59 protein-coding genes (2 of these 59 cut by a window edge) are annotated in these 54,694 nt (G+C 70.4%); 35 read left to right on the top strand and 24 right to left on the bottom strand.

Going from position 1 to position 54,694, the window contains the following annotated elements; genetic code table 11:
- The 5 genes from ybeY to era form a co-directional block, all read left to right on the top strand.
- On the top strand, positions 1-376 hold the 3' portion of the coding sequence (gene ybeY, locus ACFWRT_RS03185) for an rRNA maturation RNase YbeY (protein ID WP_380952637.1). It extends 122 nt beyond the left edge of the window; 376 of the gene's 498 nt are visible here — the last part of the coding sequence; the start codon falls outside the window, past its left edge; the stop codon is at positions 374-376.
- Positions 373-1,668 carry a hemolysin family protein gene (locus ACFWRT_RS03180; RefSeq protein ID WP_380952638.1) on the top strand — a complete coding sequence of 432 codons (1,296 nt, stop codon included), beginning with the start codon at positions 373-375 and terminating at the stop codon, positions 1,666-1,668. Before ybeY ends, ACFWRT_RS03180 begins: the two co-directional genes overlap by 4 nt.
- Positions 1,665-2,021, top strand: coding sequence for an MmcQ/YjbR family DNA-binding protein (locus ACFWRT_RS03175; protein ID WP_380952639.1), 357 nt, complete (start codon positions 1,665-1,667; stop codon positions 2,019-2,021). The genes ACFWRT_RS03180 and ACFWRT_RS03175 overlap by 4 nt, the downstream gene beginning before the upstream one ends.
- 95 nt (positions 2,022-2,116) lie before the next feature.
- The gene (locus tag ACFWRT_RS03170; protein ID WP_380952640.1) at positions 2,117-2,479 is read left to right on the top strand and encodes a cytidine deaminase; all 363 of its coding nucleotides are present in this window, start codon (positions 2,117-2,119) and stop codon (positions 2,477-2,479) included.
- Positions 2,480-2,564: 85 nt separating this feature from the next.
- Complete coding sequence (gene era, locus ACFWRT_RS03165; RefSeq protein WP_380952641.1) at positions 2,565-3,539, top strand: GTPase Era; 975 nt, start codon at positions 2,565-2,567, stop codon at positions 3,537-3,539.
- A 152-nt stretch (positions 3,540-3,691) separates the two neighbouring features.
- Here the strand turns inward: era and ACFWRT_RS03160 are convergent, their stop codons facing one another.
- Both ACFWRT_RS03160 and ACFWRT_RS03155 read right to left on the bottom strand, forming a co-directional pair.
- Positions 3,692-3,979: a protealysin inhibitor emfourin gene (locus ACFWRT_RS03160; RefSeq protein WP_380952643.1), complete on the bottom strand. Its 288-nt coding sequence runs from the start codon at positions 3,977-3,979 to the stop codon at positions 3,692-3,694.
- Positions 3,980-4,063: 84 nt separating this feature from the next.
- Complete coding sequence (locus ACFWRT_RS03155) at positions 4,064-5,143, bottom strand: M4 family metallopeptidase (RefSeq protein WP_380952645.1); 1,080 nt, start codon at positions 5,141-5,143, stop codon at positions 4,064-4,066.
- 293 nt (positions 5,144-5,436) lie between these two features.
- On the opposite strand from ACFWRT_RS03155, the gene leuA reads away from it, so the two are divergent.
- From leuA to ACFWRT_RS03135, 4 genes are all read left to right on the top strand, one after another.
- Entirely contained in the window at positions 5,437-7,233 is a 1,797-nt protein-coding gene (leuA, locus tag ACFWRT_RS03150; RefSeq protein ID WP_380952646.1) for a 2-isopropylmalate synthase, read from the top strand.
- 205 nt (positions 7,234-7,438) lie between these two features.
- The gene (locus ACFWRT_RS03145) at positions 7,439-8,143 is read left to right on the top strand and encodes a TerB family tellurite resistance protein (protein WP_380952647.1); all 705 of its coding nucleotides are present in this window, start codon (positions 7,439-7,441) and stop codon (positions 8,141-8,143) included.
- Positions 8,144-8,209: 66 nt separating this feature from the next.
- The gene (recO, locus tag ACFWRT_RS03140) at positions 8,210-8,956 is read left to right on the top strand and encodes a DNA repair protein RecO (protein WP_026241394.1); all 747 of its coding nucleotides are present in this window, start codon (positions 8,210-8,212) and stop codon (positions 8,954-8,956) included.
- A gap of 41 nt (positions 8,957-8,997) precedes the next feature.
- Positions 8,998-9,837, top strand: coding sequence for an isoprenyl transferase (locus ACFWRT_RS03135; RefSeq protein ID WP_380952648.1), 840 nt, complete (start codon positions 8,998-9,000; stop codon positions 9,835-9,837).
- Between the two features lie 66 nt (positions 9,838-9,903).
- Here the strand turns inward: ACFWRT_RS03135 and ACFWRT_RS03130 are convergent, their stop codons facing one another.
- From ACFWRT_RS03130 to ACFWRT_RS03115, 4 genes are all read right to left on the bottom strand, one after another.
- Positions 9,904-10,344 carry a Fur family transcriptional regulator gene (locus ACFWRT_RS03130; protein ID WP_380952649.1) on the bottom strand — a complete coding sequence of 147 codons (441 nt, stop codon included), beginning with the start codon at positions 10,342-10,344 and terminating at the stop codon, positions 9,904-9,906.
- Between the two features lie 65 nt (positions 10,345-10,409).
- Complete coding sequence (locus ACFWRT_RS03125; RefSeq protein WP_380952650.1) at positions 10,410-11,309, bottom strand: metal ABC transporter permease; 900 nt, start codon at positions 11,307-11,309, stop codon at positions 10,410-10,412.
- Complete coding sequence (locus tag ACFWRT_RS03120; protein WP_380952651.1) at positions 11,309-12,115, bottom strand: metal ABC transporter ATP-binding protein; 807 nt, start codon at positions 12,113-12,115, stop codon at positions 11,309-11,311. Before ACFWRT_RS03120 ends, ACFWRT_RS03125 begins: the two co-directional genes overlap by 1 nt.
- A 29-nt stretch (positions 12,116-12,144) precedes the next feature.
- On the bottom strand, positions 12,145-13,167 hold the full coding sequence (locus ACFWRT_RS03115; RefSeq protein WP_380952652.1) for a metal ABC transporter substrate-binding protein: 1,023 nt from the start codon (positions 13,165-13,167) through the stop codon (positions 12,145-12,147).
- Positions 13,168-13,343: 176 nt separating this feature from the next.
- Between ACFWRT_RS03115 and ACFWRT_RS03110 the strand changes: the two genes are divergently transcribed.
- The 3 genes from ACFWRT_RS03110 to ACFWRT_RS03100 all read left to right on the top strand — a co-directional run bounded on the left by ACFWRT_RS03110 (position 13,344) and on the right by ACFWRT_RS03100 (position 15,460).
- Positions 13,344-14,726, top strand: a complete 1,383-nt coding sequence (locus ACFWRT_RS03110; protein ID WP_380952653.1) for a glycine--tRNA ligase — start codon at positions 13,344-13,346, stop codon at positions 14,724-14,726.
- Between the two features lie 141 nt (positions 14,727-14,867).
- Positions 14,868-15,071 carry a hypothetical protein gene (locus ACFWRT_RS03105; protein ID WP_380952655.1) on the top strand — a complete coding sequence of 68 codons (204 nt, stop codon included), beginning with the start codon at positions 14,868-14,870 and terminating at the stop codon, positions 15,069-15,071.
- Positions 15,072-15,247: 176 nt separating this feature from the next.
- Positions 15,248-15,460: a DUF6243 family protein gene (locus ACFWRT_RS03100; RefSeq protein ID WP_380952656.1), complete on the top strand. Its 213-nt coding sequence runs from the start codon at positions 15,248-15,250 to the stop codon at positions 15,458-15,460.
- Positions 15,461-15,526: 66 nt separating this feature from the next.
- Here ACFWRT_RS03100 and ACFWRT_RS03095 read toward each other — a convergent pair whose 3' ends face one another.
- The gene (locus tag ACFWRT_RS03095; RefSeq protein ID WP_380952657.1) at positions 15,527-15,991 is read right to left on the bottom strand and encodes a MarR family winged helix-turn-helix transcriptional regulator; all 465 of its coding nucleotides are present in this window, start codon (positions 15,989-15,991) and stop codon (positions 15,527-15,529) included.
- 30 nt (positions 15,992-16,021) lie between these two features.
- Between ACFWRT_RS03095 and ACFWRT_RS03090 the strand changes: the two genes are divergently transcribed.
- A complete protein-coding gene (locus ACFWRT_RS03090) occupies positions 16,022-17,086 on the top strand; it encodes a GNAT family N-acetyltransferase (protein ID WP_380952658.1) in 1,065 nt (354 codons plus the stop codon).
- 6 nt (positions 17,087-17,092) lie between these two features.
- On the top strand, positions 17,093-17,851 hold the full coding sequence (locus ACFWRT_RS03085) for a formylglycine-generating enzyme family protein (protein WP_380952659.1): 759 nt from the start codon (positions 17,093-17,095) through the stop codon (positions 17,849-17,851).
- A 37-nt stretch (positions 17,852-17,888) separates the two neighbouring features.
- Here ACFWRT_RS03085 and ACFWRT_RS03080 read toward each other — a convergent pair whose 3' ends face one another.
- Positions 17,889-18,842 (bottom strand): SDR family oxidoreductase, encoded by a 954-nt coding sequence (locus ACFWRT_RS03080; RefSeq protein ID WP_380952660.1) that lies wholly within the window; start codon positions 18,840-18,842, stop codon positions 17,889-17,891.
- Positions 18,843-19,131: 289 nt separating this feature from the next.
- Here ACFWRT_RS03080 and ACFWRT_RS03075 point away from each other — a divergent pair, with 289 nt between their 5' ends.
- Both ACFWRT_RS03075 and ACFWRT_RS03070 read left to right on the top strand, forming a co-directional pair.
- Positions 19,132-19,974, top strand: a complete 843-nt coding sequence (locus ACFWRT_RS03075) for a helix-turn-helix transcriptional regulator (protein WP_380952661.1) — start codon at positions 19,132-19,134, stop codon at positions 19,972-19,974.
- 97 nt (positions 19,975-20,071) lie between these two features.
- Positions 20,072-20,800 carry an alpha/beta fold hydrolase gene (locus tag ACFWRT_RS03070; protein WP_380952662.1) on the top strand — a complete coding sequence of 243 codons (729 nt, stop codon included), beginning with the start codon at positions 20,072-20,074 and terminating at the stop codon, positions 20,798-20,800.
- A gap of 32 nt (positions 20,801-20,832) precedes the next feature.
- Here the strand turns inward: ACFWRT_RS03070 and ACFWRT_RS03065 are convergent, their stop codons facing one another.
- From ACFWRT_RS03065 to ACFWRT_RS03050, 4 genes are read right to left on the bottom strand one after another with little or no spacing between them, the layout of a single operon-like run.
- Complete coding sequence (locus tag ACFWRT_RS03065) at positions 20,833-21,258, bottom strand: hypothetical protein (protein ID WP_380952663.1); 426 nt, start codon at positions 21,256-21,258, stop codon at positions 20,833-20,835.
- Complete coding sequence (locus ACFWRT_RS03060; RefSeq protein WP_381121215.1) at positions 21,255-21,704, bottom strand: hypothetical protein; 450 nt, start codon at positions 21,702-21,704, stop codon at positions 21,255-21,257. The genes ACFWRT_RS03065 and ACFWRT_RS03060 overlap by 4 nt, the downstream gene beginning before the upstream one ends.
- A 23-nt stretch (positions 21,705-21,727) precedes the next feature.
- Positions 21,728-22,093 carry a hypothetical protein gene (locus ACFWRT_RS03055; protein ID WP_380952730.1) on the bottom strand — a complete coding sequence of 122 codons (366 nt, stop codon included), beginning with the start codon at positions 22,091-22,093 and terminating at the stop codon, positions 21,728-21,730.
- 55 nt (positions 22,094-22,148) lie between these two features.
- Positions 22,149-22,403, bottom strand: a complete 255-nt coding sequence (locus ACFWRT_RS03050; RefSeq protein ID WP_380952665.1) for a hypothetical protein — start codon at positions 22,401-22,403, stop codon at positions 22,149-22,151.
- Positions 22,404-22,518: 115 nt separating this feature from the next.
- Between ACFWRT_RS03050 and ACFWRT_RS03045 the strand changes: the two genes are divergently transcribed.
- The 5 genes from ACFWRT_RS03045 (at position 22,519) to ACFWRT_RS03025 (ending at position 25,445) form a co-directional block, all read left to right on the top strand.
- Positions 22,519-23,358, top strand: coding sequence for a helix-turn-helix domain-containing protein (locus ACFWRT_RS03045; RefSeq protein ID WP_380952666.1), 840 nt, complete (start codon positions 22,519-22,521; stop codon positions 23,356-23,358).
- Positions 23,355-23,564, top strand: a complete 210-nt coding sequence (locus tag ACFWRT_RS03040) for a DUF397 domain-containing protein (protein ID WP_380952667.1) — start codon at positions 23,355-23,357, stop codon at positions 23,562-23,564. Before ACFWRT_RS03045 ends, ACFWRT_RS03040 begins: the two co-directional genes overlap by 4 nt.
- Positions 23,565-23,977: 413 nt before the next feature.
- Complete coding sequence (locus ACFWRT_RS03035) at positions 23,978-24,187, top strand: DUF397 domain-containing protein (RefSeq protein ID WP_380952668.1); 210 nt, start codon at positions 23,978-23,980, stop codon at positions 24,185-24,187.
- Between the two features lie 150 nt (positions 24,188-24,337).
- A complete protein-coding gene (locus ACFWRT_RS03030) occupies positions 24,338-24,547 on the top strand; it encodes a DUF397 domain-containing protein (RefSeq protein WP_380952669.1) in 210 nt (69 codons plus the stop codon).
- A gap of 175 nt (positions 24,548-24,722) precedes the next feature.
- Entirely contained in the window at positions 24,723-25,445 is a 723-nt protein-coding gene (locus tag ACFWRT_RS03025; RefSeq protein WP_380952670.1) for a hypothetical protein, read from the top strand.
- A 199-nt stretch (positions 25,446-25,644) separates the two neighbouring features.
- Here the strand turns inward: ACFWRT_RS03025 and ACFWRT_RS03020 are convergent, their stop codons facing one another.
- On the bottom strand, positions 25,645-26,481 hold the full coding sequence (locus ACFWRT_RS03020) for an alpha/beta fold hydrolase (RefSeq protein ID WP_380952671.1): 837 nt from the start codon (positions 26,479-26,481) through the stop codon (positions 25,645-25,647).
- Positions 26,482-26,581: 100 nt separating this feature from the next.
- Positions 26,582-27,277 carry a DUF2238 domain-containing protein gene (locus tag ACFWRT_RS03015; RefSeq protein WP_380952672.1) on the bottom strand — a complete coding sequence of 232 codons (696 nt, stop codon included), beginning with the start codon at positions 27,275-27,277 and terminating at the stop codon, positions 26,582-26,584.
- Between the two features lie 267 nt (positions 27,278-27,544).
- Between ACFWRT_RS03015 and ACFWRT_RS03010 the strand changes: the two genes are divergently transcribed.
- Entirely contained in the window at positions 27,545-28,513 is a 969-nt protein-coding gene (locus tag ACFWRT_RS03010) for a glutaminase (RefSeq protein WP_380952673.1), read from the top strand.
- Between the two features lie 21 nt (positions 28,514-28,534).
- Here ACFWRT_RS03010 and ACFWRT_RS03005 read toward each other — a convergent pair whose 3' ends face one another.
- Positions 28,535-29,278: a class I SAM-dependent methyltransferase gene (locus tag ACFWRT_RS03005; RefSeq protein WP_380952674.1), complete on the bottom strand. Its 744-nt coding sequence runs from the start codon at positions 29,276-29,278 to the stop codon at positions 28,535-28,537.
- 63 nt (positions 29,279-29,341) lie between these two features.
- Between ACFWRT_RS03005 and ACFWRT_RS03000 the strand changes: the two genes are divergently transcribed.
- The gene (locus ACFWRT_RS03000) at positions 29,342-29,602 is read left to right on the top strand and encodes a hypothetical protein (RefSeq protein ID WP_380952675.1); all 261 of its coding nucleotides are present in this window, start codon (positions 29,342-29,344) and stop codon (positions 29,600-29,602) included.
- A gap of 46 nt (positions 29,603-29,648) precedes the next feature.
- Entirely contained in the window at positions 29,649-30,182 is a 534-nt protein-coding gene (locus ACFWRT_RS02995) for a 2'-5' RNA ligase family protein (RefSeq protein WP_380952676.1), read from the top strand.
- 76 nt (positions 30,183-30,258) lie between these two features.
- On the opposite strand, the gene ACFWRT_RS02990 is transcribed toward ACFWRT_RS02995, so the two are convergent.
- From ACFWRT_RS02990 to ACFWRT_RS02980, 3 genes are all read right to left on the bottom strand, one after another.
- On the bottom strand, positions 30,259-33,063 hold the full coding sequence (locus ACFWRT_RS02990) for a phosphatidylinositol-specific phospholipase C domain-containing protein (RefSeq protein ID WP_380952677.1): 2,805 nt from the start codon (positions 33,061-33,063) through the stop codon (positions 30,259-30,261).
- A gap of 251 nt (positions 33,064-33,314) precedes the next feature.
- A complete protein-coding gene (locus tag ACFWRT_RS02985) occupies positions 33,315-33,710 on the bottom strand; it encodes a hypothetical protein (protein ID WP_380952678.1) in 396 nt (131 codons plus the stop codon).
- Positions 33,711-34,069: 359 nt separating this feature from the next.
- The gene (locus ACFWRT_RS02980; protein ID WP_380952679.1) at positions 34,070-35,464 is read right to left on the bottom strand and encodes an MFS transporter; all 1,395 of its coding nucleotides are present in this window, start codon (positions 35,462-35,464) and stop codon (positions 34,070-34,072) included.
- Positions 35,465-35,685: 221 nt separating this feature from the next.
- Here ACFWRT_RS02980 and ACFWRT_RS02975 point away from each other — a divergent pair, with 221 nt between their 5' ends.
- From ACFWRT_RS02975 to ACFWRT_RS02965, 3 genes are all read left to right on the top strand, one after another.
- Positions 35,686-36,579, top strand: a complete 894-nt coding sequence (locus tag ACFWRT_RS02975) for a helix-turn-helix transcriptional regulator (protein ID WP_380952680.1) — start codon at positions 35,686-35,688, stop codon at positions 36,577-36,579.
- A 91-nt stretch (positions 36,580-36,670) separates the two neighbouring features.
- Positions 36,671-36,943: a hypothetical protein gene (locus ACFWRT_RS02970; protein ID WP_380952681.1), complete on the top strand. Its 273-nt coding sequence runs from the start codon at positions 36,671-36,673 to the stop codon at positions 36,941-36,943.
- 112 nt (positions 36,944-37,055) lie between these two features.
- Positions 37,056-37,598 carry a DapH/DapD/GlmU-related protein gene (locus ACFWRT_RS02965; RefSeq protein WP_380952682.1) on the top strand — a complete coding sequence of 181 codons (543 nt, stop codon included), beginning with the start codon at positions 37,056-37,058 and terminating at the stop codon, positions 37,596-37,598.
- 107 nt (positions 37,599-37,705) lie between these two features.
- Here the strand turns inward: ACFWRT_RS02965 and ACFWRT_RS02960 are convergent, their stop codons facing one another.
- The 3 genes from ACFWRT_RS02960 to ACFWRT_RS02950 all read right to left on the bottom strand — a co-directional run bounded on the left by ACFWRT_RS02960 (position 37,706) and on the right by ACFWRT_RS02950 (position 39,588).
- The gene (locus ACFWRT_RS02960) at positions 37,706-38,569 is read right to left on the bottom strand and encodes a SigB/SigF/SigG family RNA polymerase sigma factor (protein WP_381121213.1); all 864 of its coding nucleotides are present in this window, start codon (positions 38,567-38,569) and stop codon (positions 37,706-37,708) included.
- A 209-nt stretch (positions 38,570-38,778) separates the two neighbouring features.
- The gene (locus ACFWRT_RS02955; protein ID WP_380952684.1) at positions 38,779-39,276 is read right to left on the bottom strand and encodes a hypothetical protein; all 498 of its coding nucleotides are present in this window, start codon (positions 39,274-39,276) and stop codon (positions 38,779-38,781) included.
- Between the two features lie 33 nt (positions 39,277-39,309).
- Positions 39,310-39,588, bottom strand: a complete 279-nt coding sequence (locus tag ACFWRT_RS02950) for a DUF5133 domain-containing protein (protein ID WP_380952685.1) — start codon at positions 39,586-39,588, stop codon at positions 39,310-39,312.
- Positions 39,589-39,713: 125 nt separating this feature from the next.
- On the opposite strand from ACFWRT_RS02950, the gene ACFWRT_RS02945 reads away from it, so the two are divergent.
- A complete protein-coding gene (locus ACFWRT_RS02945; protein ID WP_380952686.1) occupies positions 39,714-40,280 on the top strand; it encodes a DoxX family protein in 567 nt (188 codons plus the stop codon).
- An 865-nt stretch (positions 40,281-41,145) separates the two neighbouring features.
- On the opposite strand, the gene ACFWRT_RS02940 is transcribed toward ACFWRT_RS02945, so the two are convergent.
- Both ACFWRT_RS02940 and ACFWRT_RS02935 read right to left on the bottom strand, forming a co-directional pair.
- Complete coding sequence (locus tag ACFWRT_RS02940; protein ID WP_380952687.1) at positions 41,146-41,358, bottom strand: hypothetical protein; 213 nt, start codon at positions 41,356-41,358, stop codon at positions 41,146-41,148.
- Between the two features lie 52 nt (positions 41,359-41,410).
- Positions 41,411-44,791: an RHS repeat-associated core domain-containing protein gene (locus ACFWRT_RS02935; RefSeq protein WP_380952688.1), complete on the bottom strand. Its 3,381-nt coding sequence runs from the start codon at positions 44,789-44,791 to the stop codon at positions 41,411-41,413.
- 301 nt (positions 44,792-45,092) lie between these two features.
- Here ACFWRT_RS02935 and dusB point away from each other — a divergent pair, with 301 nt between their 5' ends.
- Positions 45,093-46,241, top strand: coding sequence for a tRNA dihydrouridine synthase DusB (gene dusB, locus ACFWRT_RS02930; protein WP_380952689.1), 1,149 nt, complete (start codon positions 45,093-45,095; stop codon positions 46,239-46,241).
- A gap of 85 nt (positions 46,242-46,326) precedes the next feature.
- On the opposite strand, the gene ACFWRT_RS02925 is transcribed toward dusB, so the two are convergent.
- A complete protein-coding gene (locus tag ACFWRT_RS02925; protein ID WP_380952690.1) occupies positions 46,327-47,082 on the bottom strand; it encodes a GntR family transcriptional regulator in 756 nt (251 codons plus the stop codon).
- 265 nt (positions 47,083-47,347) lie between these two features.
- Here ACFWRT_RS02925 and ACFWRT_RS02920 point away from each other — a divergent pair, with 265 nt between their 5' ends.
- From ACFWRT_RS02920 to ppdK, 6 genes are all read left to right on the top strand, one after another.
- Positions 47,348-48,526 carry an ABC transporter substrate-binding protein gene (locus ACFWRT_RS02920; RefSeq protein ID WP_380952691.1) on the top strand — a complete coding sequence of 393 codons (1,179 nt, stop codon included), beginning with the start codon at positions 47,348-47,350 and terminating at the stop codon, positions 48,524-48,526.
- On the top strand, positions 48,526-49,458 hold the full coding sequence (locus tag ACFWRT_RS02915) for an ABC transporter permease (protein ID WP_380952693.1): 933 nt from the start codon (positions 48,526-48,528) through the stop codon (positions 49,456-49,458). The genes ACFWRT_RS02920 and ACFWRT_RS02915 overlap by 1 nt, the downstream gene beginning before the upstream one ends.
- Complete coding sequence (locus ACFWRT_RS02910) at positions 49,446-50,450, top strand: ABC transporter permease (protein WP_380952694.1); 1,005 nt, start codon at positions 49,446-49,448, stop codon at positions 50,448-50,450. Before ACFWRT_RS02915 ends, ACFWRT_RS02910 begins: the two co-directional genes overlap by 13 nt.
- 7 nt (positions 50,451-50,457) lie before the next feature.
- Complete coding sequence (locus ACFWRT_RS02905) at positions 50,458-51,621, top strand: ABC transporter ATP-binding protein (RefSeq protein WP_380952695.1); 1,164 nt, start codon at positions 50,458-50,460, stop codon at positions 51,619-51,621.
- Positions 51,618-52,385, top strand: coding sequence for an HAD family hydrolase (locus ACFWRT_RS02900; protein ID WP_380952696.1), 768 nt, complete (start codon positions 51,618-51,620; stop codon positions 52,383-52,385). The genes ACFWRT_RS02905 and ACFWRT_RS02900 overlap by 4 nt, the downstream gene beginning before the upstream one ends.
- A gap of 392 nt (positions 52,386-52,777) precedes the next feature.
- Positions 52,778-54,694, top strand: partial view of a pyruvate, phosphate dikinase gene (gene ppdK, locus ACFWRT_RS02895; protein ID WP_380952697.1) — the 5' portion only. Its footprint extends 795 nt past the window's final position; only the first 1,917 of its 2,712 coding nucleotides appear in the window; the start codon lies at positions 52,778-52,780; its stop codon lies off the right edge, out of view.

The raw sequence follows: 54,694 nt of genomic DNA, 5'->3' as shown, positions 1-54,694 counted from the left end.
GGTGGACACCGACGCCATGGAGCAGCTGCACATCCAGTGGATGGACCTCCCCGGTCCGACCGATGTCATGTCCTTCCCGATGGACGAGCTGCGTCCGCCGGCCAAGGACGACGAGGAGCCCCCGCAGGGGCTCCTCGGCGACATCGTGCTCTGCCCGGAGGTCGCGAAGCGGCAGGGCGAAGAGGCGCCGACGCAGCACTCCATGGACGAGGAGCTCCAGCTCCTGACCGTCCACGGGGTGCTGCACCTGCTGGGGTACGACCATGAGGTGCCCGAGGAGAAGGCCGAGATGTTCGGCCTCCAGGCCGCCATCGTGGACGGCTGGCGCGGCGAGCACGGTCTCACCGGTGCCTCCCCGGCCCCCACCGTCTCGTGATCGCGCCCCTGATCACCGGCGCCGTCGCGCTGGTCGTCGTCGGCTGGCTGGCCGCCTGCGCCGAGGCGGGCATCGCCCGTACGTCGAGTTTCCGGGCGGACGAGGCGGTCCGGGCCGGGCGGCGCGGCAGCGCGAAGCTGGCGCAGGTCGCCGCCGACCCGGTGCGCTATCTCAACGTCGCCCTGCTGGTGCGGGTCGCCTGCGAGGTGTCGGCCGGGGTGCTCGTCACCTACGTCTGCCTCCAGAAGTTCCCGGAGACCTGGGAGGCGCTCGCCTTCGCGATGGGCGTCATGGTCCTCGTCAGCTACGTCGCCGTCGGGGTCTCCCCGCGCACCATCGGCCGCCAGCACCCGCTGAACACGGCGACGGCCTCGGCGTACGTGCTGCTGCCGCTGGCCCGGATCATGGGCCCGATCCCGCAACTGCTGATCCTCATCGGCAACGCGTTCACCCCGGGCAAGGGGTTCCGCAAGGGCCCGTTCGCCAGCGAGGCCGAGCTGCGGGCCATGGTGGACCTGGCGGAGGCGGAGTCGCTGATCGAGGACGACGAGCGCCGCATGGTGCACTCGGTCTTCGAGCTGGGCGACACCCTGGTGCGCGAGGTGATGGTGCCGCGCACCGACCTCGTCTCCATCGAGCGCTTCAAGACGGTCCGTCAGGCCCTCACCCTCGCCCTGCGCTCCGGCTTCTCCCGGATCCCGGTCACCGGCGAGAACGAGGACGACATCGTCGGGATCGTCTACCTCAAGGACCTGGTCCGCAAGACCCACATCAACCGCGAGTCCGAGGCCGACCCGGTCTCCACCGCGATGCGCCCCGCCGCCTTCGTCCCCGACACCAAGAACGCCGGGGACCTGCTGCGCGAGATGCAGCGGGACCGCAGCCATGTCGCCGTCGTCATCGACGAGTACGGCGGCACGGCGGGCATCGTCACGATCGAGGACATCCTGGAGGAGATCGTCGGTGAGATCACCGACGAGTACGACCGCGAGCTGCCGCCCGTCCAGGAGCTGGAGAACGGCTGCTACCGGGTGACCGCACGCCTCGACATCGGGGACCTCGGCGACCTCTTCGGGCTCGACGAGTACGACGACGAGGACGTGGAGACCGTCGGCGGCCTGCTCGCCAAGGCGCTCGGCCGGGTCCCGATCGCCGGTGCGTCGGCCGTCGTCGACCTGCCCGACAGCCGAAAGCTCCGGCTCACCGCCGAGTCCCCGGCCGGCCGCCGGAACAAGATCGTCACGGTGCTGGTGGAGCCCCAGGAGCAGGAAGCGGAGACGGAGACGGTATGACGCCCGAGCGGCTGCGCGCCTTCTGCCTGGAGTTCAACGCGAGCGTGGAGGAGTTCCCGTTCGGCCCGGAGACCTCGGTCTTCAAGGTGCTCGGCAAGCTCTTCGCCCTCACCTCGCTGGACGCCGACCCGCTGACGGTCAACCTCAAGTGCGACCCGGACGAGGCGGTCCGCCTCCGCGAGGAGCACCCGAAGGCCGTCGCCCCTGGCTGGCACATGAACAAGCGCCACTGGAACACGGTGACCGTCTCCGGCATCCCGGACAAGCTGCTGCGCGAGCTGATCGAGGACTCCTACGACCTGGTCGTCGCCGGCCTCCCGAAGGCGGAGCGGCTGAAGCTGGACCGGCCTTAGGAGGTACGTGGACGGGCCCGCGCCCCACGAAGGAGGCGCGGGCCCGTCGGCGTACCGGCGTGTGGCCGGCCCGGCCCGGTTCGTATGCTCGTGCCATGACCGACACCACCAACGCCGACGGCCTCGACGCCGAGGACCGCAAGATCGTCACCCTGGCGCGCAGCGCCCGCGCCCGCAACGGGGTGGCCGAGGGCGCCGCCGTACGCGACGAGACAGGGCGTACGTACGTGGCGGGCACCGTGGCGCTGGAGTCGCTGAAGCTGAGCGCCCTGCGGACCGCCGTCGCCATGGCCGTCGCCAGCGGCGCCACCTCGCTGGAGGCCGCCGCCGTCGTCTCCGCCGCCGAGGCCCCCGCCGACGAGGACCGCGCCGCCGTACGTGACCTGGGCGGACCGGAGACGCCGGTGTTCCTCGCGGGCCCGGACGGCACCTTGCGGCTGCGGGTCACGGCGGGCTGACCGGCCGGCGCGGAGGCGGTTCCGTACGTCCTTCCGGCAGGTCCGTACGGACCGCTGTGCGGGAGCGCCGCCGCGATCGGGGAGAATGGTCGCCATGAGCGCTCGCCCGAACCAAGAATCCGCTGCCCCGCAGACGGAGACCACCTCCCCCCACCGGGCCGGCTTCGCCTGCTTCGTGGGCCGCCCCAACGCCGGCAAGTCCACCCTGACGAACGCTCTGGTCGGGCAGAAGGTGGCGATCACCTCCAACCGCCCCCAGACCACCCGGCACACCGTGCGCGGCATCGTGCACCGCGAGGACGCGCAGCTGATCCTGGTCGACACCCCCGGCCTCCACAAGCCGCGCACGCTCCTCGGCGAGCGGCTCAACGACGTGGTGCGCACCACCTGGGCCGAGGTCGACGTCATCGGCTTCTGCCTGCCCGCCGACCAGAAGCTCGGCCCCGGCGACAAGTACATCGTCAAGGAGCTCGCGGGGATCAAGAAGACCCCCAAGATCGCCATCATCACCAAGACCGACCTGGTCGAGTCCAAGGCGCTGGCCGAACAGCTTCTCGCCGTCTCCGCGCTCGCGGACGAGCTGGGCTTCGAGTGGGCCGAGATCGTGCCCGTATCGGCGGTCAAGGACCAGCAGGTCAGCCTGCTGGCCGACCTCATCGCCCCGCTGCTCCCTCAGAGCCCGCCGCTCTACCCGGAGGGCGACCTCACCGACGAGCCGGAGATGGTCATGGTCGCGGAGCTGATCCGCGAGGCCGCGCTGGAGGGCGTACGCGACGAGCTGCCGCACTCCATCGCCGTCGTGGTCGAGGAGATGCTGCCGCGCGAGAACCGTCCGGCGGACAAGCCGCTGCTGGACATCCACGCCAACGTCTACATCGAGCGCCCGAGCCAGAAGGGCATCATCATCGGCCCGAAGGGCCAGCGGCTGAAGGACGTCGGCACGAAGTCGCGCAAGCACATCGAGGCGCTGCTCGGCACGCCCGTCTTCCTGGACCTGCATGTGAAGGTCGCGAAGGACTGGCAGCGCGACCCCAAGCAGCTCCGGAAGCTCGGGTTCTGAGCCGAGCCGGGACCGGCGGCCGGAGGACGCCGCAGCCGTGCGAAGCCGCTGAGGCCCCTGGGGCCGAAGGGTGCGAGTGCGGCCATGGAGATGGGTCCCCAAGCAGCTCCGGAAGCTCGGGTTCTAGAAGCGTCCTGGAGCCGGGGCCGGTCTCACGCGCCCTCCTTCAGGACGCGTGAGACCAGCGTGCGCTGGGCCCCGGTCAGATCGGGGTCAGCGCAGTACATGGTGCGGTCCCCGACCGTGATCCGGTACCGGAACCCGTCCGGCACCCCGGACGGCGGCGCGTCCGGGGTGCCGTCCTCGGCGGAGGGCGCGGCGGCGAGGACCTCCTCGGCGAGGGACTCCCACTCCGCCGCGTCCTCCCGGCCCTCGGTGTCGACCTCATGGTGGCGGGAGATGCCGGCGAAGCCGCCGGTCCTGCTGACCTGAATACGCATGGGGTCCTGTCTAGCCGGGGCCGGGTGAACGCTCAAGCCCGCCTTGTTGGTTGATGGCTCAAGCCCGCCTCACTCGGGGAACGGTCACTCCGCCGTCCGCACCCCCACCTCGGACCAGGCCTTCAGGACCGCCTCCTTCTCGCCGCGCTCCCCGAAGCGGGCGCCCGCCGCCGCGACCGTCAGCCGGGCGAACTCCTCGAAGTCCGCGGTGGCCGTCAGCTCGCCGCCGGTCAGCACGTCGAACCAGATCTGCCCGGCCCGCTCCCAGGCGTTGCCGCCCAGGGCCGTGGCCAGGACGTAGAAGGCGCGGTTGGGGATGCCGGAGTTGATGTGGACCCCGCCGTTGTCCTCCTCCGTCTCGACGTAGTCCTCCATCGACGCGGGCTGCGGGTCCTTGCCGAGCACATCGTCGTCGTACGCCGTTCCCGGCGCCTTCATCGAGCGCAGGGCGTCCCCGCTGACCCGGGGGGCCAGCAGTCCGGCGCCGATCAGCCAGTCGGCCTGCTCGGCGCTCTGGCCCAGCGAGTACTGCTTGACCAGCGAGCCGAACACGTCGGAGACCGACTCGTTGAGCGCGCCCGACTGGCCCTCGTAGCGCAGGTTGGCGGTGTACTGGGTGAGGCCGTGGGCCAGTTCGTGGGCGATGACGTCGACGGCGTAGGTGAAGTCGAGGAAGATCTCCCCGTCACCGTCGCCGAAGACCATCTGCTCGCCGTCGAAGAACGCGTTGTTGTACTCGTGGCCGTAGTGGACGGAGCCGATGAGGGGCAGGCCCTTGCCGTCGATCGAACTGCGCCCGTAGGCGGAGAGCAGCAGTTCGAAGGTGGCGCCGAGTCCGGCGTACGCGCGGTTGACGCTGGCGTCCGATGTGGGCTTCTCGCCCTCGTCGCGGACCTTGGTGCCCGGCAGGGATGTGCCGTTCTCGCAGTCGTACAGGGTGCGGTGGGGCTTGGCGGGGACCGCGCCCGCCGTGGGGGTGGCGGGCGCGGCGGCCAGGGCCGTCAGGCGACGGCGGTCGCGGCGGAGGGCGTCGGCCTCCAGGGTGCGGCGGGCCGGACCGGCCAGCCGGGCGTCGCCGGAGTGCGACAGCTTGTCGAGGACATGGGGCGGGACGATGGTGCAGAAGACGGTGTGGAGCCCGTCTTCATCGGTTCGAGGCTGCATGACATCGACTGTGGCACTCCGTCACGGCTGTGTCACTGGTTGCGACGATGATTGACGAAATGGAGTGATGAGTCACCGTTTTCCCCTCATCGATGCCCGGTCCCGCATACTGATACGGACCGACACCCCGGGCCACCCTCGGCTAGGCTCGTCGCATCATGCGTTTCGGGCTGCTTCTCCTTAGCTGCCGCGGTGAGGGTCTGTAGTCGTAGGCCGACCCCCTCCCCGCGGAGTCTGGTGCTGCAGCGACACCGTCGGCCGACCCCATGTCGGACCCCGAGGAGCCCTACGCCATGACGAAGCCCGTGAACCCTGCCGGTGCTGTGAACCCCGCGAGCAACGCTGTCGGCCGCCCCACCCCCGTCACCAACGCGACGCAGCTCCAGAAGCCGTCCGGGATGCCGGCCCACAAGTACCGCGGTTACGAGGCCGTGGACATCGCCGACCGCACCTGGCCGGACAACCGGATCACCGCGGCGCCCCGCTGGCTGTCCACCGATCTGCGCGACGGCAACCAGGCGCTGATCGACCCGATGAGCCCGGCCCGCAAGCGCGAGATGTTCGACCTGCTCGTACGCATGGGCTACAAGGAGATCGAGGTCGGCTTCCCGTCCTCCGGTGAGACCGACTTCGCCTTCGTCCGCTCCATCATCGAAGAGGGCGCGATCCCCGAGGACGTGACGATCTCCGTCCTGACGCAGGCCCGCGAGGAGCTGATCGAGCGGACCGTCGAGTCGCTGGTCGGCGCGCGCCGGGCCACCGTCCACCTGTACAACGCCACCGCCCCCACCTTCCGCCGGGTCGTCTTCCGGGGCTCGAAGGAGCAGGTCAAGCAGATCGCGGTGGACGGTACGCGGCTGGTGATGGAGTACGCGGAGAAGATCCTGGGCCCCGAGACGGTCTTCGGCTACCAGTACAGCCCGGAGATCTTCACCGACACCGAGCTGGACTTCGCCCTGGAGGTCTGCGAGGCGGTCTGTGACGTCTGGCAGCCCGAGGAGGGCCGCGAGATCATCCTGAACCTGCCCGCCACCGTGGAGCGCTCCACGCCCTCCACCCACGCGGACCGCTTCGAGTGGATGTCGCGCAACCTGTCCCGACGCGAGTTCGTGTGCCTGTCGGTCCACCCGCACAACGACCGGGGTACGGCGGTGGCGGCGGCCGAACTGGCCGTCATGGCCGGTGCCGACCGCATCGAGGGCTGCCTGTTCGGCCAGGGCGAGCGGACCGGCAACGTCGACCTGGTCACCCTGGGCATGAACCTGTTCTCGCAGGGCGTGGACCCGCAGATCGACTTCTCGCAGATCGACGAGATCCGCCGCACCAGCGAGTACTGCAACCAGATGGAGATCCACCCGCGCCACCCGTACGCGGGCGACCTGGTCTACACCGCCTTCTCCGGCTCCCACCAGGACGCCATCAAGAAGGGGTTCGACGCGATGGAGAAGGACGCCGCGGCCCAGGGCAAGACCGTCGACGACATCGAGTGGGCCGTGCCGTACCTGCCGATCGACCCGAAGGACGTCGGCCGCTCCTACGAGGCCGTCATCCGGGTCAACTCGCAGTCCGGCAAGGGCGGTATCGCGTACGTCCTGAAGAACGACCACAAGCTGGACCTGCCGCGCCGGATGCAGATCGAGTTCTCCCGGATCATTCAGGCCAAGACCGACGCCGAGGGCGGCGAGGTCACCCCGACGCAGATCTGGTCCACCTTCCAGGACGAGTACCTGCCGAACGCGGAGAACGCCTGGGGGCGCATCCAGCTCCGTTCCGGCCAGACCACCACCGACACCGACGGCACGGACACCCTGACCGTCGAGGCCACCGTGGACGGCGCGGACACCGTGCTGACCGGATCGGGCAACGGTCCGATCTCCGCGTTCTTCGAAGCGCTGCAGGCCATCGGCATCGACGCCCGGCTGCTGGACTACACCGAGCACACGATGAGCGAGGGCGCCAGCGCCCAGGCCGCCTCGTACATCGAGTGCGCGATCGACGGCAAGGTGCTGTGGGGCATTGGCATCGACGCCAACACCACCCGCGCCTCGCTCAAGGCGGTCGTCTCCGCGGTCAACCGCGCCTCCCGCTGACCCGGCCGCACTCCCCTTCGTACGGACGTCCGCTTTGACCCCGTACGGCAGTAGTACGCGAACCCCGACCGCCCGCCCCGGGTGGTCGGGGTTCGGCCATATCCGAGGGTTGTGACCTCCGGGATACTGACGCCGCCTTACGCATGTGGCTAACATCACGTCCAACACACGGCAATGTTGCCGGAGCGTTACGGAGGTGTGCGACGTGCGGTCAGCCAAAGGACAACGCGCTCTGAGGCCGGTCCTCTGCGGCATCCGCACGGTCTGGGACGCCGTCGGTGACGGCGCCTTCTTCTGCTCCGGCTGCGGCGGCGACCGCAACTACCGCCGCCTGACCGGCCGCCGCCGGCTCACCGTCCTCGGCATCCCGCTGGCCGGCCGGGGCGAGACCGGGCCCGTCGTGGAGTGCGCCGCCTGCCGTGCCCGCTTCGCCCCTGACGCCCTGGACCACCCGACGACCACCCAGTTCTCCTCGATGCTCCGGGAGGCCGTCCACACGGTCACCCTGGCCGTCCTCGCGGCCGGCGGGACCACCTCCCGTACGGTCCTGGACACCGCCGTCGCCGTCGTCCGGGACGCGGGGCTCGACGACTGCACCCAGGAGCAGCTGTACACGGTGGTGGAGGTGCTCGCCGCCGACACCGGGTACGGCTCCCGGAACGACCCGGCGGCCGACGCGTGCGGCGCGGCCCTCGCCATCGAGCTGCACGAGGTGCTGGCCCCGCTCGCCCCGCACCTGGCCACCGCCGGCCGGGAGTCGGTCCTCCTCCAGGGCGCCAGGATCGCGCTCGCCGACGGGGCCTACAGCCCGGCCGAGCGCGAGGTCCTGACGACGGTGGGCGGCGCCCTGAAGCTCCCGGCCGACGACACCGCCCGCCTGCTCGCCGCAGCCGCCCGCACGCCCTCCTAGGGCCCCTGGGAGGCGCACAGGCGCACAGACGTACGGCGCCGTCCGGGTGTGCGCGACAATGGCCCCATGAGCTTGTTCCGGGACGACGGCGTCGTGCTGCGTACGCAGAAACTGGGCGAGGCCGACCGGATCATCACGATCCTGACCCGCGGCCACGGCCGGGTCCGCGCTGTCGCCCGGGGGGTGCGCCGCACCAAGTCCAAGTTCGGCGCCCGGCTGGAACCCTTCTCCCACGTCGACGTGCAGTTCTTCGCGCGCGGCAGCGAGCTGATCGGCCGCGGTCTGCCGCTCTGCACCCAGAGCGAGACGATCGCCCCGTACGGCGGCGGGATCGTCGCCGACTACGCCCGCTACACGGCCGGCACCGCGATGCTGGAGACCGCCGAGCGGTTCACCGACCACGAGGGCGAACCGGCGGTCCAGCAGTACCTGCTCCTCGTCGGCGGCCTGCGCACCCTCGCCCGCGGCGAGCACGCGCCGCACCTGATCCTGGACGCGTTCCTGCTGCGCTCGCTCGCGGTGAACGGGTACGCGCCGAGCTTCGAGGACTGCGCCAAGTGCGGGATGCCGGGCCCCAACCGGTTCTTCTCCGTCGCGGCGGGGGGCGTCATATGCGGTGACTGCCGGGTCCCCGGGAGCGTCGTACCCTCGGCACAGGCACTCGAACTGCTGAGCGCGCTGCTCAGCGGCGACTGGGCGACGGCGGACGCCTGCGAGGCACGCCATGTCAGGGAGGGGAGCGGGCTGGTGTCCGCCTATCTGCACTGGCATCTGGAGCGCGGCCTGCGCTCGCTGCGGTACGTCGAGAAGTGACGCGGTACGTAGAGAAGTGACACAGGGAGACTGAGAACCTCATGGCAGTACGCGGGATCCTCGGCGGCCGTAACCGGCGCACGTACAAGACCCCCGAGCCGCACCCCTCGGGCGCGACGCCTCCGAAGATCCCCGGCGAGCTGGTGCCCCAGCACGTCGCCGTCGTGATGGACGGCAACGGCCGCTGGGCCAAGGAGCGGGGTCTGCCCCGTACCGAGGGCCACAAGGTCGGTGAGGGCGTCGTCATGGACGTGCTCAAGGGGTGCATCGACATGGGCGTCAAGAACCTCTCGCTCTATGCCTTCTCCACGGAGAACTGGAAGCGCTCGCCGGACGAGGTGAAGTTCCTGATGAACTTCAACCGCGACGTGATCCGCCGCCGCCGCGACGAGATGGACGAGCTCGGCATCCGGATCCGCTGGGTGGGCCGCATGCCCAAGCTGTGGAAGTCCGTCGTCCAGGAGCTCCAGGTCGCCCAGGAGCAGACCAAGGACAACGACAAGATGACGCTGTACTTCTGCGTCAACTACGGCGGCCGCGCCGAGATCGCGGACGCCGCGCAGGCCATCGCCCGGGATGTGGCGGCCGGGAAGCTCGACCCGTCCAAGGTCAACGAGAAGACGTTCCAGAAGTACATCTACTACCCGGACATGCCGGACGTGGACCTCTTCGTGCGCCCCAGCGGCGAGCAGCGCACCTCGAACTACCTGATCTGGCAGAGCGCGTACGCGGAGATGGTCTTCCAGGACGTTCTCTGGCCGGATTTCGACCGCCGGGACCTGTGGCGGGCCTGCCTGGAGTACGCGCAGCGCGACCGCCGCTTCGGCGGGGCGCAGGAGGCGGCGGAGGCCGCGGAGACCGCGGAGGCCGCCAAGAAGTGACGTAGGACGTAAAGGAGGGCGGTCCCGGTACGCGTACCGGGACCGCCCTCCTCTACGTTCGCGCGCTTACTTCTTGCTCGCGCTCGCGGCGCACTCCGCACACGTGCCGAAGATCTCGACGGTGTGCGCGACGTTCACATAGCCGTGCTGGGCGGCGATCATCTCGGCCCACTGTTCGACGGCGGGCCCTTCGACCTCGACCGCCTTGCCGCAGAGCCGGCAGACCAGGTGGTGGTGATGGCTGTCGGTCGAGCACCGCCGGTAGACGGCCTCGCCCTCGGTGGTGCGCAGGACGTCGACCTCGCCCGCGTCGGCGAGGGACTGAAGGGTCCGGTAGACCGTGGTCAGGCCCACGGAGTCGCCGCGGTGCTTGAGGACGTCGTGCAGCTCCTGGGCGCTGCGGAACTCGTCGACCTCGTCGAGGGCCGCCGCCACCGCCGCCCGCTGCCGGGTGGACCGGCCGCGTACCGGCGCTGCGTTCGTGCCACTGATCGGCGCCGTGGCCACAGGTGCCTCCTCGTGTCGCCCGTACATGTGTCGGGCCATTGTGCCAGCCCGACCGGACGCCGCACTCAAACGCGCAGGTCGTCCGTCCCCCGGCGGGCCGCCGGTACCTCCAGGGTGCACTCCGCACCCTTCTCCTCGCTCGCTCGGGCCCGCCGCTTCGCGAGTGGAGCCGCGAGCGCGGTCAGCGCGACGAACACCGCGATGGCCAGCAGCACGATCGTCGCGCCCGGCGGAACGTCCTGGTAGTACGAGGTCACGGTGCCGGCCAGGGTCACCCCCGTGCCGATCACCACCGAGAGCACGAACGTCACCTTGAAGGACTTGGTGATCTGCTGCGCCGCCGCCACCGGCACCACCATCAGCGCGCTGACCAGCAGCAGCCCGACGACCCGCATCGCGACGGTCACCGTCACGGCGGCGGTCACCGCGATCAGCAGGTTCAGCACCCGCACCGGCAGCCCGGTCACCCGGGCGAACTCCTCGTCCTGGCTGACGGCGAACAACTGCCGCCGCAGCCCGACCGTGACCAGCACCACGAAGGCGGCCAGCACGCAGATCGCGATGACGTCGGACTCGGAGACGGTGGAGAGCGAGCCGAAGAGGTACGAGGTCAGGTTGGCGTTGGAGCCGGTGTCGGAGAGGTTGATCAGCATGACACCGCCCGCCATGCCCCCGTAGAAGAGCATCGCCAGGGCGAGGTCGCCGCGGGTGTGCCCGTACCAGCGGATCAGCTCCATGACGACCGCACCGGCCACGGCGACGGCGGTGGCCATCCAGACGGGGCTGGTGGAGAGCAGGAAGCCGAGGCCGACGCCGGTCATCGCGATGTGCCCGATGCCGTCGCCCATGAGGGCCTGGCGGCGCTGGACCAGGTAGATGCCGATGGCGGGCGCGGTGATGCCGACCAGGACGGCGGCGATGAGTGCCCGCTGCATGAAGGGCGGGTTCAGGAATTCGAGGAACATCAGGTCAGCAGTCCCGTCCGTACGGGCTCGACGGCCGCGTGGGGGTGTACGTGGTCGTGGCCGGGCAGCGCGTGCTGGCCGAGCGCCTCCGGCGGCGGCCCGTCGTGCGTCACACAGCCGTCGCGCAGGACCACGGCCCGGTCGATCAGCGGCTCCAGCGGCCCCAGCTCGTGCAGCACGAGGAGCACCGAGGTGGACAGGGCCACCTGCTCGCGCAGGGTCGCCGCCAGGATCTCCTGGCTCGCCAGGTCCACCCCGGCCATCGGCTCGTCCATGATCAGCAGCTCCGGCTCGGCGGCCAGGGCGCGGGCGATCAGGACCCGCTGGTGCTGCCCGCCCGACAGGGCGCTCACGGAGTCCTTGGCGCGGTCGGCCAGGCCCACCAGCTCGATGGCCCGCTCCACGGCCGCCCGGTCCGCCTTCCCGGGCCACCGGAGCCGAGTACGGGCCAGCCGGCCCGACGCGACGACCTCGCGGATGGTGGCGGGCACCCCGCCGGCGGCCGTGGTGCGCTGGGGCACGTAACCGATCCGGCCCCACTGGCGGAAGCGCCGCAGCTCGGTGCCGAACAGCTCGACGGTGCCGCCGGTCAGCGGGACCTGGCCGATGGCGGACCGTACGGCGGTGGACTTGCCGGAACCGTTGGCGCCCAGCAGGGCGACGACCTCGCCGCGGTGCACGGTGAGGTCCACCCCGCGCAGCACGGGGCGCGCGCCGAGGGTGGCCGTGGCGCCGCGCAGGCTGACGACGGCCTCGCGGTCGTCGCCCACGGGCTCACGGTGGGTGGTGCTCTCACGCTCCGGCATGAGCGCCTCCGATCGGGATGTGGTGCGGGTCACTTCGCGCCGAGTGCCTTCTGCAGCGCGGCGAGGTTGGACTCCATGACCTCGATGTAGTCAGCGCCCTGGGACTTCTTCGTGATTCCCTCCAGCGGGTCCAGGACGTCGGTCTTCAGGCCGGTGTCCTTCGCGAGGGTCTTCGCGGTCCGGTCGCTGGCCAGCGTCTCGAAGAAGACGGTGGTGGCCTTCTCCTTCTCCGCGATGGTGTGCAGCTCCTGGATCCGGGCCGGGGTCGGCTCGGCCTCCGGGTCGATGCCCGCGATGCCCTGCTGGGTCAGCCCGTAGCGCTCGGCGAGGTAGCCGAAGGCTGAGTGGGTGGTGATGAAGGTCTTGGTGGCGGTGTTCTTCAGCCCGGTCTCGTACGCCGTGTTCAGCTTGTCCAGCTCGCCGACCAGGGCCTTGGTGTTCTTCTTGTACTCTGCGGCGTGGTCGGGGTCGGCCTTCTCCAGAGACTTGCCGACACCCTTGGCGACCTCGGCGTACTTCACCGGGTCCAGCCAGATGTGCGGGTCGGCGCCGCCCTCCTGGCCGTGGTTGTGGCCGTCGCCCTCCTCATGTTCCGCGTGCTCGTCCTCGTGGCCGTGCTCCTCTTCGCCCTCGTGCCCGTGGTCGTGGCCGCTGACCTCGGCTCCGTGGTTCTCCAGCGTGGTGAGGGTCGCGGCGTCGACGGTGTTCTTCACACCGGACTGCTGGATCGCGTCGTCCACGGCGGGCTGGATGCCCTTGAGGTAGAGCACGTAGTCGGACTCGCTGATGGAGCCGATCTGGCGGGGGGTGAGCTCCAGGTCGTGCGGCTCGACGCCCGGCTTGGTGAGGCTGGTGACGGCGACGTGCTCGCCGCCGATCCGCTCGGCCAGGAACTGCATCGGGTAGAACGACGCGGTCACCTTCAGCTGGTCGCCGTTGCCCCCGTTGCCCCCGTCCGCTGCGTCGGAGGTGGAGCAGGCCGAGAGAGCGGTCAGACCGAGGGCGACTGCTCCGGCGACGGCGGTGGTGGGTATCAGGCGGCGTACGTTCATGACAGTCATTTTCAACAAAAGTGGAAACGATTGTCAACAAGGCTGATGAGATGCCCGGAAGGTCACATAGAGGGAGACCGAAGATCGTCGGACCCCGCACCGATTTGATCCCAGGGGTGCGCCCGCCGGTAATCTGAGGCATTCGCCGTTCGTCATCGTCGTATGAAGAGAGCACCGTGGCCGCCGACAAGATCGACACCATCGTCAGCCTGAGCAAGCGCCGTGGCTTCGTCTACCCCTCCAGTGAGATCTACGGTGGTCAGCGCGCCGCCTGGGACTACGGGCCGCTGGGCGTCGAGATGAAGGAGAACCTGAAGCGCCAGTGGTGGCGCTACATGGTCACTTCGCGCGAGGACGTGGTCGGTCTCGACTCCTCGGTCATCCTGGCCCCGGACGTCTGGGTCGCCTCGGGTCACGTCGCCACCTTCTCGGACCCGCTGACCGAGTGCACCTCCTGTCACAAGCGCTACCGCGCCGACCACCTGGAGGAGGCGTACGAGGAGAAGCACGGCAAGCCGCCGGTCAACGGCCTCGCCGACCTCAACTGCCCCAACTGCGGCAACAAGGGCACCTTCACGGAGCCCAAGGAGTTCTCGGGCCTGCTCTCCACCCACCTCGGTCCCACCCAGGACTCCGGCTCGGTCGCCTACCTGCGCCCCGAGACCGCCCAGGGCATCTTCACCAACTTCGGCCAGGTGCAGCAGACCTCCCGCAAGAAGCCGCCGTTCGGCATCGCGCAGGTCGGCAAGTCCTTCCGGAACGAGATCACTCCGGGCAACTTCATCTTCCGGACCCGTGAGTTCGAGCAGATGGAGATGGAGTTCTTCGTCAAGCCGGGCGAGGACGAGGAGTGGCAGCAGTACTGGATGGACCAGCGCTGGAACTGGTACACGGACCTCGGCATGCGCGAGGAGAACATGCGCTGGTTCGAGCACCCCAAGGAGAAGCTCTCCCACTACTCCAAGCGCACCGCGGACATCGAGTACCGCTTCCGCTTCGGCGGCAGCGAGTGGGGCGAGCTGGAGGGCGTCGCCAACCGCACCGACTACGACCTCAAGGCGCACTCCAAGGCCTCCGGCACCGACCTCCAGTACTACGACCAGGAGGCCGGCGAGCGCTGGACGCCGTACGTCATCGAGCCCGCGGCCGGTGTCGGCCGCGCGATGCTGGCGTTCCTGCTCGACGCCTACATCGAGGACGAGGCGCCCAACGCCAAGGGCGTCATGGAGAAGCGCACCGTGATGCGCCTGGACCCGCGCCTGGCGCCGGTCAAGGTCGCGGTCCTGCCGCTCTCCCGCAACCCGCAGCTCTCGCCGAAGGCCAAGGGTCTGGCCATCGACCTGCGCAAGAACTGGAACATCGAGTTCGACGACGCGGGCGCCATCGGCCGCCGCTACCGCCGCCAGGACGAGATCGGCACCCCGTTCTGCGTGACCGTCGACTTCGACACCCTGGACGACAACGCGGTGACCGTGCGCGAGCGCGACACGATGAAGCAGGAGCGCGTCTCCCTGGACCAGATCCAGGCGTACCTCGGCGCCCGTCTGATCGGCTGCTGACACCTGACGTAGGCCGCCCTACGCTTCCCGTAGGCGCGTGAGGCCCCCGGTTCCGGGTACGGAACCGGGGGCTTCGCCGTACCGGTCCACTCGGCCCCCTCGGTCCACCGGAGCCCCCGCCGCCGTCCCGGGAGGTACGCGATGCCGTCGATCACCAGCAGCAAGGTCACCAGATGGGACCAGCACGGCCGTGAACACGTCGTGCGGGTACGGAAGTCGGGCATGTCGCGCGAGCTGACGTGCGCCACCTGCGGCTGGCGCCGCTCGGCGCAGTTCCTGCCCTGGCTGAAGGCACAGGAGCACCTGACCGAGGCCCACCAGGCGACGGTCGACCCGACGGCCTGAAAAATCCGGTGCGGGGCGCTCCGGGGGCGGGGTACCGTTCCGGCATGTCTTCGTTCTTCCAGATCTACGAGTGAGCGCGCGGCGGGTGAGTCCACCCCGCCGCCACGGGGACCGGCGCGACCGGCCCCTTCGACCTTTCCCGACTCACTTCTCATCCCCACGAACGGGAGAACGCCGTGGCCAAGAGCCGCAACAACCTCCTCGGCGTCGGCGGACAGCGCAAGAAGCTGTCCCGCGCCGACCAGCAGGGCGCGGGTTCCGCGCGAGGCGCCGACCGCAAGGCCGCCGAGGACAAGAAGCAGGAGCTGGTACGCAGGATGCGCGAGCGCGCCGAGGCGCAGGCGGCCGAGGCCGCCGCCGAGCCGGCCGGTCGGGACGCGCAGAGCTGACGCGCAGACACGTACGACAGTGGGCCCGGATCATCCGTGATCCGGGCCCACCGCGTTGCCCAGGGGCTACCGCTCGTCGATGAGCTTCCGCGCGATCGCGCCGAGGGCCGCGAGCTCCTCCGGGTCGAGACGGTCGATCAAGTGGCGGCGCACGGAGGCGACATGGAGCGGTGCGGCCTCGCGCAAGGTGTCCCAGCCGGTCGCGGTCAGGACGAGGAGGCAGCCTCGGCCGTCGCGGGGATCGGGCGCGCGCCGGATGAGCTCGCGCGTCTCCATGCGGGAGGCGTGCCGGGACAGGCGGCTGCGCGACCAGCCCATCTTGGCGGCCTGTTCGTGCAGCGTGCTGGTGCCGTCCGGGCGCTCGGACAGTGTGCTGAGCACCTCGTAGTCCGGCTCGGAGAGACCGAGCGCGGCCAGGTCCTGCGCGGTGCCGACCTGTACGGCGGTGACCATGCGGTGGTACGCGCGCCAGGCGCGCTCCTCGTCGGCTGAGAGCCAGTTGACCGGGGACTCCGCCCCATTCGTTGACATGTAACCAATCTACCGGCTAATTTCGTTTCCATGACAACGAAACGCCTGCGCGTCCTCGTCCTGACCTGCACCACCCGTCCCAACGCACTGGGCCCCGCCGTCGGCCGGTGGCTGACCGACACGCTGGCACCCGACGCCGAGCGGCTCGGCGTGGACCTCGTACCGCTGGCGATCGGCGATCTGGACCTGCCGTTCCTGGACGAGGAGGAGCACCCGTCGACCGGCGTCCACCACCACGAACACACCCGCCGCTGGAGCCGGATCGTGGCCGAGGCGGACGGCTTCGTCTTCGTGACCCCGGAGTACAACTACGGCATGCCGGCCACGCTCAAGAACGCGCTCGACTACCTGAGCCCCGAGTGGGCCTGGAAGCCGGCCGGCTTCGTCAGCTACGGCCACACCTCGGCCGGCACCCGCGCGGTCCAGCACGCCAAGCAGGTGGTGACCACCCTGCGCCTGGTCCCGCTCGGCGCGACCGTCGCCCTGCGGATCGCGGACGCGCTGCGGGACGGCCGCCTGGAGCCCGAGGCGCGCCACGCGGAAGCGGCCCAGGGCCTGTTGGCGGAGCTGGTCCGGGCCGCACGCGCCCTGGCCCCGATGCGCGAGCGCGAGCACACGGCCTCCGTCGAGGGCCCGCTGCCCGGCTCGTACGCGCGCCGGCTCGGCCCGGACGACGCCGCCGAGGTGACCGTGCTCCAGCGCTGCTGCTGGATGGAGGAGGCCATCGCCAACGACACGCTGGCCATCCCGGCGCTCCACGAGTCACCGGCCGACGTACGCGCCTGGCTGGCCGACTGGGACGCCACGGGCCTCTGGCGGGACGGCCGGCTGCTCGGCATGGTCCGCACCCGCCGCATCGCCACCGACCTGCACGTCGGACGGCTCGCCGTCGCTCCCGACCTGCGCGGCCTCGGCGTGGGCCGTTGGCTCCTGAGCCGGGCCGAGTCCGCGGCGGAGGAAGGCGACCGCATCGTCCTGTCCACCGGCGCCGCCAGCCACCGCAACATCGCTCTCTACGAGCGGCAGGGATACGCCGTGCTGCCCGGCACCTGGGAAGAGGGCGTCGTGGACCTGGTCAAGCCGGCAGCGGCCTGAACGACGATGGACGACGGAGGAGAAGCAGTGGAACAGGTGGACTGGATCGACATCCCGGCCGGGCCGGTGCGTCGCGGCACGCCCGCCGACGAGCTGGCGGCCGTGGCCCGGCGCTACGCGGACACCCACGTACCGCAGGCCTGGTACCGGAAGGAGGCCCCGCGTACGGAGATCCACGTACCGGCCTTCCGGATCGCCCGCACGGCGGTCACCGTCGAGCAGTACGGGCTCTTCGCGGCGGACACCGGCCGGCCGGCGCCACGGGGACCGGCGGCGGACCATCCGGTCATCGGGGTCGCCTGGGAGGACGCGACGGCGTACTGCCGGTGGCTCGAAGAGCGCACCGGCCGGGAGGTGCGGCTGCCGACGGAGGACGAGTGGGAGCGGGCCGCGCGGGGTGACGACGGCCGGGAGTTCCCGTGGGGCGACGAATACCGCACCGGCCTGGCCAATCTGGTGGACCTCGGCGTCGGCACCACCACGCCGGTCGGCTCGTTCCCGGACGGCGCGAGCCCCTTCGGCGTGCTGGACATGGCGGGCAACGCCGACGAGTGGACCTCCACGCTCTACGCCCCGTATCCCGGCGCGCCCGACGACGTACCCGCCACCGAGGACTGGGCCTTCGACCGGCACATCACCCGGGGCGGCGCCTTCCGCCACGACCGGGACCTGGCCCGGTGCGCCCGGCGCCACGGCGCCTACGAGGAGGATCTCGCGGCGATCGGCGTGGGCTTCCGGCTCGCGGCCCCACCGGCCGCCGCGTAACCGTGCCGCCCGCCGCGTAGCCGAGCCGCCCGGGCCCCTACCGGCCGGCCAGGTCGGTGAACCGTACGCCGGTCAGCTCCTCCGAGACCTCCCAGACCCGACGGGCCTCGTCGGTGCCGGTGAGCCGGGAATAGAGCTTCTGCTCGGCGGGCGGGCCGCCCATGTGCCCGGGGCCCTTGGGCCCGTAGAGGGCGCCGCCCCGGGAGCCGGGCGCGGTCGCGGCGTACAGCGCGGGCAGTTGGGCGCTCTCCACCGTGCCGACCAGGATGCCCCGGGCCGACAGGAACCGGATCAGCCGCACGCCCAGGGTGTCCTCGGTCCGGCCCATCTCCGGCCGGGCGGCGAGCAGGCTGGTGGGCGCGATGCCCGGGTGGGACAGGTTGCTGGTGATGCCCCAGCCCTCGGCCCGGCTGCGGCGGTCGAGTTCCAGGCCGAACAGCCCGAAGGCGATCTTCGACTGGCTGTAGGCCTTCATGCCGTTGTACGAGCGTTCCCAGTTCAGGTCGTCCCAGTTGATCGCGTTCTGGTTGGCGGAGACGCTGATCTGCGAGGTCACCCGGGCCTGCCCGGCCCGCAGGACAGGCAGCAGCCGGCCGACGAGGGCGAAGTGGCCGAGGTGGTTGGTGCCGAACTGCGTCTCGAACCCGTCGGCGGTGGTCTGCCGCTCGGGCGGGGTCATGACGCCCGCGTTGTTGACCAGCAGGTGGACGGGCCGGCCCTCGCCGGCCAGGGAGTCGCCGAGCGCGGCGACCGATCCCAGCGAGGACAGATCGAGCGGGCGCAGCGACACCCGGGCGGCGGGAGCCTGCCGCCGGATCGCGGCGAGCGCCTTCTCGCCCTTGCCCTGGTTGCGGACGGGCAGGACGACCTCGGCGCCGGCGGCGGCGAGGCGGGCCGCGACACCGAGCCCGATGCCGTCGCTGCCACCGGTGACGACGGCGCGCTTGCCGGAGAGGTCGGGGAGGGTGAGGGCGGGGGTCGTGCGGGGCATGGGGGTCACTCCTCGTGGGGTCCGTGAGGTCGGGTCGTTTCCACGGTGACGCCGTCGCCCCGGCCTATCCAGGGCCCGCCGATCCGCTGATCGGCGGGCCGCCGTTCGACCGGCGAGGCGACGTTACGTTCCGGGTGGGGCCGGAGTCCGGGGACGCGCCCGGCCGTATGGGGGGATCGACGATCCGTGGTTGCGACAGCCGCCGGACGCTACAAAGGAGGTGGAGGGCGGACGACCGGGGGCGGGGGCGGACGACCGGGAAGACGAAGACACGGACCGGAGGAGAACAGTGGAGATCGACCGCGCAGGCCTGGCGGCCTTCCTCCGGCACCGCCGGGAGCTGCTGCAACCCGAGGACGTCGGACTCCCGCGCGGACAGCGCCGTAGGACCGGTGGGCTGCGCCGCGAGGAGGTCGCCGTGCTCTGCCACATGTCGACCGACTACTACGCCCGGCTGGAACGCGAACGCGGACCGCAGCCGTCGGAGCAGATGATCGCCTCGATCGCGCAGGGCCTCCATCTCTCCCTGGAGGAGCGCGACCACCTGTTCCGCCTCGCCGGCCACACCCCGCCGGTCCGGGGCACGACCGGTGAGCACATCAACCCCGGCCTCCTCCGCATCCTGGACCGGCTGGACGACACCCCCGCCGAGATCGTCACCGAACTGGGGGAGACCCTGCGGCAGAGTCCGCTGGGCGTCGCCCTCACCGGCGACACGACCCGCTACGCGGGCTTCGACCGCTCCATCGGCTACCGCTGGTTCACCGACCCCGCCACCCGCTCGCTGTACGTGGCGGACGACCACGACTTCCTCTCCCGGATGTTCGCCTCCGGCCTGCGGGAGCTGGCCACCCTGCGGGGCGCCGGCTCCCGCGCGGCCCACTGCGCCGAGCTGCTGCTCGACCGGAGCGAGGAGTTCCGCCGCCTCTGGGACCGGCAGGAGGTCGGCATCCGCCCGCACGAGGTCAAGCGCTTCATCCACCCCGAGGTGGGCGTCCTGGAACTGAACTGCCAACGGCTGCTGGACCCGGACCAGTCCCACAGCCTGCTCGTCTACACGGCGGCACCGGGCAGCGAGAGCTACGACCGGCTGCGACTGCTGTCGGTCATAGGGGCACAGGCGATGACCTGACCCGCCCCGAGCCGTCCTGTCGTCCCGTCCGCGCGGCGATCGGCGCCCTAAGGTGCGGATGGGGGGGCGCGATCGAGGCGAGATGAGGCGGTCTGTCATGGGGACCTATGTGCTGGTCCACGGAGCCATGCACGGTGGCTGGTGCTGGCGCGCCGTCCGCGACCTGCTCTCCCGGGCCGGCCATCAGGTCTTCACGCCGAGCCTGACCGGCCAGGGCGAGCACGCCCACCTGCTCGGCCCGGACGTCGGCGTCGCCACACACGTGGCGGATGTGGCCGGCCTCCTGCACTACGAGGACCTCAGCGACGTCCACCTGGTCCTGCACAGCTACGCCGGTGTCCTGGCGGGCCCGGTCGCCGAGCGGGCCGCCGGCCGCCTGGCCTCGGTCACCTTCCTCGGCGCGTTCCTCGTCCGGCCCGGCGAGTGCCTGCTGGACGTCGAGCTGCCCGAGACGGCCCAGCGGTACCGCGCACTCGCCGCCGAGAAGGGCGACGGCTGGTACCTGCCCGCCGACGCCTCCTTCCTCGCCCAATGGGGCATCACGGACGAGGAGTTGGCGGCCTGGATGGCGCCTCGCCTCACCGCTTTCCCGTTGCGCTGCCAGACGGACGCCGTCGACTTCGACCCGGCACCGCTCGCGGCCCTTCCCGCCTCCTACGTACGCCACACCCGGCCGCCGCTGCCCAGCCTCGAAGGGTCCGAGAACCGAGCACGCGCCCACGGCTGGGACGTCCACTCGCTCCCGACCGGCCACGACATGATGCTCGAAGCGCCGGAGGCCACCACACGCCTGCTGACCCGTATCACCGAGCGCGGCACGACCTGACGGCGCCGGGGAGGCTGAGGCGGCCACCGGAATCAGGACCGGCCCCCGGTCCCGTCCTGATCACCCTCTCTGCCGGCGTCCCCGCCCCTGAACTCAGGGAAGAGATCAGGGTGATGGTCCACGAGGAGCCGGGTGACGGCGTCGTCGGTGGGGTCCGTGACGAGCCAACTGTGGGCGGAGGGGTGCGCGGCGAACAGCTCGCAGGCTTCGTTACGGGGGTCGAGCGCGGGACACCAGGGGAGAGGGGCGAGGGCGGCGAGACCGGAGCCCATCCAGCGGACCCAGACGCCGCTTCCGGTCCGTCCGCCGTCGTCCCAGAGCAGGGCGGCGTGCCGGTCGTCATGGTTGCCGCCGAGTTCGCAGAGGATGTGGCCGGTCTCGGGGCGCAGCCCGGGAGGTGCGAGGGCGACGAGGTGGTCCGGGGGCGGGAGAAGGGCGACGGCGGTGCACTGCATCATGGCCGGTGCCGCTTTCGTGGGTCGTCGGAGGCGTCGTCATCGGTATCGGTATCGGCACCGGCCGCCCCGGCGATGAGGTCCGCGAGGGGATCGGTGATGTCCCAGGAGTGGCCGGTGGGATGGCCGGTGAAGAGCGAGCACGGCAGGGCGGCGTTGGTGCGCAGGTGCCGGAGGGCGGCCGGGCACCAGGGCGCGGTGGTGAAGCGGTGGGTGCGGTCGGTGTCGGTGCCGCTCCAGAAGAACCAGAGCGCGGGCCGGTCGGGGTTCTCGGCAGGGCACAGGAGTGCGGCGTGCTCGATGTCGGCGCGGTGCTCGCCGAGTTCGCACAGGACGTAGTGGTCGAGCGTGAAGTCATCGGGCGGGGTGTCGGGGCCGTAGGGCATGGTCACGAGGGCGGTGAGCACCTCGCTGAGGGGGAGCCGGGTGAGGGCGGTGCATTGCAGCACGGGGGCCTCTTCTGCGGAGGGGGCTACAGGGGTGTGGCCGGGGCGGTGTGCCATCCGGCGAGGGTGAGGTGGAGCCCGACGGCGGGGTCGGTGACGGTGAAGTGGAGCGGGAAGCCCGCTTCGAGGGTCCGTATCGCGTCGTCCTGGCGGTGCGCGTCGGTGGCCCAGAACCGCAGGCTCTCGGGTGCGTCGGTGCCGTGGAAGCGGACGGGGCGTACGTCGCCGGGTGAGGCGTCCCGTACGGCGCTCCCGTGTGCGTTGGCGAGGCGGAGGGCCTGGCGGCGGAGCCAGAGGAGGGCGAGGCGCCGGTTGCCTACGGTGACTCCGCCGAGCGAGGCGAACCGCTGCCCGACGATGACGGTGACCTCGGTGGCGTACCGCGCGCGCATCACGCGGCCCGTCCGTGGTTGTTGGCGGCCGGGCCCCGGGTGAGGGGGCTGCTCATCACAGGACCTCACCTCGGCTGCGGGCGTTGGCGCGTGCGGTGCGGGCGCGGATCTGCTCCATGGGGAGCGCGGGGCGTACGTGCCGGGGTTCGACCTCCCACTCACGCCCGCCGCCGACGGGGCAGAGGGACCAGTAGAGGCCGGCGACCCCTCGGAACTCGCCCACGCGGTCGTTGCGGCTGGTGTCGACCAGGGGGGTGTTCGGGGTGGGTGGGTCAGGAGGTGCTTCCTGGTGGCTCGCACGAGAGTCCACGGCGTACTCCTTCGCTCCGTTCTGTAGCCATTCGGCTACCGGGGCGATTCAGAGTGACCTAACGTGAGAAGCCCTTCAACTGGGGGAATCTGAAGGAAGAGTAGGAAGTACGGGCATGGCCAACATCAAGGAACTGAACCCCGCCAGCAGCCCGCAGGCGGCCTTCGGGGCGCGCCTCCGCAGGTTCCGGGAGGAGCGGGGGTGGACGCAGGACGCGCTGGCCCCGAGGATCGGGTACTCCAGTCAGCACATCTCGGCCGTGGAAACTGTTCGCAAACCGCCGTCTCTTCCGTTTTCGCGGAAGTCCGACCTGGCATTTGGTACGACCGGCACGGCCGACTCGTTCGAGCGCGAGTACATGGAGCTGCGGAACGGCTCGATGCTGGAGGGCTTCCCGGAGTACGTGGGGTACGAGGGCCGGGCGGTGGAGCTCAGGATCTACAACCTCGGTCTCATTCCTGGGCTGTTACAGACGCCGGACTACGCGCGCGCCCTCGCTTACGGGGACGTGGAGCGGGGGGCCATCACCTACGAACAGGCCGACGAGCGCGTCGCGCGTCTGGAGCAGCGGCAGGCGGCCCTGGTGCGGTCGCAGCCGCCCATGATGTTCGTCGTCATGGACGAGAGCTGCCTCCATCAGGCCGTCGGCGGTCCGGAGGTCATGAACGCCCAGCTCCGACGGTTGGAGGAGATGGCCGCGCGCCCCAACTGGATCATCCAGGTGGCGCCGTTCAGCCTGGGCGAGCGCAGGGCGTTCTTCTTGCCGGTCAACCTGCTGACCATGGCTGACCGCTCCATCGTTGCCTACGCCGAATCGCAGGCACAGGGGTACGTCGAGCGCGAAACATCGCTAGTGGCACCCATGTTCACGGCCTACCATCAGATGCAGGGCGAGTCGCTGTCGAAGACGGCGTCTGTGGCCAAGATCAGCAAGTTGCGAAAGGGCACCCCGTGAAGACCGAATCCCCCCGTTGGTTCAAGTCCTCGTACAGCGCAAACGGCGGTGACTGCGTCGAGGTGGCCGCCAACCTGGTCGCCTCGCAGGGCATCGTCCCCGTCCGTGACTCCAAGCGCGTGGACGGTCCGGTGGTCGACGTCCGTACCGCCGCGTTCTCCGCGTTCGTCGCGGGCGTGCAGGCCGGGACGTTCGACGCCGTCTGACCGCCGCCGGTGCAGCGACGCCCCACCGCTGAGAGCGCGGTGGGGCGTCCTGCTGTCTGGGTGCGGCACAGCTTTCGCGGCCGCTCTGCGTCATTGATGGATCACTGCGGTCTCAGGCTGACCTCATGGTCCGCCAGGTCCTGTGAGCACCGAAAAGCGCCGCCAGTAGTGCCATCGCAGCGAAGAGGGCGATCAGGAAAGGGCTCTGGCAACGGACGGCGGTCACCACCATGACGAGGCAGGCTGCCCAGTCGGTCCAGGCCCGCTTCAGTGATGCCGGCAACGTCTTCATCTGTGCCCCCTCGGCGAGAGGATAGATCATCCGGCGCGGCCTCGGTACCGCCTGCGGCCCTCTGGCGCCCGCCGTGCCGGCTCGTACATGGTGGGGCTTCCTGCTACGAAAGGGCACCTCCGTGAAGACCGAACCCCCGCGTTGGTTCACGTCCTCGTACAGCGACAACGGCGGCAACTGCGTCGAGGTGGCCGTCAACCTCGCTGCCTCCCGTGACTTCGTCCCGGTCCGCGACTCCAAGTGCGCGGACGGCCCGGTGGTCGGCGTCCGTACCGCCGCGTTCTCGGCGTTCGTCGCGGGCGTGCGGGCCGGGACGTTCGGCACCGCCTGAGCGGCCCAGTTCTGCGCACAGCCCCACCCTGCCGCGCCCCACAGGGTGGGGCGTTCCACTGCCTGGCGGCCACGCCGCGCGAGGGCGCTCTGGCAGCGCTCACCGGGCTCGTGCATGGTGGAACTTCCTTAGATGAAAGGGCACTTCGTGATGACCGAGCAGCACCCGCAGTGGTTCACGTCCTCGTACAGCTCGAACGGCGGCGACTGCGTCGAGGTGGCCGTCAACCTCGCTGCCTCCCGTGACTTCGTCCCGGTCCGCGACTCCAAGTGCGCGGGCGGCCCGGTGGTCGGCGTCCCTGCCGCCGCGTTCTCGGCGTTCGTCGCGGGGGTACGGGCCGGGACGTTCGGCGCCGCCTGACCTCGCCGCGGGAACCGGCCCCGCCCCCCTTCCTCCGGCCACGTTGGCCGAATTCGCCTCTTTCTTGTAGCTGTCGGGAAAGCCGATAAATAGGTGAGTGATCTTCCGCTTTTCCTGGGTAGCCGGGCTCATGAGGGCCCGGGGAGGCCTTCCAATATTTCCGGGAGGGGAAGCGATGAAGAAGGTCATTCTGGCTGCGGTTTCGGTGTCTTTGGGTGCGACGGCACTGGTGGGGTGTGGCGGTGAGAGTTCCGATGACGCGTTCGAGGGAAAGAGCGCGGACACCATCGCGGCGGAAGCGGTCAAGGCGACGCGTGACGCGAAATCCCTGCGGATCGTCGGAAAGGCGAAGCAGCCCGGCGGCAACGAGATCGCCCTCGATTTCCGCGTGGACGACCAGGATCTCTGTACGGGCACCATGACCGGACAGGGAGCCAAGGCCGAAGTCGTCCAGGTCGGGCAGAGCGTCTACGTGCGGGGCGACGAGAAGTTCTGGCAGAACACGCTGAAGGGCAAGCCCGGCACCGACAAGGTTGTCCAGCAGGTCCAGGACAAGTGGGTGGTCTCCGACTCGACGCAGGCCGGGACGGAGGGGATGTGCGACAAGCAGGCCGCCCTCGCCATGCTGGACAGCGACAAGTCCGAGCGCAAGGGAATGAAGAAGGGCAAGACCACGGAGGTCGACGGCACGCCGGCGCTGATCCTGGAGAAGAAGCAGGAGAACGGCGAGAAGATCACCATGTACGTGGCCACCGAGGGCGAGCCCTACGTACTCAAGGCGGTCTCCGAAGGCGGCGAAGTGCCGAGCGAGACCGTGCTGAGCGATTACAACAAGAAGGTCGACGCGCAGAAGCCCGCCGCCGAGGACGTGGTGGACCTGAAGAAGATCAACGCCTGACGCATTCCGCTCTTTGAGTGGTGAGGAGTTCTCTCCGGAACCGGCGGGTATCACCCGGCGGAATTCCGGAAGAGGAGAAGGGGGTTCTTCCACCGGCCGTGGAAGAACCCCCTTCTCGCGGCTCCGTCATGCATGGAGTGCGACCCGGCGTTGAACTACGGGCTGTCCCGGGCGCCGCCGAACCCCTCGAAGGACGAGCTCATCCCTTGATGAACTCGATGATCTGCGGGGCGATCTTCTTCGGAGCCATGACCACGGCACCGTGGTTGAGTCCGGGCAGGGTGCGGTGCTCGGCCTGCGGCAGGATTTCGGTGACGGCGAGGGCGGCGCGCTGGAACGCGGCCGGACTCTTGCCACCGGTCAGCACACGGGTGGGTACGTGCACTCCCTTCCACTCCTCGGCATCGAGCGGCTTGCCCTGCTGGGTGTCGCCCATGACCGCGATGTCGTAGGGCAGAGTGCCGGCCAGCCCGGTGAGGCCGGCCCACATCTTCGGCATGAGTTTCATGAAGAACACCGCGATGCCGGGCATGCCCTGGACCTTGGTCATGAAGTACGTGACCGCGTCACTGCGGCGGCCTTCCGCGAGCAACTCGGTGATCCGCCGCGCGAGATCCTCGGGCGGTCCCTCGTCGCCCTTGGCGACCACGAAGGGCGGCTCATACAGGGCCAGACGCTCGACGTCGACTCCGGCCGCTGCCGCGCGCAGGGCGAGGACCGCTCCGGAGGACGAGCCGAACAGCGACGCCGAACCGCCGACATGTTCGACCAACGCGGCGATGTCCTCGATCTCCCGATCGGGGGCGTAGGCGTCGGCGTCACCGCTGACGCCCCGTCCGCGCCGGTCGTAGTTGATCACAGTGAAGTGCGGGGCCAGAAGAGCCGCCAGCTTGGTCGTGTCCGAGCGGTCCGCCAGTGCCGAGGCAACCAGGACGACGGCCGGACCACGGCCCGACTGCTCGAAGGCGATCTCGGTGCCGTCGGCAGAGACGACACGGGCTTCGACCATGGCTGACTTCTCTCGCGCTGTGGACATATTCGTCTCTCCGGTTCACGTGGGGTCGTACCGCTGCGGCACGTCCTGCCGCCGATAGGACCCTCACGGTCCGGAGAACTCATCGGTCTGGCCACATGCCTCACCGACGCTGCGAGGGCGAGGAGTTGCTCAACCTCTCCAGGCTCAGACGGATGAGGGACCGGTCGTGGACGCGGCTGAGGAGCAGCAGGGCGCAGACGGCACCGATGAGGGCGCAGAACATGTCCCACTGGGTGTCCCAGACGTCTCCCTGCGTGCCGAGGAAGGCCTCTGCGGCCTGGCCTCCGGTGACGGCCGCCAGCCACTCCAGCATCTCGAAGACGGCGCTGAAGGCCAGGCAGGCGCAGACGGTGAGCAGGGCGAGCCAGCGGCTGCCGCGCAACGGAGAGGTGCGGAGGAGGAGTTCGCGTACCAGGACGGCCGGGACGAAGCCCTGCATGAGGTGGCCGAAGCGGTCGTAGGGGTTGCGGTCCCAGCCGAGCCAGTCGCGCACCCAGTCCCCGGCGGGCACCTCCGCGTAGGTGTAATGGCCGCCCACGATGAGGACCAGGGCGTGCGCCGCCAGCAGCCCGCACAGCAGGCCGCTCAGCGGGAAGCGGTGACGCAGCGCGATCGCCAGCGGCAGGCCCACCATCACCCACACCGTCTCCAGCAGCCAGGTCGTCGGATCGGCCGCGCCGAACCACGACGCGACGAGCGCCGCGCTCACGCCGAGGGCGAGGAGGGCCGGCAGGCGACGCCGGGACGGCAGAGTCATGGCCGGGGCGGCGGGGGCCGGGGCGGGGTGGGCACTCATGGCCTGCTCCTCGTGTTCGGTGCGGGCCCCCACTCTCGGGCCCGGCCGGAACCTCGCTCATGAGTACGTGTACTCAAACCGCCCCGTGCAGCCGGATGTGGCAGTACAGGCCACCGGAGCCGGATGCTCAGGACTCGCCGTGGTCGCCGTAGCCGCGGGGCCGGGACTTTTGGCCGCTCCCGGTCGGCAGGTCAGACTGGGGGCGGCCTCACTCCACTTCCGTACGCCGGACCCTCCCGGCCCTCTTCCCGCCCGTCAGGAAACGCCGTGTCCCACACCTCCGCCGTCGCCCGGGCAGCCAGTCCGGCCCCGCCCTCCGGCTCCCACCGGTTCTCCTCGGTGATCAACCAGATAGCCGAGGAGATGCACACGCTCGACGACCACGGCACGCCCGCCGACTACATACCGATGCTCGCCGACGCCGATCCCCGGCGGTTCGGCATGGCCGTCGCGGAGCCGGACGGGACCGTCTACGGGGTCGGCGACTGGCGGCAGCCGTTCTCGACGCAGTCCATCTCCAAGGTGTTCGCCCTGGCCCTCGCGCTCTCGCTGGACGGCGGGCAGCTCTGGCGGGGCGTGGGGCGCGAGCCGTCGGGGAACCCGTTCAACTCGCTGGTGCAACTGGAGTACGAGAACGGGATTCCCCGTAATCCGTTCATCAACGCCGGTGCGCTGGTGGTCACCGACCGGCTCCAGGCCCTGACCGGGGACGCCGCCGGCCAGGTGCGAGACCTGCTGCGTACGGAGAGCGGCAACGCCGCCATCGACTTCGTGCCGCAGGTCGCCGCCTCCGAGGCCGCCTTCGGGGACCGTAACGCCGCGCTGGCCCACTTCATGGCCTCGTACGGCAACATCACGCTCCCGGTCCCGGCCCTGCTCGCCGCCTACTTCCGGCAGTGCTCCATCGAGGCCTCGTGCGCGGACCTGGCCCTCGCCGCCGGGTTCCTGGCCCGGGGCGGAGTCCGGGCCGACGGGTCGGCGCTGCTGACCCGCAGCCAGGCGAAGCAGGTCAACGCGGTGATGCTCACCTGCGGGACGTACGACGCGGCCGGGGAGTTCGCCTACCGGGTGGGGCTGCCGGGCAAGAGCGGCGTCGGCGGCGGGATCATCGCCATCGTGCCCGGGGTGTGCACCCTGTGCGTCTGGAGCCCGGGGCTCGACAAGCGCGGCAACTCGGTGGCGGGTGTGTCGGCCCTGGACCGCTTCACCACGCTCACCGGGCTGTCCGTCTTCTGACGTGCTATTTCCTTGCTGCTCTCACGTCTTCACGTTCAAGGCGATGAGGCGGTATCGAGGCTCCGGGCGGGCCACGTCCTGGTCCGGGAGCGCGGCGAGCCGTCGCCGTACGTCGGCCACCTGGTCCGGTGACGCGTGGGTGCACCAGGAGATGAGTCCCGCGTCGATCGCCTCGCACCACTTGCGGGGGCTGCGGCCTTGCCCGGTGCCTGGGAACACCGTCCGGCCGGTCACCCCCAGTCCCCGCTCCGCCGCCCGACGGAGCACCCGGGCGGAGCCGTCGGGCACTTGGGGCGCGTACTGCTGCCGCAGGTCCGCCGTCACCCGGGCGAGGTCGCTGTCCTCGGCGAAGTACGCGTCGTTCTTGTCGACGGTGGTGATCAGCACCCCGCCGGGCCGCAGCACCCGGGCCGCCTCGGCCAGCACCGGTTCCGGGTCCGGCAGGAGATGGAGCAACCAGACGGTGACCACGGCGTCCACCGAGGCCGCCGCGAAGGGCAGCCCGGTGGCGTCGCCCCGTACGACACCTCCGGGCATCCGCCGCCCGGCCAGGCCCAGCATCCCGGGCGAACGGTCGACGCCCACCACCGTCCGCCCCGGCCGCCGCAGCCGCTCGGTCACGATGCCCGTGCCGCACGCGATGTCCAGGACCACGCACGGACCGCCCGGCAGGAGCCGCTCCACGGCGTCCGCAGCCGCGCGGGCCCTCGGTTCACCGCCTCGGGACGCGTCGTAGTGCCGGGCCTCTTCGTCGTAGTCGAGCATGTCCTCATCCTGTCCTGGAGCTTGCCGCGGTTTCGAACAGTCTCCCGGGGGCAACCGGCCGCCATGGAGACCAACGGAACCACCGAAGAAGCGCCGGTGACCCAGGGGGACGAGCACCACGTCCTCCTCAGCGCGGACACCAACGGCGACGGCAAGGCCGACGTGTGGATGACGGACACCACCGGTGACGGCGTCGCGGATCTCTACCAGTTCGACACCACCGGCGACGGCACGATCGACGTGACCGTGGTCGAGGGAGCCGAGGAGCCCGGCACCGACCGGCTGGTGATCGAGGGCGACGGCGGTCACCCGCAGGAGGTCTGACGCCGTACGGAGGGCGAGCGCGGCACCACGGCCCTACGCTGCGCGGGTGCACAGCATCGAGCTCCTGCCGGACGAGGCGACCGAGCGGGTCGTACGGCGCGTGTGGCGGTCCATCGCCGACGAGGGCCTGCCCAGCCAGGCCGGCCACCGCCACCCGACCAACCGGCCGCACCTCACGCTCGCCACGGCGGACGCCCTGCCGGCCGCCACCCGTGGAGCGCTGGCGGAGGCGCTCGACGCGCTGCCGCTGCCGCTCCACCTGACCGGGCTGCTGCGCTTCTCCGGCCGGAGCAATGTGCTGGCCTGGGCGGTCCGGCCGGACGCCGCGCTGCTCACGCTGCACGCGACGGTGTGGCGGATCCTGCGCGAGGCCGACGGCGACGGCCGGGCTCATCCGCTGCTCGCTCCCGACCGATGGGTCCCGCACATCACGCTCGGCCGGGGGCGCGGTGCGGTGTGGCCCGGCCCTGACGACCGGTGGCTTCCGCCCGGGGCGGCGGCGTCGGGACGGTGGGCCGAGGCACGGACGTACGACTCGACGAGTCGGACGACGGCGCGCATCGGCCCGGACGCGCGGTGAGCCGGGTGTTCCGGGACGGAAGGCGTCCCGGAACACCCGGCACCGTACAAGGGCGTACGCCGCCTCAGCACCGGCCTCAGCTACCGGCCGGCCTGGGCGCCACCACACAGTTCGACTTGCCCGACTCCAGCGCGCCGTTGACCGCCGTCATGCAGAACTCGTAGTTCCACGTCCCGGGCACCAGGAACGCGATCCCGTGGTTCGTCTCCGAGATGACCGACTCGTCGGCCGCCGACTGGCTGCCGTTGTTGATGTTGCGGATCCACACGCGGTAGCCCGCCGCCTGCGCGGAGCCCGACCAGGTGAGCTGGACGGTCGTCGCGTCGGTGGAGACGACCTTCAGGCCCGTCGGAGCGGGCGGTGTCCCCGCGCCGACGACGACGGGCCGGCCGAGCGCGGGCAGCCCGCCGCCCGCCCGGTTCCAGGTCTGCACGGCCAGGGTGTAGCGGTGGCCCGGCTTCAGCCCGTCGAAGTGGAGGGCCTTGTTCCGTGTGCCCACCGTCTGGACGAACGCGCCCGGGGTGTCCTGGTCGTACGCGATCACGCCGTAGCGGTCGATGGAGTCGGTGTACGGGCCCGTCGGGGTGCCCCAGGCGAAGTCGATACCGGTCGCCGTAGGACGGGTGACGATGCCGACCGGGCCCGCCGCGGTCTTGGGCCGGGCCGTGGCGCTCACGGTGGACGACCAGGCGGAGCTGGTCCCGCCGTTGTCCGTACGGACCTGGTACTCCCATTTCTGGCCGTCCGCCACCCACGTGGAGTCGAACCGGTTGCCGACGGAGCGGGTCGTGCTCCAGCCCGGGAGCCCGGCCAGGCGGTGGCGGACCTCGTACCCGTACGCCCCGAAGACCTGGTCCCAGGTGACCACGATCCCGCTGTCCGCCGAGGTGGCCTTCACGTTGCCCGGGGTGCCGGACGGGCGGGCCGGGCCGGTGGTCGGGACGCTCGGAGCGGAGGCGCCGAGGCCGAACTCCTTGTGCAGGGTGGTCTCGAAGGCACCGGCGATCTGGTACTCGCCGACGGCGTTCGGGTGCAGGCCGTCGTAGGCGGCGGGGCAGGCGGCCGGAGCGCAGTCGTAGGCACCGGCCCAGTCGACGAGCTTGACCGGCGAGGAGGACGAGTGCCAGCCGGGGATCGCCTCGGCCAGCGCCTTGTTGTACGCGGTCGTCTTGGTGATCAGGTCGTCACGGCCGCCGATCTTCGTCCGCTGCGGGACGTTGGCCACGGCGAACTTGAGGTTCGGCTTGGCGGCGCGCGCCTCGTCCACCAGCTTCTTCATGCTGGCGAGCGTGCCGTCGGCGTCGCTGACGAACCAGCCCATGTCGTTGAAGCCGAGGCCTACCAGCAGCACGTCCGGCTGGTACTTCGCGACCTGCTCCTTGATCAGGGACTTGTCCTGGGCCGCCTGCCGTCCCCAGACCGCGAAGTGGTCGCTGTCGAAGCCCTGCGCGTCCTTGGCGTGCGCACCGGAGGTCTTCGGCGGACCGGGCGCCGGTTCCGGCTCGCCCTGGAGGCGGGGCGGCTGCGGGGCGGACGGGGTGTCCTGGGGCTTCGTACCGCTGTACGGGCCCACGAAGTCGACGGCGATCCGCTGGTCGCGGAACCACTGCCACAGCCGGTAGCGCCAGGTGTAGTCGCCCTCGTGGCCCTGCGACATGGAGTCGCCGACGACCATCACCTTGCGGGTGGAGCCGCCGGTCTCGTTGCGGCCGATGATGTCGTCGATGAGCTTCCCGCCGGGGAAGTCCATCATCACGACACCCATCCGGTCCAGGCCGGACCGGCCGCCGAACTTGTCGCCGCGGTCCGCGTGGAACTCCGGGCACCGGTCGTTCTCTCCCTGGAGGCACTGCCGCAGGAAGGAGTTGACCCCCGTCGCCGTGGGGGTGCCGCCCGCCACGGTGTAGGGGTGGGCGCCGCCGCCCGTACCGCTGGTGTAGTTGATGTACAGCGCGCCCGGCTTGTACGGGTACTCCTTCTCACCGGGCCGCGAGGAGTCCCAGGTGCCGTTGGTCTTCCGCAGGTGGGCCCGGACCTTCTCCCACTTGCCGGCGATGTCGGTGATCGTCTCGACCTCGTACGCGTCCTGCACGTACTCCTCGTTGGAGCCGCCGGCCGGGTAGGGCTGCTTGATCCCGTACCCGTCGTAGATGCCGCCCTGCGTGGCCCGGTAGCCCATCAGGACCACCTTGCCGCGCACCTCACCGAGCGAAGGGACCTGCCCGGCCTGGCCCTTGCCGGTCACCGACGGAGCCCAGAACAGGTCGCGCCACGCGGTGGACTTGGTGCTCTCGTCGCCGTTGCCGGTGTACGAGCGGCCGTCGAGGTAGGAGTCGAAGACCTTCTTGCGCCACACGTCCGTACGGTAGCCCTCGGCGTCCTCGCAGCCGAAGGTGCCGCCGTCGCACTCGGCCTTCAGATGCAGGAGCACCGTCTCGTCGGGCTCGTCCCGCAGGAAGTCGCGGGTCGCGTTCAGGACGTCGGTGAAGTTCGCGTACTGGTAGGCGGCGCCGTGGTGGATCGTGAACTTCAGCCCCTCGTCGCCCTTGTCGACCCGGACTCGGATGTCGAGGGCCCGGATACCGGCGCGGAACTGCGTGGTCAGCGTCTGAGCGCTGAACCCGTGGTTCTCCTGCGTCTGCGTGATGCTGGTGGCGATGCCTCCGCACGTCCCGGTCTTCGGGTCCCGCTCGCCGCAGAGCGCGAGACTGTCGTGGGTGCCGGGCACGGAGAGCCAGGACAGGCTGGTGCCGTCGGCGACGCGGGACATCCAGTCGACGTTGGAGGCGGAGGCGCTGGTGATGCTGTTGTAGGCGTCACTCGCCTGTGCGGGGGTGGCGGACAGGGTGAGCGTCGAGAGGGAGAGCGCCAGGGCGAGCACGGCCCCGAAGAGGGTTCTCCGGCGCCTGGTCCGGCCCTCCGTCGTTCGGCCTCTCGCTGCTCGGCCTCCCGTCGCTCGGTCGTCGGGTCTCTTCCGTATCGTGAACGGGGACATCGGCACCTTGTCGGGGCGTGACCACGGGAGACGTGATCATCGGATGGGACATCCCGAGTCTGGCAGCGCACCTGGACGGGAGGCCCGGCCCCGAGGAGCTGTAACCAAGATCACCTGATGGGCGATCAAGGTGACTTCTACGGCTCCGAGTCGGTGCGTGGCTCTGTCCGGTGGTCGAAGTAGGCCCACGCGAAGATCCCCAGCAGCGCCACCCCGCCCATGGCCAGCCAGTTCACCGCCGTCGGCGCGCCCCGGGTGAGGAATCCGACGACTCCCGCGGCCAGCGCACCGGCCAGCATCACCATGCGGCTCGCGAAGTGCTGCTCCGGGGCGGTCACCATGCTCCCCTGACGTTCCGCGAACAGGCCCTCCGCCGCCGCCTTCGCCGGGCGCTCGGCACCCCGGCGCTTCTTCGACCGGTACTCCAGTCCGTAGCCGATCAGCAGGTAGAGCACCAGGATCACAGCGGCGCCCGCCCAGTGGGACGGGTCGTCCGAACCGCGCCACGCCGACACTTCCAGGCCAGAGCTCATCGACGGCCCCCTTTCCGTACCGGCCCTTCTGCCCTGTCCGCAGTGGCGTATGTGAGGCAACTTCCGCCTGGGGTGGGGCCGTTCAGCAGGCCTTCGCCGAGAGGGATGCGTCGCCGGGCGGGGAGGCTGGGGCTCGGCACGGCCCGGTACATGAAGGTGATCCGCGGGGTCAGGAGCCGCCGAGGCACCTGCCGGGGGCGCGCCCCGGGATACCCGGCCGTGAGCACCACCCCCGGGCCCCAGCCGTGAGCAGCCTCCCCGGCCCGCGCCCCCGGCGGGACCCCCGGCCGTGAGCAGCCCTCGGCCCCCACCCCCGGCGGGACCCCCGGCCGTGAGCAGCCCCCGGCCCCCACCCCCGGTCAGGCCACCGTACGCGGGAGTCGCAGGCTCAGCCCGACCGTCAGCGCCACCGCCGCCAACTGCACCAGCAGCGTCACGACCAGGGCGTCCCGCATGCCCAGGCCGGGCACCAGCGCCAGGAACAGGGTGCCGAGCGTGGCCACCCCGAGGGCCAGCGCCGCCTGCTGTGTCGTCGTCATCACGCCGCCACCCACCCCGGCCTTCTCCGGTGGTACGTCGGAGAGCACGATCCGGAAGAGTACGGGGAGTTGGAGGCCCTGCCCGAGGCCCGCGACGGCGACACCCGGCAGCAGGCCCCACAGCCCGAGCCCCTCCCACGCGGAGTGCACGGTCAGCACCAGCACCACCACCCCCGCCGCCTGGATCAGCCCGCCCGCCGTGACGACCCGGGTGCCGTAGCGGCGGATCAGGCGGGGGCCCGCGAGTGAGGCCGCGAAGAACGCCAGGGCCATCGGGGCCAGCGAGAGACCGGCCGCCGCCGGGCCCATCCGCAGTCCCTGCTGGAGCGCCACCGCGATCACGAACATGAAGCCGCCGAAGCCGATCGAGAACGGCACCACCAGCGCCAGGCCGCGCCTCAGCGAGTCCAGCCGCAGCAGGCTCGGCGGCACCAGCGGCACCCGGCCCAGCCGGTCCGCCCGCCGCTCCACCCGGTAGAAGGCGTACGCGGAGAGCGGGAACAGCCCCAGCGACACCCAGGTCCACAGCGGCCACCCGGCTGCCCGCCCCTCCGTGAGCGGGGCCAGCAGTGTCACCAGGGACAGCGCCAGGAGCAGCGTTCCCGGTACGTCGACGGGCGCCGGGCGGTCCGAACGGGTCTCCGGCACCGCGCGGGCGGCCAGGACCAGGCCCACCACCGCCACCGGCACGTTCACCAGGAACACCGACCGCCAGCCCGCGCTCTCGCCGAACACCGACGACATCGGGGCGGCCGCGACCAGCACTCCGCCCAGGATCTGGCCCGCGACCATGGAGAGCCCGGCCGTCGCCCCGTACAGACTCATCGCCCGGGCCCGGCGCGGGCCCCGGGTCGCCGCCTGGATCGTGGCCAGTACCTGCGGCAGCATCAGCGCGGCGGCGGCGCCCTGGGCGACCCGGGCGCCGACCAGCGTCCAGGCGTCGGGGGCGAGCCCGCAGGCCAGCGAGGTGATCCCGAAGGCGGCCATCCCGATCAGGAACAGCCTGCGGCGGCCCATCATGTCGCCGAGCCGCCCGCCGAGGACGAGGAGGACGGCGTACGCGAGGCCGTACCCCGCGACGACGAGTTCGAGCAGGGCGGGGCCCGCGTCCAGATCGTGGTCGATCGTGGGCAGGGCCACGTTGACGATGAAGAAGTCGATGAGCGGGAGCGCGGCGCCCAGCAGCACCGTGAACAGGCCCAGCGGCCCGAGCACGGGGGAGGGATGGTCATGGTGGCGGACGGGGGGCGTCGCCCGGACCGCCGTACCGCGGGATGTGTGCCGGGACGTGTGTCGGGATGTGTCTCGGGATGTGTGTACGGAGGATTCACTCACGCCGTCGACTGTGCCGCCGGGCCCAGCCTGGTACCAGAGTCTCCTTATCCTGGTACCAGCACTACCTGGCACCAGGCCGGGACACCCGGCACCCTGGAGGCATGACGACCATGACGGCCGAGCCCCTGCTCGCGGCGGACAGCACGGAGAGCCCGTCCGAGATGCGGCGGCACGAGCTGGCCGCCTTCCTCCGCAGCCGCCGCGAGCGCATCACGCCCGAGCAGGTCGGCCTCGTACGGGGCCGCCGCCGGCGCACCCCGGGGCTGCGCCGCGAGGAGGTCGCCCAGCTCTCCGCGGTCGGCGTCACCTGGTACACCTGGTTGGAGCAGGCCCGGGACATCCAGGTCTCCGCCCAGGTGCTCGACGCCATCGCCCGCGCCCTGCTCCTCGACCCCAGCGAACGCGCCCACCTCTTCGCGCTCGCCGCCGCCCCCGACCCGGCCCCCGGCACCGACTGCCCCACGGTCACGCCCGCGCTGCGGACCATGCTGGAGCAGCTCGACCCCATCCCGGCCTGCGTCCAGAACAGCCGGTACGACGTCCTCGCGTACAACCGCACCTACTCCCGGCTCCTCTGCGACCTCGACGCGCTGCCGCCCGAGGACCGCAACTGCCTGCTCCTGGCCTTCACCCACGACGACTGGCGGGCCTCGATCGTCGATCTGCCCGAGGTCACCCGGATGATGGCCGCCAAGTTCCGCGCCTCGATGGCCGGGCACCTGGCCGAGCCCGCCTGGAAGGCGCTGCTGCACCGGCTGGAGAGGCAGTCGCCGGAGTTCCGGGAGGTGTGGGAGCGCCACGAGGTGGTCGACCAGAAGGGGAGGACCAAGTACATCCGCAACGCCCGCGTGGGGCTGCTGCATGTGGAGCACACCAACCTCTGGCTCGGTCCGGCGAGCGGGCCGCGCCTGGTCAGCTACCCGCCGGTGGACGAGGAGACCCGCATCCGGCTGGAGCGGCTGCACCGGTTCGCTTGCGCTTCCGATTCCAAGTAGCGGTGTCAGCACGGAAGTTCGGGGCATCCGATGGACAGGCCGGTCCGCATCGGGATCGGATCTCGGTGCGACCGTCCCGAAGGAGTGGCAGATGACTACGCAGTACGGCAACCAGCCGACCGGTCAGCAGAACCATGGCACGCCTCAGCGCGGGGCGAGCAGCAACGTGCTCAGCATCATCGCGATCGTCCTGGGCGTGATCGGGTTCATCATCCTGCCGATCGTCTTCGCCCTGGCCGGCCTGGTGATGGCCATCATCGCCAAGACCGTCCGGCACGAGCGGCTGTCCACGATCGCCATCGTCGTCAGCGCCATCGGGCTGGTGGGCGGCATGATCCTGGGTGCGGTCCTCGCCGGTATGTGACCGAGCCGGGTGACACCGGGGAGCCCGAGGCGGCAGCGCCTCGGGCTCCCCGGTGTGTGCGGCCTCGGGCTCCTGGTGTGTGCGAAGGTGGGCGGGTGGCAGGGTGGTGCTCATGCCCAGTGACCGTCTCATGCGCATCCACAGCCCCGAGTTCCAGGCCATGGCCGACCGGGTGCTCCGGGCCACCGAGCTGACCTCCCGGCTGAACGTCCTGCCCTTCGAGGACGAGGACGGCAAGGCGGCCCTGTTCGCCCGGATCCTCGGCAGGCCGCTGCCGCCCCGGACCACGATCTACCCGCCCTTCTGCACCGACCACGGCCTCCATCTCGACCTGGCCGAGCGGGTGTTCATCAACCAGAACTGTACGTTCCTGGACTACGCGGGAATCCGGCTCGACGAGCGGGTGATGGTCGGCCCGAAGGCCACGTTCATCACGAGTGGCCACCCGGTCGACCCGGAGGAGCGCCGCCACTACCTCACGGGCGGGCCCATCCACGTACAGGAGAACGTCTGGATCGGCGCGGGCGCCACGATCCTGCCCGGCGTCACGATCGGCAAGGACGCGGTGATCGCCGCCGGGGCGGTGGTGGCCGAGGACGTCCCGGCGGCGACCTTGGTGACCGGCCCGAAGGCCATGGTGAGCCGCGGGTGGTGAGGGTGTCGGTGTGAACGCGACCCGTGCTCAGCTCCTCCGTTCATCAGCTCCTCAACTCCCCAGCGCCTCAGCTCCCCAGCGCCTTAGCTCCCCAGCGCCTCAGCTCCTCAGTCGAGCATCCCGGCGCGCAGGACCGCCAAGGTGCGCTTGAGGATGCGTGAGACGTGCATCTGTGAGACGCCCAGGTGCGCGCCGATCTCTGTCTGCGTCAGTTCCTGGCCGTAGCGAAGCCGCAGCACGGTGCGCTGGCGCTCGTCCAGAGCGGCCAGGAGGGGCGCGAGCGTGTGCAGGTTCTCCACGTGCTGCAGCCTGCTGTCCTGGTCGCCGAGCGTTTCGGACCAGCTCGGCGTGGTGCTCCCGGCACCGCTGGTGCTGGTGCTGGTCCCCAGGGGCGCGTCGAGGGAATCGGCGGCGTAGCCGTTGGCCGCGATCAGCGCCTCCGCCACGTCGTCCTCCGGCAGGCCGAGATGGAGGGCCAGCTCCGAGGTGGTGGGGGCGCGGTCGAGACGCACGGCCAGATCTTCGTGGGCGGCCCTGATGGAGGAGCGCAGTTCCTTGAGGCGCCTGGGCACGTGGACGGACCAGGTGGTGTCACGGAAGAAGCGTTTGATCTCGCCGCTGATGTAAGGGAGCGCGAAAGCGGGGAAGTCCACCTCGCGGGAGAGCTCGAAGCGCTCGATGGCCTTGATGAGGCCGATGGTGCCCACCTGGAGGATGTCCTCGAACTGCCCGGCCTGGTGGGTGCGGTAACGCCGCGCGGCGAACCGCACCAGGTTCATATGGATCTCGACCAGGGTGTTGCGGACGTACTGGTGTGCGGTGGTGCCCTCTTCCAGCTCGGCGAGCCGCGCGAAGAGCAGCCGGCCGATCTCTCGGGAGTCCTTCGGTGACGGGGCCCGCTGATCCTGGCCGGGCAGGAAGTCGTCCGTCATCGCACGAGCTGTGGACGGATTCCCGGTGCGAACCTTCATCAAGCATTTCCTTCGGGTGGCGAGAATACCTTCACATCGAACCTAGCTGGTCCGAAGGAAAATCTTCTGACGCCATCGGGAATGCGAAAGAATGGGATGGAGTGATGAACGCCCGGGCGGACCGGAGAGAGGATGAGACAGGGAAAGTAGGCACCCGAATTGCTGCCCGAATTCCTGTCCGAATCCTGGGCGGGGGCCGGAGAGCGGTATCAGGGCCCGGAGAGTGCCACGGCCACGGTGATCGTCTTGCCGCCGGTGGGCAGGGCCTGGACGACGACCTGGTCGGCGACCTCGTTGATCACCCACCACCCCAGGCCCGCCAGGCCGGTGCTTCCAGCAGCCGGTGAGCGCGGGCAGAGCGGAAGGATCTCCTCGCAGGTGTCGGTCACGGTGATGGTGACCTCGTCGCTGTGGAGGAGGCACACGAGGAAGCAGCCGGAGGAGGGCCCCGGTCGGTCGGGCACATCGGGGGAGCCTTCGGGCTCTCGGAGCACATCGGGGGAGTCCTCCGGGTGGTGGAGCACATGCCCGACGAGCTCGGAGGCGACCAGCATCGCGTCCTCGAACCCGGCCCGGTGCGCCCGGAGGTAGTGGCTGTCCGGCGAGCACAGCAGAGGGTGGAGGGCGAACTCCACTTCCCTGCGCGCCTCGGCCGCCGAGGCCGGCCGGCACACGTGACCGGCCGTATCGGCTTCGTTTCCCGTCACGGAACGTCCACCTTGCTCTCTGCCTCGCGGCGCTCAGGGAGCCGGGGAGTGCGAGGCGGGACCAGGCGGCGTGTTCCGCTGTTCCGGGATCTGAAGTGCGGGTTGCTGATCCGTCGGTGGCGTCCGCAGGATGGCTTCCGCCGCGAGCAGAGCGTCCTGGACGGTCCGGGTGCCGGTGCTGACGCACAACGTGTACGTCACGTCCTCCAGACTCCGCTGCAGCTCGTAGTGGGAGTCCTGGGAGTGTTCCAACTGCAGCTCGTAGTAACGGGCCAGCAGCGTGCGAATCGTGTCCGGGCGAGGGAGCAGCATGTGTCACCATCCGTCACATCGGTCGTGTCACAGCCCTTGTGCCCCCTATAGCGGTTCCCATCCCGGCGATATGCCTCCTACGCCCGGACGGGTGTGCACCGCCCCGGACAGGGCAGCCGACGCACATGCCTGTTCTGCGCAGAGTCGCCCGGCCCTTGCTGGCCACGAAGTTCATCCGTGACGGGTACGCGGCGGTACGCCACCCCGTCCCCCGGGACCACTCCGGTGGCACCGGCAACGATCCGCTCACGAGACTGGCCTCCCGGTACTCCTTCCTCCCGGACGACCGCGAGCAGCTCGCACGCCTCCAGGGCGCGGTGCAGCTCGGCGCCGGGGTCCTCCTCGCCCTGGGGCGCGCGCCACGGTTGGCGTCGGCGGCCCTCGCGGTGACGCTGGTGCCGGCGGCCCTGGCGGCCTACTCCGACGGAGCGGCCGACGACCCCGACGAACGTGCGGCCCGGCGTGCCGAGTTGCTCGCGAACGTGTCCCTCGCCGGAGGCCTCCTCATCGCTGCGGCCGACACCCACGGCAAGCCCTCGCTCGCCTACCGCACCCGCCACGCCGCGGACCACGCGTCCGACGCCCTCACCCACCGGGCCCACGCGGTCGCCGACCGGCTCGGCGACGTGACGGACACGGCGGTGCACAGCGTCACGGACTCCGTCGCGGCGGCCCGCAAGCACCTTCCCTGATCGCTTGTCCGGCCCTGGGCGCTGGTTCCGGGGCGGAAGCCGAGGTGAGGGGCCCATCGCCTTCAGGGCGATGGGCCCCTTATTTCACCCTCATCGGCCGTGAGGATTCCCACGACAATTCCAGCGATGATGAACAGCGTCCACAAGGCGACCTGAACTATCTTGTCGCGGTTCACGTCATGGTCTCCATTCGGATCGTCGCCAATCTTTTCTCCGCGACTTCTCCAGCGACTTCTACCAGCGACTTCTCCCGCCGGTCGGAGGGCATCATCTCTGGCGCCATTTCAGGAAAATGATGATGACTGCGACGAGGAAGATACCTATCAGGAACACCGAGAGCTCCTGCCCCTCAAGGATCCAGGACCCTTTTCCCTTGTTCTCTGCGATGTGAATCACTGAACCTCCATGTCGGGAGACTGTCGTGCTGCGCCCACACCACGTCTTCTTGCTATCCGGTGTCCACTCCGGCCGTTGAGGCGGCGGGGAGGCCCAGCGGGCCGTTGTAAGTAATGCCACGCGGGTGGCCGACTGGCCGGGGTCACCTCGCCGATCAGGAGCCTCGCCTTCCCCTCCGCGCCACCGCGAAGGAATGCCATGCCCATCCGTGGCTGGAGTTTGGCCCAGGTCAGCTCGGTCCAGGGTTTGTGTCTGCGACTTCTTGTCCGCAGCCAGGACCGGGGCGTTCTCCTGCGGAGAGAGGCGGGCGCGCACGGTCGGACAGCTCCAGCAGCAACGGCTTCGGACCAGACATCCATCCACCCTGCAACCGCAACCGAGCTACCGACTCAGGGCACTAGCAACTCTCATGAGCGACCGGAGGGCGAGCTCCGTCACGCGGAGCTCGCCCTCCTTGAATCTCGATGGATCAGAATTGGTTCTTTTTTCGAGATCGTTCACTCAAGGTGGCAGCCACCCAAGTAGCGAGAGTGATGCCGAGGACGGTGAGGCCGCCAGCGGTCATTCCCATAGCCAGGAGCGCTATGGAGAGGATCACGCCGAGGAAGCCAAAGATATGGCTGGTCACCAGCAGTTTTTTCAACAGTGACTGTCGTTGCAGCGGAACTCCAACTTGACGCATGCCATATCTCCTTTCACGGCCCTGAAGGGTCACCCCTCCGAGAGCGGTCCGACTAGTTGAAGGGCATTTGGGCAATCTGGCTGACAGCCCATCCAGCTGCGTAGCAGCCGGCGGCAAAACCCAGTGAGGCTCCGAGCGTCAGCGGAGCCGCCACCACAGCGCTTGCGCAGTACACGGAGACACCTCCCCCGGTTACCGCACCTGCTACATCGCCCCACAAGGCCTTGGTGTCGCCCTCGGCCAGGTGTTGGCCTGCCTGAATGAGGTCACCAGCGGGGCCCAGGGCATCCAGGAACGCAAGCCCAGAGGGGTCAATCTTGTTGACGGGGTCGCCTGCGGCGTAGAGGTAGGGGTTCTGTTCCTGGCCGGAGGGGTCGGGGGTGGTGAAGCGGCCGATGTTGGGGTCGTAGTACCGGGCCGCGAAGTGATACAGCCCGGTCGGGTCCTGGTAGCCGCCGGCGAAGCGGTAGGGCTGGGGGACCTGTTCGGTCGTACCGGCGCGCTGGACGCCGCGGGGGCTGTAGGCGTACGTGTTGACCTTCGTGCCCGACTCGTCGGCCAGGGCCACGACGCTGCCGAGTGCGTCGGTGAGGTAGTAGTGGTTCTTCCCCTCGCGGGTCATGGAGTTCAGCGTGCCCCCGGGTTCACGGTTGAATCCCGTGTCCACTCCGGCCGTTGAGGTGGCGGAGAGGCCGAGCGGGCCGTTGTGGAAGAAGGTGTCGCCGAGCTTGATGCGCTCGGACTGGTCGGTGGAGCCGTACTGGCCCGCGTACGTCTTGCCGCCGGTGGTGATCGACGTCATCTGGGAGTGGTCGGTCCACTTGATGCCGGTGCGCGTGGTCTCCGGGGTGGAGGCGGCGGCGGTCTCGTTGCCGATCTGGTCGTAGGACCAGTTCGTGGTGGAGCCGTCCTTCGCGGTGATCTGCTGGGCGTCGTTGATGGTGTAGGTGGTGCCGCGCGGGCAGCCCTTGTCGGTGCCCTGGGAGGTGAGGTTGCCGGCGAGGTCGTAGCAGTACTGCCAGGAGGAGGTGAGGGTGGAGCCCTTGGTCTCCGCGGCGTAGGCGAAGCGGCCGGACTTGTCGTACTCGTAGCTCGTCTTGGTGCCGGCGACCGCGTCGGTCGTGGTGCCGATCTTGCCGCCGTCCTTGCCGTCCGGGCGGGCGTAGGTGTAGGCCAGGTCGACCAGGGTGCCCTTCGGGCTGGTGGCCTTGATCTTCTCCGGGCGGCCGGACCCGTCCGGCATGACCGTGTGGACGGTGTTGCCGGGGTAGGTGGTGGTCGTGCGGACGTCGTTCTTGTTGTACGCGTACTTCGTGATCTTGCCCTTGGGGTCCTTCAGCTCGATGAGCTTGTTGACTTTGTTCCAGGTGTAGTCGGTCAGGCCGGCCGGGTCCTGGTAGGTGTCGACGTTGCCCGCCGGGGTGTAGGCCAGGACGGTCTGGGAGCCGTTCTGGAGGGTGCGGACCGTCTCGCGGGAGAGCGGGTCGAACTCGTACTTGATGACGCCGGTGCCGTCCGAGCGCTGGGTGAGGTTGCCGTCGCTGTCGTACTCGTAGGTGACGGCCTGATAGTTGGAGGAGTCGACCTTCTTCACCCGGTCGCGGTGGTCGTAGGTGTAGGTGATGGTGATGCCGCGGGCGTCCTTCGCCGTCGACACCCGGCCGAGGTCGTCGTAGGTGTACGTGGTGGTGCCCAGCGGTGCCGGTGCCTTGACCGTCTTCAGGTTGCCCTTGGCGTCGTAGGTGAAGGTGGTCGCGACCGACTTGGACGCGGTCATCTTGGTGGTGACCTTGCAGATCTGGCCTTCGAAGCCACCACAGGTCGGGGTGGCGGGGTTGTAGTCGAAGGACTGGTTGCCGCCGCCGGTGCCCTCCACCGCCACGGACTTGGTGTTGCCCGCCGTGTCGTAGGTGTAGTCGGTCTTCTCGTCGTCCGCCGTCGTGGACCGGCCGGGCAGGTCCGTGCCCGCGATGGTCTGGTAGCCCGTCACGGTGGCGGACGCCCCGGTCGGAAGCGTGGAGCCGGTGGGGTTGTTGCGCGAGTCCCACCCGTACTTCGTGACGTTGCCGGGGGTGCTGCCCACGCCCAGGGCGTCGGTCGCGGTGTCGATGTTGCGGTTCGCGTCGAAGGTCCTCGACCGGCTCTGCTGCAGCGCGTCGATGACCTTGGTGACCTGGCCGTCCGCGTCGTGCTCGTACTCCGTCGCGTGGGTCTCGGGGTTGGTGACCGTCGTCTTGCCGGCCGCCGACGGACTCGTGGCGGAGTAGGCGTACGTCCAGGTCGGGCCGGTGTGGCCGGAGCCGTTCAGCTCGGTGGCGCGGAGCATCGAGGTGACGCGGTTCTGGCTGTCGTAGGTGAAGACCGTCACCCGCCCCTTCGGCGTGGTGATCTTCGTCAGGCGGCGCGAGGAGTCGTAGCCGAAGACCGTGGCCTTGCCCTCGGTGTCCGTCGTCTTCGCCAGGTCACCGGCCGGGTTGAGGTCGAAGACGGCGGTGCGGCCGGTGTGGTCCTTGGCCTGCCACTGGTTGGGATACGTCTTGACCAGGTCCACCCAGCGGCCCGAACGGGTCTCGGTCAGCTTGAAGCCCTTGTGCTCCGCCTCCTGGTTGTGCTGGGTGACGGTGATGGTGCCGTTGTTCCTGTCGGTCACCTTCGTCAGCGTGCCGTTGACGTTGTAGGTGTCCTTGGAGCCGGACTTGCGGTCGGTCAGCGTGTACGTGCCGTCCGCGTTCGTCTTCAGGTCCTTGGAGTAGCCCTTCGGCGTGGTGAGCGTCCCGTTCGGCTCCTTGGCGAAGCGGACAGCCGCCCCGGTGGCGTCGTACAGGACCACCTCGCCCGCGTTCGCCAGGTTCAGGTAGCGCTCGTACTCCTGCCACCACCGCTGCGACACCTTGCCCCAGGGTGCGTCGAGCGAGTTGTACGTCCGCGCCAGCCGCAGCTTCTGCCCCACCCCCGCGACGTCGAAGTCGGTGCCGGCCAGCATCAGGTTGCCGTTGGAGTGGTTGACCCGGGCCACCAGCGAGTCGGTGACCCGGAAGTCGGAGATCTGGTGCCAGGGGACCGAGCCCTGACCCTCCGGGACGTACGCCGACGCCTCGGCGGCCACCGAGCTGCGGGCGCCCTGCCGTGCGGGTGCGGGCGGTGTGCCCGTCCCGGCCCGGTCCTTCTCCTCCTCCAGCCAGGCCGCCTTCTCCTCCGAAGGAGCAGCCTCGGCCGCACTGGCCTCCGGCTTGTTGGAGCCGACCTTCACCGGCGGAATCTCCGCCTTCGGGCCGCTCGGGCCCCAGACCGAGGCCGCGCTTGTGGTGTCGCCGGGGGCCGGGTCATCGGCCGGAGCGGCGAAGGCCGGCAGCGTCGAGGCGCCGAGAGCGGCGACCACCAAGGCGGCGGTCAGAGCGCTTCTGCGCTGAATGCGAGCACGCCGAAACGGCATGCCTGAGGCACGCGAAATCATGTGATCCCCCCACGGGATACGTAGACCTGGTGACCGCTGCGATCACCGGAGTCGCACACGCTGGCATGAGACCTTCACGCAACACGAACAAGTTCTCGACCAGAAACCCGTAAACGTGCCAGAACAAGCCGACCTGAGCGCCCGGTACGCCCCGGAAAGCTCTCTGCCGCGACGGCACTTTCCTTGTGGAAACTATTTGTGCCTCAAGAAAACGGGGCTGAGAATCGCCCCCTGCCGACGGCGAGGCCGTCACCCCTCCGGCGTACGCGACAATGGAGCCATGACCACGCTCGCCCCCGCCCTTCCTCAGCTCCGTATCGGCCCGCACACCGTGCAGCCGCCCGTGGTGCTCGCGCCCATGGCCGGGATCACCAACGCTCCGTTCCGGACGCTGTGCCGGGAGTTCTCCGGGGGCAAGGGGCTGTTCGTCAGCGAGATGATCACCACGCGGGCGCTGGTCGAGCGCAACGAGAAGACCATGCGGCTCATCCACTTCGACGCGACCGAGACGCCGCGCTCGATCCAGCTGTACGGGGTCGACCCGGCCACCGTCGGCAAGGCCGTCCGCATGATCGTGGACGAGAATCTCGCCGACCACATCGACCTCAACTTCGGCTGCCCCGTCCCCAAGGTCACCCGCAAGGGCGGCGGCTCCGCGCTGCCGTACAAGCGGCCTCTGCTGCGGGCCATCCTCAAGGAAGCCGTCTCGGGCGCCGGGGACCTCCCCGTCACCATCAAGATGCGCAAGGGCATCGACGACGACCACCTGACCTTCCTCGACGCCGGCCGCATCGCCGTCGAGGAGGGGGTCACCGCTGTCGCCCTGCACGGGCGCACCACCGCCCAGCACTACGGCGGCACCGCCGACTGGGACGCCATCGCCCGGCTCAAGGAGCACGTCCCGGAGATTCCCGTCCTCGGCAACGGCGACATCTGGTGCGCCGACGACGCCCTGCGCATGATGCGCGAGACCGGGTGCGACGGTGTCGTGGTCGGGCGCGGCTGCCTCGGGCGGCCCTGGCTCTTCGCCGATCTGGTCAACGCCATGGAGGGGCGTGCGGAACGGCACGCGCCGACCCTGCGTGAGGTCGCGGACGTCATGGTGCGGCACGCGACGCTGCTGGGGGAGTGGATCGGCGACGAGGCGCGGGGCGTCATCGACTTCCGTAAGCACGTCGCCTGGTATCTCAAGGGCTTCGCGGTCGGCTCCGAGATGCGCAAGAAGCTGGCCATCACCTCCTCGCTGGAGGAGCTGGGCGGGCAACTGCACGAGCTGGACCTCGACCAGCCATGGCCCGACGGTGCCGACGGGCCGCGCGGGCGGACCTCGGGCAACAACCGGGTCGTCCTGCCGGACGGCTGGCTCAAGGACCCGTACGACTGCTCCGGTGTCAGCGCCGATGCCGAGCTGGACACCTCCGGCGGCTGAGCCCGTACGCGTAGGAGTCCATAAGTCCGTACGTGTACGAGTGAGTCCGTACGCGTACGAGGCGGGCTGAGCCCCCCGAAGCCGGTCAACCCCGTACGTCCGGGCCCGCCCGGCGCTCCAGCGGGGCCGCGCCCGCCGAGTTCATCACGTTGAAGACCACGCTGCCCGCCCGGTAGCGGTCGTCCGTCCACTCGATCGCGCGGCCCGCCGCCGTGTACGTCAGGTGGCGCTGGCGCAGCAGCGGGCTCGCCCGGCGCACCCGCAGCAGCCGGGCGTCCTCGCTGCCCGCCGCGACCGCGTCGATCAGGTGCTCGCCGTAGTGCGCGACGATGTCCGCCCGCTCGGCGATGCTGTCCATGATCGAGACGCAGTCCTCCAGCAGCTCCAGGACGGCCGGGGCCACCCAGTCCGCGTACACCGTCCGCTCCACCATCACCGGTTCGCCGTCCAGGTGACGCAGGCGTAGTACGTACAACACCTCGCTGCCCGGTTCGGCGTCCAGGCGCTCCGCCTCCTCGTCGGTGGCCGTGCGCACCGTGCGGGTCAGGATGCGGCTGGCGACCTCGCACCCCATCGCCTGCGCCCACTGCGCGAAGCTGTTGAGCTGCTGGAAGCTCTGGCGGCGCTCCTGGCGGAGGACCACCCTGCGCGCCCCTTGCCGGGAGCCGATCAGGCCCTCGGAGGCCAGCAGCGCCACCGCCTGGCGGACCGTACCGCGCGAGACCTCCCAGCGGGCGGAGAGGTCGCTCTCGGACGGCAGCCGGGAGCCGAGCGGATAGGTGCCGGTGCGGATGGCGTGCCGCAGCGACTCGGCGATCTCCCGGTAGCGCGTAGCGCCCACGCGTCCCCCTTGGCTTCATGTGAACCGTGCGTTGTGTACAGGTCCGCTCCTCGGTGACGGTCCTGCCGCTCACTCTAGCGTTGCCGCAGCGCGTTTCGATGCGAGGTCGTTATCTACCACAACCGCTGAATAGTGGGCTTTCCTCTTCCCGTCCTCTTGCGGCAGCAGACATGGGACGTTAACTTCCCGGACACCTGGCCCGGGCGAACTGGTGCCAGCTTGTATGAACAAGTGGCCCTCACGCTTCGCTTCAGGGAGACCTACCGTGCGCAGAGCCCGACCCCGTCCCCGTCTTCGTGCCAACAGCCGTGCCGTTGCCGCCCTCGCCCTCTCCACCGCCGCCCTCACCGCCCTCACCGCGTGCGGCGCCGCGCCCGAGGAGGAGGTCACGACCGGTGCGAACGGGGTGAAGTCCACCGAGGCCACCTCGGTCGCCGACTTCGGCGGGCTGGAGGAGCTGGTCGCCGCCGCCGAGAAGGAGGGCGAGCTCAACGTGATCGCCCTGCCGCCGGACTGGGCGAACTACGGCGAGATCATCAAGGCGTTCCAAGCCAAGTACAAGGTCAAGATCAAGAGCGAGAACCCCGACGGCTCCAGCTCCGACGAGATAGCCGCCGTCAAGTCCCGCAAGGGCCAGAAGCGCGCCCCCGACGTCCTCGACCTCGGCATCGCCTTCGCCCGCAGCGGCGCCGCCGAGAACCTCTTCGCCCCGTACAAGGTCGCCACCTGGGACAAGATCCCCGACAGCCAGAAGGACGCCGACGGCCGCTGGTACAACGACTACGGCGGCTACGTCTCCATCGGCTGCGACGCCGCCCGCATCAAGACCTGCCCCGAGACCTTCGCGGACCTGCTGAAGCCCGAGTACAAGGGCAAGGTCGCCCTCAACGGCAACCCGACCAAGTCCGGCTCCGCCTTCGGCGGCGTGTACGCGGCCTCCCTGGCCGACAAGGGGTCGTTCGGGGACATCCAGCCCGGCATCGACTTCTTCGGCAAGCTGAAGAAGAGCGGCAACTTCATCCCCGTCGAGTCCACCCCGGCCACCGTCGAGAAGGGCGAGACACCGATCAGCATCGACTGGGACTACCTGAACGCCGGGTACGCCGACCAGTTCAAGGGCAAGGGCGTCGACTGGAAGGTCTCCGTACCGAAGGACGGCGTCTACGCCCAGTTCTACTCGCAGGCCATCAACAAGGACGCCCCGCACCCGGCGGCCGCCCGGCTGTGGATGGAGTACCTCTACAGCGCCGAGGGCCAGAACCTCTGGCTGAAGGGGTACGCCCGCCCGGTGCTGCTGCCCGCCATGACCGAGGACGGGACGGCCGACAAGACCTTCGTCGCCAAGCTCCCCGCCGTCGAGGGCACCCCGGCGTTCCCCTCCTCCGAGGAGCTCGACCAGGCCAACGCCACGCTCTCCGAGAACTGGGACAAGGCCGTCTCCTGATGACCCCCTCCCACCCGACCGCCGCCCCGGGACCCGGGGCGGCCTCCGTGAACGCGGCCAGCCGGAAGGCCGGAGGCCGTACGCGCCGCCGCCGGCCGGCCCGCGCCTGGCTCGGCGCCCTCCCGCTGCTCGTCTTCGCCGGGCTCTGCTTCGGACTGCCCGCCGGCGCCCTGCTGTACGGGGCCATCACCCGTACCGACCCGGTCGCCGGGACCACCGAGTTCACCGGCGAACACCTGACGCGCTCGCTCCAGGGGCCCTACCTCACCTCGCTCACCGGCAGCGTCGAACTCTCCGCGCTGACCGCCGCCATCGCCACCGTCTTCGGCGTGCTGATCGCCCAGGCCGTCGTCACCTCCCGGCGCGGCGCGCTGCGCGGGGCCGTGCTCACCGCCTCCGGCGTACTCGCCAACTTCGGCGGCATCCCGCTGGCCTTCGCCTTCGTCGCCACCCTCGGCATCTCCGGTGTGGTCACGCAGCTCGGCCACCTCGACGCGCTCGGCTGGAACCTCTACTCCTTCACCGGGCTCACCGTCATCTACCTGTACTTCCTCATCCCGCTCATGGTGATCGTCGTCGTCCCCGCGCTGGACGGACTGCGCCCCCAGTGGCGCGAGGCCGCCCGCAACAACGGCGCCACCGCCTGGCAGTTCTGGCGGTACGTCGGACTGCCGGTGCTGGCGCCCTCGCTGCTCGGCGGGTTCGTCCTCCTCTTCGGCAGCGCCTTCGCCGCGCACGCCACGGCCGCCGCGCTGGTCGGCGGCTCCGTACCGCTGGTCACCCTGAAGATCGCCGACGCGCTCTCCGGGAACGTCCTGGTCGGCCAGGAGAACGTGGCCCTGGCGCTGAGCCTCGACATGATCGTGATCGCCGGACTGGTGATGGCGGTCTACCTGCCCCTCCAGCGACGGAGCTCCCGATGGCTGCACTGACGACCACCGCGCGCCCCGAGGCCGCCGCCCCGGTGAAGGCGGCCCGCCGTACGCGCCCGCGCTATTGGCGCGGTGCCGTCCTGGCCGTCGCCGGGCTGTACTTCATCACCCCGCTGGTCTCCTCGTTCGTCTTCACGGTCCACGTACCGAACCAGGGCCTCACCTTCGAGGCGTACAGCGGCATCCTTTCGGCCGACGGCTTCACCGAGAGCCTCTTCCTCTCGCTCTCCCTCGCCGCCGCCACCATCGCGCTCGCCCTGCTGCTCGTCGTCCCCGCGCTCGTCGCGGTACGGCTCGGGCCGCCCCGGCTGCGGGCCGTCGTGGAGATCGTCTGCATGCTGCCGCTGGTGGTGCCGCCGATCGCGCTGGTCACCGGCATCGCCACCGTGCTGCGCTGGGGGCCCGACCACTTCTCGCGCACCCCGCTCTACCAGACCTTCCTGGCCGTGCAGAACGAGTCGTTCCCGGTGGTGCTGGTCCTCGCCTACACCGTGCTGGCGCTGCCGTTCGTGCACCGGTCGCTGGACGCGGGGCTGAGGGCTGTGGACGTGCCCACGCTGGTGGAGGCGGCCCGGAACTGCGGGGCGAGCCGGTTGCAGGTGATCGTCAGCGTGATCCTGCCGAACCTGCGCTCCTCGCTCGCCGGGGCGTCGTTCCTGACCCTGGCGCTGGTGCTCGGCGAGTACACGGTCGCCTCGCTGCTGGGGTTCCGGCCCTTCGCGGTGTGGATCGTGACCGTCTCCGGCGCCGAGGCCCGGATGTCGGTCGCCGTCTCGCTGCTCTCCCTGCTCATCACCTGGGCCCTGCTGCTCATCCTCTCGCGCGCCGGAACCGGGTCCTCCGCCTCGGCCACCGCGCTCCCGGCCGGTCCGGCGACGGTGACCCCGGCCGCCGGAGCCGGAGCCTCCACCCCGGCCGCCGGGACTTCCGCCTCCGGATCCGCCGTCACCGTCCCGGCCGCCGCCCCCACCTCCGTACCCGGCAAGGAGTAGCCACCCCATGTCAGCCCTGCCAGCCCCGTCCACCGCCACCGCCGCCCCCCGCCCCGAGCCGGCCGCGGCCGCCGCGCCCGGCGGGCGGGCCGTCACCGGAGCCCGGGTGGAGTTCCGCTCCCTGCGCCGGGCGTTCGGCCCCACCGTCGCCCTCGACGGCCTCGACCTCACCGCCGAACCCGGCGAACTCCTCGCCCTCCTCGGCCCCTCCGGCTGCGGCAAGACGACCGCGCTGCGGGTCCTCGCCGGGTTCGAGCAGCCCGACTCCGGCGAGGTCCTCGTCGACGGCGAGGACATCACCCCGGTCCCCGCCAACCGGCGCGACGCCGGGATGGTCTTCCAGTCCTACAGCCTCTTCCCGCACCTCAACGCCCGCGACAACGTCGCCTTCGGCCCTCGCATGAAGGGCGTCGCCACCGCCGAACGGCACGCCACCGCGAACGAGCTCCTCGAACTCGTCGGGCTCCCCGCCCACGGCGACCGCTTCCCGCACCAGATGTCCGGCGGCCAGCAGCAGCGCGTCGCCCTGGCCCGCGCCCTCGCCCTGCGCCCCCGGGTCCTGCTCCTGGACGAACCGCTCTCGGCACTCGACGCGAAGGTCCGGCTCACCCTCCGCGAGGAGATCCGCCGCCTCCAACTGGCGCTCGGGATCACCACCATCTTCGTCACCCACGACCAGGAGGAGGCCCTCTCCATGGCCGACCGGGTCGCCGTCCTCAACGCCGGCCGCCTGGAGCAGTGCGCACCCCCGGCCGAGCTGTACGAGCGCCCCGCCACGCCGTTCGTCGCCGAGTTCGTCGGCACCATGAACCGGGTGCCGGGGCAGTTGACCGGCGACGGTTCGGTGGCTGTCGCCGGCGCCTCGCTCCCGGTCGACGGTGACGTTCCCGCAGGCCGGGGCCCGGTCGACGTCCTCATCCGGCCCGAGAGCATCGGTGTCACCGCCGACCCGGACGGCAGCGCCACGGTCGTCTCCGCCGCCTTCCTCGGCTCGGTCACCCGGGTCCTCCTCGACCTCCCGGACGGCGTCGCGGTCAAGGCCGACCTCGCGTCCCGGGACGCCACGGAGCTCGCTCCCGGGGTACGGGCCCGGGTCACCCCGGTCCGCCGCCCGGTGCTGGTCGTGCCCGTACGGGAGACGACGGCACCCGGTGACACGGTGGACGCGTGAAAGCGCCTGCCGCCATCCCCGCCGCCGTCCTCTTCGACATGGACGGCACCCTCGTCGACACCGAGGTGCTCTGGTGGGAGACGGCCCGCGAGGTCGCGGCCTCGCTCGGCCACCGGCTGAGCGACGCGGACGCCCCGGAGGTCGTCGGCCGGGCCGTCGCCGACACCGCCGCTCATCTGATCGAGGTGACCGCCGGCAACGCCTCCACGCTCCTGGACAACGCAGCCGGCAACGCAGCCGGCAACGCTGCCGACAACGCTGCCGACAACGCTGCCGACACCGCCGCCGACCGGGCCGCCGCGCTGGCCCGTACCGCCGCCGAGCTGACCGACTCCTTCTTCCGCAAGGTCGACGCGGGCGCCCCGCTCCGCCCCGGAGCCGCCGCCCTGCTCGCCTCCCTCGAAGGTGCCGGCGTGCCGTTCGCCCTGGTCAGCGCCTCGCCCCGCAGTGTCGTGGACGCGGTGGTGGCCGGGTCGCTGGCCGGGGTGGACTTCGCCTTCACGCTGTCCGCCGACGACACCGTACGGACCAAGCCGCATCCCGATCCGTACAGGGCGGCGGCCGAGCGGTTCGCCGCCGATCCCGCCGCCTGTGTGGCGGTGGAGGACTCCCCGGACGGCACCGCCTCCGCCGATGCCGCCGGGTGCGCGGTGCTGGTGGTCCCGTCGCTGCTCCCGGTCGCCCCCGGGCAGGGGCGGACATTCGCCCGTAGCCTGGAAGAGGTGGACCTCGGGGTGCTCGCCGACTGCCTGAGGCGTCCCTGAGACATCTCCGAGGCGTCCGAATCCTGAAATCCAGGGTCCGAAACCAGCGTGATTCACGACACCCTTGATCGGGGGTGCGCTCAGATGAGCGATATGACGGTGGCTGCACTTCTGGAAGGCCTGGCACTCAGTGCCACGTGACGGCCTTCGAGAAGTGTACTCAGGTGCGGAGCATTCCGCTCACATGAGAGCTGAGGGTCAAGAAATGGCCATGCTGCCTTCAGGAAATGAACGGAGAGCCGCAGCCCGTCCGCCGGAGAGTTTCTTTAGATCTGCTGGCGGACGGGTGGTTGCGGCCGCATGACGACCAAGTGGACGTACCCATACACCTTCGATCTGGGTATGTTCCTGGCCGTCAGGGCAGCCACCGCGTCCTCGAGGAGTCGAGACCCGTGTCGGAAAACAAAGATCCCCAGAAGTTCGTCTACGACTTCACCGAGGGCAACAAGGATCTGAAGGATCTTCTGGGCGGCAAGGGTGCCAACCTCGCCGAGATGACCAACCTCGGGTTGCCCGTCCCTCCGGGCTTCACCATCACCACCGAGGCGTGCAAGGTCTACCTGGAGAGCGGGCAGGCGCCGAAGGCGCTGCGCGACGAGGTGAGTGCGCACCTCACCGCGCTGGAAGAGCGGATGGGCAAGAAGCTCGGCCAGGCGGACGACCCGCTGCTGGTCTCCGTACGCTCCGGGGCCAAGTTCTCCATGCCCGGCATGATGGACACGGTCCTCAACATCGGCCTCTCCGACGCCTCGGTGACCGGCCTCGCCACCCAGTCCGGTGACGAGCGCTTCGCCTGGGACTCCTACCGGCGCCTCATCCAGATGTTCGGCAAGACCGTCCTCGGCGTCGACGGCGACCTCTTCGAGGAGGCCCTGGAGGACGCCAAGGCGGCCAAGAAGGTCACGGTCGACACCGACCTGGCCGCGGCCGACCTGAAGAAGCTGGTCAAGCAGTTCAAGAAGATCGTCCAGGACCAGGCCGGACGCGAGTTCCCGCAGAACGCGCGGGAGCAGATGGACCTGGCCATAAACGCGGTCTTCGACTCGTGGAACACCGACCGCGCCAAGCTCTACCGCCGCCAGGAGCGCATCCCCGGCGACCTCGGCACAGCGGTCAACGTCTGTTCGATGGTCTTCGGCAACCTCGGTCCCGACTCCGGTACGGGCGTCGCCTTCACCCGCGACCCCGCCAGCGGCCACCAGGGCGTCTACGGCGACTACCTCCAGAACGCGCAGGGCGAGGACGTCGTCGCCGGTATCCGCAACACGGTGCCGCTCGCCGATCTGGAGTCGATCGACAAGAAGTCGTACGACCAGCTCATGGGCATCATGGAGACGCTGGAGAACCACTACAAGGATCTCTGCGACATCGAGTTCACCATCGAGCGCGGCCAGCTCTGGATGCTCCAGACCCGGGTCGGCAAGCGCACCGCCGGCGCCGCCTTCCGGATCGCCACCCAGCTCGTCGACCAGGGCCTGATCGACGAGGCCGAGGCCCTCCAGCGCGTCAACGGCGCCCAGCTCGCGCAGCTGATGTTCCCGCGCTTCGACGACGAGGCGAAGACCGAGCTGCTCGGCCGGGGCATCGCCGCCTCGCCGGGTGCCGCCGTCGGCAAGGCCGTCTTCGACTCGTACACCGCGATCAAGTGGTCCCGCTCCGGCGAGAAGGTCATCCTGATCCGCCGCGAGACCAACCCCGACGACCTCGAAGGCATGATCGCCGCCGAGGGCATCCTGACCTCGCGCGGCGGCAAGACCTCGCACGCGGCGGTCGTGGCGCGCGGCATGGGCAAGACCTGTGTCTGCGGCGCCGAGGACCTGGAGGTCGACACCAAGCGCCGCCGGATGACGGTGGGCGGCAAGGTGATCGAGGAGGGCGACCTCGTCTCGATCGACGGCTCCACCGGCAAGGTCTACCTGGGTGAGGTACCCGTCGTACCGTCGCCGGTCGTCGAGTACTTCGAGGGCCGGATGCACGCGGGCGCCGACGACGCCGACGAGCTGGTCGCCGCCGTGCACCGGATCATGGCGTACGCGGACCGGGTCCGCCGGCTGCGGGTGCGGGCCAACGCGGACAACGCCGAGGACGCGCTGCGCGCCCGCCGCTTCGGCGCCCAGGGCATCGGGCTGTGCCGCACCGAGCACATGTTCCTCGGTGAGCGCCGCGAGATGGTCGAGAAGCTGATCCTGGCGGACACCGACAACGAGCGCGAGAGCGCTCTCGCCGCTCTCCTCCCGCTCCAGAAGGCCGACTTCATCGAGCTGTTCGAGTCGATGGACGGGCTGCCCGTCACCGTACGGCTGCTCGAC

The organism is Streptomyces cyaneofuscatus (genome assembly GCF_042718795.1).
GTDB classification, from domain to species: domain Bacteria; phylum Actinomycetota; class Actinomycetes; order Streptomycetales; family Streptomycetaceae; genus Streptomyces; species Streptomyces cyaneofuscatus_A.
The sequence above is the reverse complement of the archived record's forward strand: the minus strand, read 5'-3'. Positions and strand labels throughout refer to the sequence as shown.

Bases quoted from the DNA above. Each gene is read 5' to 3' on its own strand.
- ACFWRT_RS03030 (WP_380952669.1), top strand. From the start codon at position 24,338: ATGACCGAGCAGCACCCGCAGTGGTTCACGTCCTCGTACAGCTCGAAC.
- ACFWRT_RS03115 (WP_380952652.1), bottom strand. From the start codon at position 13,167: ATGAACGTACGCCGCCTGATACCCACCACCGCCGTCGCCGGAGCAGTC.
- ACFWRT_RS03025 (WP_380952670.1), top strand. From the start codon at position 24,723: ATGAAGAAGGTCATTCTGGCTGCGGTTTCGGTGTCTTTGGGTGCGACG.
- ACFWRT_RS02985 (WP_380952678.1), bottom strand. From the start codon at position 33,710: ATGAGCTCTGGCCTGGAAGTGTCGGCGTGGCGCGGTTCGGACGACCCG.
- ACFWRT_RS03055 (WP_380952730.1), bottom strand. From the start codon at position 22,093: ATGCGCGCGCGGTACGCCACCGAGGTCACCGTCATCGTCGGGCAGCGG.
- ACFWRT_RS03090 (WP_380952658.1), top strand. From the start codon at position 16,022: ATGACAACGAAACGCCTGCGCGTCCTCGTCCTGACCTGCACCACCCGT.
- ACFWRT_RS03095 (WP_380952657.1), bottom strand. From the start codon at position 15,991: ATGTCAACGAATGGGGCGGAGTCCCCGGTCAACTGGCTCTCAGCCGAC.
- ACFWRT_RS02905 (WP_380952695.1), top strand. From the start codon at position 50,458: ATGTCAGCCCTGCCAGCCCCGTCCACCGCCACCGCCGCCCCCCGCCCC.
- ACFWRT_RS03065 (WP_380952663.1), bottom strand. From the start codon at position 21,258: ATGATGCAGTGCACCGCCGTCGCCCTTCTCCCGCCCCCGGACCACCTC.
- ACFWRT_RS03135 (WP_380952648.1), top strand. From the start codon at position 8,998: ATGGCAGTACGCGGGATCCTCGGCGGCCGTAACCGGCGCACGTACAAG.
- ACFWRT_RS03045 (WP_380952666.1), top strand. From the start codon at position 22,519: ATGGCCAACATCAAGGAACTGAACCCCGCCAGCAGCCCGCAGGCGGCC.
- leuA (WP_380952646.1), top strand. From the start codon at position 5,437: ATGACGAAGCCCGTGAACCCTGCCGGTGCTGTGAACCCCGCGAGCAAC.
- ACFWRT_RS03105 (WP_380952655.1), top strand. From the start codon at position 14,868: ATGCCGTCGATCACCAGCAGCAAGGTCACCAGATGGGACCAGCACGGC.
- era (WP_380952641.1), top strand. From the start codon at position 2,565: ATGGTCGCCATGAGCGCTCGCCCGAACCAAGAATCCGCTGCCCCGCAG.
- ACFWRT_RS02915 (WP_380952693.1), top strand. From the start codon at position 48,526: ATGACCCCCTCCCACCCGACCGCCGCCCCGGGACCCGGGGCGGCCTCC.
- ACFWRT_RS02940 (WP_380952687.1), bottom strand. From the start codon at position 41,358: ATGCGTCAAGTTGGAGTTCCGCTGCAACGACAGTCACTGTTGAAAAAA.
- ACFWRT_RS03015 (WP_380952672.1), bottom strand. From the start codon at position 27,277: ATGAGTGCCCACCCCGCCCCGGCCCCCGCCGCCCCGGCCATGACTCTG.
- ACFWRT_RS02935 (WP_380952688.1), bottom strand. From the start codon at position 44,791: ATGCCGTTTCGGCGTGCTCGCATTCAGCGCAGAAGCGCTCTGACCGCC.
- ACFWRT_RS02960 (WP_381121213.1), bottom strand. From the start codon at position 38,569: ATGAAGGTTCGCACCGGGAATCCGTCCACAGCTCGTGCGATGACGGAC.
- ACFWRT_RS03125 (WP_380952650.1), bottom strand. From the start codon at position 11,309: ATGTTCCTCGAATTCCTGAACCCGCCCTTCATGCAGCGGGCACTCATC.
- ACFWRT_RS03080 (WP_380952660.1), bottom strand. From the start codon at position 18,842: ATGCCCCGCACGACCCCCGCCCTCACCCTCCCCGACCTCTCCGGCAAG.
- ACFWRT_RS02975 (WP_380952680.1), top strand. From the start codon at position 35,686: ATGACGACCATGACGGCCGAGCCCCTGCTCGCGGCGGACAGCACGGAG.
- ACFWRT_RS03175 (WP_380952639.1), top strand. From the start codon at position 1,665: ATGACGCCCGAGCGGCTGCGCGCCTTCTGCCTGGAGTTCAACGCGAGC.
- ACFWRT_RS03120 (WP_380952651.1), bottom strand. From the start codon at position 12,115: ATGCCGGAGCGTGAGAGCACCACCCACCGTGAGCCCGTGGGCGACGAC.
- recO (WP_026241394.1), top strand. From the start codon at position 8,210: ATGAGCTTGTTCCGGGACGACGGCGTCGTGCTGCGTACGCAGAAACTG.
- dusB (WP_380952689.1), top strand. From the start codon at position 45,093: ATGACCACGCTCGCCCCCGCCCTTCCTCAGCTCCGTATCGGCCCGCAC.
- ACFWRT_RS02950 (WP_380952685.1), bottom strand. From the start codon at position 39,588: ATGCTGCTCCCTCGCCCGGACACGATTCGCACGCTGCTGGCCCGTTAC.
- ACFWRT_RS03000 (WP_380952675.1), top strand. From the start codon at position 29,342: ATGGAGACCAACGGAACCACCGAAGAAGCGCCGGTGACCCAGGGGGAC.
- ACFWRT_RS02970 (WP_380952681.1), top strand. From the start codon at position 36,671: ATGACTACGCAGTACGGCAACCAGCCGACCGGTCAGCAGAACCATGGC.
- ACFWRT_RS03005 (WP_380952674.1), bottom strand. From the start codon at position 29,278: ATGCTCGACTACGACGAAGAGGCCCGGCACTACGACGCGTCCCGAGGC.
- ACFWRT_RS03085 (WP_380952659.1), top strand. From the start codon at position 17,093: ATGGACGACGGAGGAGAAGCAGTGGAACAGGTGGACTGGATCGACATC.
- ACFWRT_RS03170 (WP_380952640.1), top strand. From the start codon at position 2,117: ATGACCGACACCACCAACGCCGACGGCCTCGACGCCGAGGACCGCAAG.
- ACFWRT_RS03070 (WP_380952662.1), top strand. From the start codon at position 20,072: ATGGGGACCTATGTGCTGGTCCACGGAGCCATGCACGGTGGCTGGTGC.
- ACFWRT_RS03155 (WP_380952645.1), bottom strand. From the start codon at position 5,143: ATGCAGCCTCGAACCGATGAAGACGGGCTCCACACCGTCTTCTGCACC.
- ACFWRT_RS03020 (WP_380952671.1), bottom strand. From the start codon at position 26,481: ATGTCCACAGCGCGAGAGAAGTCAGCCATGGTCGAAGCCCGTGTCGTC.
- ACFWRT_RS03160 (WP_380952643.1), bottom strand. From the start codon at position 3,979: ATGCGTATTCAGGTCAGCAGGACCGGCGGCTTCGCCGGCATCTCCCGC.
- ACFWRT_RS02965 (WP_380952682.1), top strand. From the start codon at position 37,056: ATGCCCAGTGACCGTCTCATGCGCATCCACAGCCCCGAGTTCCAGGCC.
- ACFWRT_RS02910 (WP_380952694.1), top strand. From the start codon at position 49,446: ATGGCTGCACTGACGACCACCGCGCGCCCCGAGGCCGCCGCCCCGGTG.
- ACFWRT_RS02945 (WP_380952686.1), top strand. From the start codon at position 39,714: ATGCCTGTTCTGCGCAGAGTCGCCCGGCCCTTGCTGGCCACGAAGTTC.